59 protein-coding genes and 1 pseudogene (2 of these 60 cut by a window edge) are annotated in these 55,164 nt (G+C 69.9%); 36 read left to right on the top strand and 24 right to left on the bottom strand.

Translation table 11 applies throughout. The features are described from left to right. From ACTWQN_RS24440 to ACTWQN_RS24430, 3 genes are all read left to right on the top strand, one after another. Nucleotides 1–586 carry the 3' portion of a TetR/AcrR family transcriptional regulator gene (locus ACTWQN_RS24440; protein WP_443205886.1) on the top strand. It extends 155 nt beyond the left edge of the window, so 586 of the gene's 741 nt are visible here — the last part of the coding sequence; its start codon lies off the left edge, out of view; the stop codon is at nt 584–586. A 121-nt stretch (nt 587–707) separates the two neighbouring features. Further along, nucleotides 708–845: a hypothetical protein gene (locus ACTWQN_RS24435; RefSeq protein WP_443205885.1), complete on the top strand. Its 138-nt coding sequence runs from the start codon at nt 708–710 to the stop codon at nt 843–845. A 296-nt stretch (nt 846–1,141) separates the two neighbouring features. Next, nucleotides 1,142–1,954 (top strand): MBL fold metallo-hydrolase, encoded by an 813-nt coding sequence (locus tag ACTWQN_RS24430; RefSeq protein ID WP_443205884.1) that lies wholly within the window; start codon nt 1,142–1,144, stop codon nt 1,952–1,954. 117 nt (nt 1,955–2,071) lie between these two features. Here the strand turns inward: ACTWQN_RS24430 and ACTWQN_RS24425 are convergent, their stop codons facing one another. Next, nucleotides 2,072–2,365, bottom strand: coding sequence for a hypothetical protein (locus ACTWQN_RS24425; RefSeq protein ID WP_443205883.1), 294 nt, complete (start codon nt 2,363–2,365; stop codon nt 2,072–2,074). Between the two features lie 192 nt (nt 2,366–2,557). Here ACTWQN_RS24425 and ACTWQN_RS24420 point away from each other — a divergent pair, with 192 nt between their 5' ends. After that, complete coding sequence (locus ACTWQN_RS24420) at nt 2,558–2,875, top strand: hypothetical protein (protein ID WP_443205882.1); 318 nt, start codon at nt 2,558–2,560, stop codon at nt 2,873–2,875. A gap of 183 nt (nt 2,876–3,058) precedes the next feature. Here ACTWQN_RS24420 and ACTWQN_RS24415 read toward each other — a convergent pair whose 3' ends face one another. The 4 genes from ACTWQN_RS24415 to ACTWQN_RS24400 form a co-directional block, all read right to left on the bottom strand. Beyond that, nucleotides 3,059–3,484: an archease gene (locus ACTWQN_RS24415; protein ID WP_443205881.1), complete on the bottom strand. Its 426-nt coding sequence runs from the start codon at nt 3,482–3,484 to the stop codon at nt 3,059–3,061. Beyond that, the gene (locus ACTWQN_RS24410) at nt 3,481–4,893 is read right to left on the bottom strand and encodes an RtcB family protein (RefSeq protein ID WP_443205880.1); all 1,413 of its coding nucleotides are present in this window, start codon (nt 4,891–4,893) and stop codon (nt 3,481–3,483) included. Before ACTWQN_RS24410 ends, ACTWQN_RS24415 begins: the two co-directional genes overlap by 4 nt. A gap of 85 nt (nt 4,894–4,978) precedes the next feature. After that, nucleotides 4,979–6,277 carry a C4-dicarboxylate transporter DctA gene (dctA, locus tag ACTWQN_RS24405; protein ID WP_443205879.1) on the bottom strand — a complete coding sequence of 433 codons (1,299 nt, stop codon included), beginning with the start codon at nt 6,275–6,277 and terminating at the stop codon, nt 4,979–4,981. Nucleotides 6,278–6,502: 225 nt separating this feature from the next. After that, nucleotides 6,503–7,714, bottom strand: coding sequence for an FAD-binding protein (locus ACTWQN_RS24400; protein ID WP_443205878.1), 1,212 nt, complete (start codon nt 7,712–7,714; stop codon nt 6,503–6,505). A gap of 241 nt (nt 7,715–7,955) precedes the next feature. Here ACTWQN_RS24400 and ACTWQN_RS24395 point away from each other — a divergent pair, with 241 nt between their 5' ends. The 4 genes from ACTWQN_RS24395 (at nt 7,956) to ACTWQN_RS24380 (ending at nt 13,707) form a co-directional block, all read left to right on the top strand. Then, nucleotides 7,956–8,444 (top strand): GtrA family protein, encoded by a 489-nt coding sequence (locus tag ACTWQN_RS24395; protein ID WP_443205877.1) that lies wholly within the window; start codon nt 7,956–7,958, stop codon nt 8,442–8,444. Between the two features lie 67 nt (nt 8,445–8,511). Then, a complete protein-coding gene (locus ACTWQN_RS24390) occupies nt 8,512–9,198 on the top strand; it encodes a YdcF family protein (RefSeq protein ID WP_443205876.1) in 687 nt (228 codons plus the stop codon). 92 nt (nt 9,199–9,290) lie between these two features. Next, the gene (locus ACTWQN_RS24385) at nt 9,291–12,470 is read left to right on the top strand and encodes an arabinosyltransferase domain-containing protein (RefSeq protein ID WP_443205875.1); all 3,180 of its coding nucleotides are present in this window, start codon (nt 9,291–9,293) and stop codon (nt 12,468–12,470) included. Nucleotides 12,471–12,786: 316 nt separating this feature from the next. Next, the gene (locus ACTWQN_RS24380) at nt 12,787–13,707 is read left to right on the top strand and encodes an AEC family transporter (RefSeq protein WP_443205874.1); all 921 of its coding nucleotides are present in this window, start codon (nt 12,787–12,789) and stop codon (nt 13,705–13,707) included. Nucleotides 13,708–13,840: 133 nt separating this feature from the next. Here the strand turns inward: ACTWQN_RS24380 and ACTWQN_RS24375 are convergent, their stop codons facing one another. Further along, nucleotides 13,841–14,356: a lytic polysaccharide monooxygenase auxiliary activity family 9 protein gene (locus ACTWQN_RS24375; RefSeq protein ID WP_443205873.1), complete on the bottom strand. Its 516-nt coding sequence runs from the start codon at nt 14,354–14,356 to the stop codon at nt 13,841–13,843. Between the two features lie 53 nt (nt 14,357–14,409). Between ACTWQN_RS24375 and ACTWQN_RS24370 the strand changes: the two genes are divergently transcribed. The 4 genes from ACTWQN_RS24370 (at nt 14,410) to ACTWQN_RS24355 (ending at nt 19,563) form a co-directional block, all read left to right on the top strand. After that, entirely contained in the window at nt 14,410–14,940 is a 531-nt protein-coding gene (locus tag ACTWQN_RS24370; protein ID WP_443205872.1) for a hypothetical protein, read from the top strand. Further along, nucleotides 14,927–16,480 carry an AbgT family transporter gene (locus tag ACTWQN_RS24365; protein WP_443205871.1) on the top strand — a complete coding sequence of 518 codons (1,554 nt, stop codon included), beginning with the start codon at nt 14,927–14,929 and terminating at the stop codon, nt 16,478–16,480. The genes ACTWQN_RS24370 and ACTWQN_RS24365 overlap by 14 nt, the downstream gene beginning before the upstream one ends. Before the next feature lie 137 nt (nt 16,481–16,617). Further along, the gene (locus tag ACTWQN_RS24360) at nt 16,618–16,893 is read left to right on the top strand and encodes a hypothetical protein (RefSeq protein ID WP_443205870.1); all 276 of its coding nucleotides are present in this window, start codon (nt 16,618–16,620) and stop codon (nt 16,891–16,893) included. A gap of 66 nt (nt 16,894–16,959) precedes the next feature. Next, nucleotides 16,960–19,563: a sensor histidine kinase gene (locus ACTWQN_RS24355; protein WP_443205869.1), complete on the top strand. Its 2,604-nt coding sequence runs from the start codon at nt 16,960–16,962 to the stop codon at nt 19,561–19,563. A gap of 1,213 nt (nt 19,564–20,776) precedes the next feature. Here ACTWQN_RS24355 and ACTWQN_RS24350 read toward each other — a convergent pair. Together ACTWQN_RS24350 and ACTWQN_RS24345 are read right to left on the bottom strand one after the other, a co-directional pair. Continuing rightward, nucleotides 20,777–21,004: a helix-turn-helix domain-containing protein gene (locus tag ACTWQN_RS24350; RefSeq protein ID WP_443205868.1), complete on the bottom strand. Its 228-nt coding sequence runs from the start codon at nt 21,002–21,004 to the stop codon at nt 20,777–20,779. Then, a complete protein-coding gene (locus ACTWQN_RS24345; protein WP_443205867.1) occupies nt 20,995–21,492 on the bottom strand; it encodes a histidine kinase in 498 nt (165 codons plus the stop codon). The genes ACTWQN_RS24350 and ACTWQN_RS24345 overlap by 10 nt, the downstream gene beginning before the upstream one ends. 182 nt (nt 21,493–21,674) lie before the next feature. On the opposite strand from ACTWQN_RS24345, the gene ACTWQN_RS24340 reads away from it, so the two are divergent. Both ACTWQN_RS24340 and ACTWQN_RS24335 read left to right on the top strand, forming a co-directional pair. After that, nucleotides 21,675–21,845, top strand: a complete 171-nt coding sequence (locus tag ACTWQN_RS24340) for a hypothetical protein (protein WP_443205866.1) — start codon at nt 21,675–21,677, stop codon at nt 21,843–21,845. Next, a complete protein-coding gene (locus tag ACTWQN_RS24335; protein WP_443205865.1) occupies nt 21,842–22,090 on the top strand; it encodes a YncE family protein in 249 nt (82 codons plus the stop codon). Before ACTWQN_RS24340 ends, ACTWQN_RS24335 begins: the two co-directional genes overlap by 4 nt. A 55-nt stretch (nt 22,091–22,145) precedes the next feature. On the opposite strand, the gene ACTWQN_RS24330 is transcribed toward ACTWQN_RS24335, so the two are convergent. Continuing rightward, on the bottom strand, nt 22,146–22,991 hold the full coding sequence (locus ACTWQN_RS24330; RefSeq protein WP_443205864.1) for an HTD2 family dehydratase: 846 nt from the start codon (nt 22,989–22,991) through the stop codon (nt 22,146–22,148). Nucleotides 22,992–23,240: 249 nt separating this feature from the next. Between ACTWQN_RS24330 and ACTWQN_RS24325 the strand changes: the two genes are divergently transcribed. The 3 genes from ACTWQN_RS24325 to ACTWQN_RS24315 all read left to right on the top strand — a co-directional run bounded on the left by ACTWQN_RS24325 (nt 23,241) and on the right by ACTWQN_RS24315 (nt 26,600). Next, on the top strand, nt 23,241–24,440 hold the full coding sequence (locus tag ACTWQN_RS24325) for an MmgE/PrpD family protein (RefSeq protein ID WP_443205863.1): 1,200 nt from the start codon (nt 23,241–23,243) through the stop codon (nt 24,438–24,440). Between the two features lie 28 nt (nt 24,441–24,468). After that, the gene (locus tag ACTWQN_RS24320) at nt 24,469–25,635 is read left to right on the top strand and encodes an acyl-CoA dehydrogenase family protein (RefSeq protein WP_443205862.1); all 1,167 of its coding nucleotides are present in this window, start codon (nt 24,469–24,471) and stop codon (nt 25,633–25,635) included. 218 nt (nt 25,636–25,853) lie between these two features. Beyond that, nucleotides 25,854–26,600 (top strand): GntR family transcriptional regulator, encoded by a 747-nt coding sequence (locus ACTWQN_RS24315; protein WP_443205861.1) that lies wholly within the window; start codon nt 25,854–25,856, stop codon nt 26,598–26,600. A gap of 48 nt (nt 26,601–26,648) precedes the next feature. On the opposite strand, the pseudogene ACTWQN_RS24310 reads toward ACTWQN_RS24315, so the two are convergent. Beyond that, nucleotides 26,649–26,900, bottom strand: a pseudogene (locus tag ACTWQN_RS24310) (pyridoxal-phosphate dependent enzyme); the annotation flags it as partial. Between the two features lie 298 nt (nt 26,901–27,198). Between ACTWQN_RS24310 and ACTWQN_RS24305 the strand changes: the two are divergent. The 3 genes from ACTWQN_RS24305 (at nt 27,199) to ACTWQN_RS24295 (ending at nt 29,741) form a co-directional block, all read left to right on the top strand. After that, the gene (locus tag ACTWQN_RS24305) at nt 27,199–28,098 is read left to right on the top strand and encodes a LysR family transcriptional regulator (RefSeq protein WP_443205860.1); all 900 of its coding nucleotides are present in this window, start codon (nt 27,199–27,201) and stop codon (nt 28,096–28,098) included. A 157-nt stretch (nt 28,099–28,255) separates the two neighbouring features. Continuing rightward, complete coding sequence (locus ACTWQN_RS24300) at nt 28,256–29,305, top strand: cyclase family protein (RefSeq protein ID WP_443205859.1); 1,050 nt, start codon at nt 28,256–28,258, stop codon at nt 29,303–29,305. Nucleotides 29,306–29,444: 139 nt separating this feature from the next. After that, on the top strand, nt 29,445–29,741 hold the full coding sequence (locus ACTWQN_RS24295; RefSeq protein WP_443205858.1) for a YciI family protein: 297 nt from the start codon (nt 29,445–29,447) through the stop codon (nt 29,739–29,741). Here ACTWQN_RS24295 and ACTWQN_RS24290 read toward each other — a convergent pair. After that, the gene (locus tag ACTWQN_RS24290) at nt 29,732–30,439 is read right to left on the bottom strand and encodes a class I SAM-dependent methyltransferase (RefSeq protein WP_443205857.1); all 708 of its coding nucleotides are present in this window, start codon (nt 30,437–30,439) and stop codon (nt 29,732–29,734) included. The genes ACTWQN_RS24295 and ACTWQN_RS24290 overlap by 10 nt on opposite strands. A gap of 116 nt (nt 30,440–30,555) precedes the next feature. Between ACTWQN_RS24290 and ACTWQN_RS24285 the strand changes: the two genes are divergently transcribed. The 7 genes from ACTWQN_RS24285 to ACTWQN_RS24255 all read left to right on the top strand — a co-directional run bounded on the left by ACTWQN_RS24285 (nt 30,556) and on the right by ACTWQN_RS24255 (nt 37,892). Further along, nucleotides 30,556–31,335 carry a FadR/GntR family transcriptional regulator gene (locus ACTWQN_RS24285; protein WP_443205856.1) on the top strand — a complete coding sequence of 260 codons (780 nt, stop codon included), beginning with the start codon at nt 30,556–30,558 and terminating at the stop codon, nt 31,333–31,335. Between the two features lie 258 nt (nt 31,336–31,593). Beyond that, nucleotides 31,594–32,361, top strand: coding sequence for an SDR family NAD(P)-dependent oxidoreductase (locus ACTWQN_RS24280; protein ID WP_443205855.1), 768 nt, complete (start codon nt 31,594–31,596; stop codon nt 32,359–32,361). Nucleotide 32,362: 1 nt separating this feature from the next. Then, nucleotides 32,363–33,088 carry an SDR family NAD(P)-dependent oxidoreductase gene (locus ACTWQN_RS24275; protein WP_443205854.1) on the top strand — a complete coding sequence of 242 codons (726 nt, stop codon included), beginning with the start codon at nt 32,363–32,365 and terminating at the stop codon, nt 33,086–33,088. Between the two features lie 53 nt (nt 33,089–33,141). Further along, complete coding sequence (locus tag ACTWQN_RS24270) at nt 33,142–34,452, top strand: MFS transporter (protein WP_443205853.1); 1,311 nt, start codon at nt 33,142–33,144, stop codon at nt 34,450–34,452. 52 nt (nt 34,453–34,504) lie between these two features. Continuing rightward, on the top strand, nt 34,505–35,311 hold the full coding sequence (locus tag ACTWQN_RS24265) for a polysaccharide deacetylase family protein (protein ID WP_443205852.1): 807 nt from the start codon (nt 34,505–34,507) through the stop codon (nt 35,309–35,311). 11 nt (nt 35,312–35,322) lie between these two features. Further along, on the top strand, nt 35,323–36,735 hold the full coding sequence (locus tag ACTWQN_RS24260; RefSeq protein ID WP_443205851.1) for an amidase: 1,413 nt from the start codon (nt 35,323–35,325) through the stop codon (nt 36,733–36,735). Nucleotides 36,736–36,785: 50 nt separating this feature from the next. After that, the gene (locus ACTWQN_RS24255; protein ID WP_443205850.1) at nt 36,786–37,892 is read left to right on the top strand and encodes a 3-isopropylmalate dehydrogenase; all 1,107 of its coding nucleotides are present in this window, start codon (nt 36,786–36,788) and stop codon (nt 37,890–37,892) included. 60 nt (nt 37,893–37,952) lie between these two features. Here the strand turns inward: ACTWQN_RS24255 and ACTWQN_RS24250 are convergent, their stop codons facing one another. Then, nucleotides 37,953–38,876, bottom strand: a complete 924-nt coding sequence (locus ACTWQN_RS24250) for a pseudouridine synthase (protein WP_443205849.1) — start codon at nt 38,874–38,876, stop codon at nt 37,953–37,955. A 23-nt stretch (nt 38,877–38,899) separates the two neighbouring features. Continuing rightward, nucleotides 38,900–39,382 (bottom strand): GNAT family N-acetyltransferase, encoded by a 483-nt coding sequence (locus ACTWQN_RS24245; RefSeq protein ID WP_443205848.1) that lies wholly within the window; start codon nt 39,380–39,382, stop codon nt 38,900–38,902. Between the two features lie 125 nt (nt 39,383–39,507). Here ACTWQN_RS24245 and ACTWQN_RS24240 point away from each other — a divergent pair, with 125 nt between their 5' ends. Continuing rightward, nucleotides 39,508–40,677 carry an MFS transporter gene (locus ACTWQN_RS24240; protein ID WP_443205847.1) on the top strand — a complete coding sequence of 390 codons (1,170 nt, stop codon included), beginning with the start codon at nt 39,508–39,510 and terminating at the stop codon, nt 40,675–40,677. Between the two features lie 13 nt (nt 40,678–40,690). Here the strand turns inward: ACTWQN_RS24240 and ACTWQN_RS24235 are convergent, their stop codons facing one another. Next, a complete protein-coding gene (locus tag ACTWQN_RS24235) occupies nt 40,691–40,858 on the bottom strand; it encodes a hypothetical protein (RefSeq protein ID WP_443205846.1) in 168 nt (55 codons plus the stop codon). A gap of 123 nt (nt 40,859–40,981) precedes the next feature. Here ACTWQN_RS24235 and ACTWQN_RS24230 point away from each other — a divergent pair, with 123 nt between their 5' ends. Further along, nucleotides 40,982–41,179, top strand: a complete 198-nt coding sequence (locus tag ACTWQN_RS24230; protein ID WP_443205845.1) for a hypothetical protein — start codon at nt 40,982–40,984, stop codon at nt 41,177–41,179. 38 nt (nt 41,180–41,217) lie between these two features. On the opposite strand, the gene ACTWQN_RS24225 is transcribed toward ACTWQN_RS24230, so the two are convergent. Continuing rightward, a complete protein-coding gene (locus tag ACTWQN_RS24225) occupies nt 41,218–41,631 on the bottom strand; it encodes a MarR family winged helix-turn-helix transcriptional regulator (RefSeq protein WP_443205844.1) in 414 nt (137 codons plus the stop codon). Between the two features lie 122 nt (nt 41,632–41,753). On the opposite strand from ACTWQN_RS24225, the gene ACTWQN_RS24220 reads away from it, so the two are divergent. From ACTWQN_RS24220 to ACTWQN_RS24205, 4 genes are read left to right on the top strand one after another with little or no spacing between them, the layout of a single operon-like run. Beyond that, entirely contained in the window at nt 41,754–42,152 is a 399-nt protein-coding gene (locus ACTWQN_RS24220; protein ID WP_443205843.1) for an HFCD family protein, read from the top strand. Next, complete coding sequence (locus tag ACTWQN_RS24215; protein ID WP_443205842.1) at nt 42,113–43,120, top strand: UbiD family decarboxylase; 1,008 nt, start codon at nt 42,113–42,115, stop codon at nt 43,118–43,120. The genes ACTWQN_RS24220 and ACTWQN_RS24215 overlap by 40 nt, the downstream gene beginning before the upstream one ends. Nucleotides 43,121–43,148: 28 nt before the next feature. Further along, complete coding sequence (locus ACTWQN_RS24210) at nt 43,149–43,379, top strand: non-oxidative hydroxyarylic acid decarboxylases subunit D (RefSeq protein ID WP_443205841.1); 231 nt, start codon at nt 43,149–43,151, stop codon at nt 43,377–43,379. Then, complete coding sequence (locus ACTWQN_RS24205) at nt 43,379–43,654, top strand: hypothetical protein (protein ID WP_443205840.1); 276 nt, start codon at nt 43,379–43,381, stop codon at nt 43,652–43,654. Before ACTWQN_RS24210 ends, ACTWQN_RS24205 begins: the two co-directional genes overlap by 1 nt. Before the next feature lie 100 nt (nt 43,655–43,754). Here the strand turns inward: ACTWQN_RS24205 and ACTWQN_RS24200 are convergent, their stop codons facing one another. The 3 genes from ACTWQN_RS24200 to ACTWQN_RS24190 all read right to left on the bottom strand — a co-directional run bounded on the left by ACTWQN_RS24200 (nt 43,755) and on the right by ACTWQN_RS24190 (nt 46,697). After that, nucleotides 43,755–45,215 (bottom strand): MFS transporter, encoded by a 1,461-nt coding sequence (locus ACTWQN_RS24200; RefSeq protein WP_443205839.1) that lies wholly within the window; start codon nt 45,213–45,215, stop codon nt 43,755–43,757. Continuing rightward, nucleotides 45,212–45,691 (bottom strand): hypothetical protein, encoded by a 480-nt coding sequence (locus tag ACTWQN_RS24195; protein ID WP_443205838.1) that lies wholly within the window; start codon nt 45,689–45,691, stop codon nt 45,212–45,214. The genes ACTWQN_RS24200 and ACTWQN_RS24195 overlap by 4 nt, the downstream gene beginning before the upstream one ends. A 79-nt stretch (nt 45,692–45,770) precedes the next feature. Then, a complete protein-coding gene (locus tag ACTWQN_RS24190; protein WP_443205837.1) occupies nt 45,771–46,697 on the bottom strand; it encodes a U32 family peptidase in 927 nt (308 codons plus the stop codon). Between the two features lie 158 nt (nt 46,698–46,855). On the opposite strand from ACTWQN_RS24190, the gene ACTWQN_RS24185 reads away from it, so the two are divergent. Next, nucleotides 46,856–47,620 (top strand): IclR family transcriptional regulator, encoded by a 765-nt coding sequence (locus tag ACTWQN_RS24185; RefSeq protein ID WP_443205836.1) that lies wholly within the window; start codon nt 46,856–46,858, stop codon nt 47,618–47,620. 124 nt (nt 47,621–47,744) lie between these two features. Here ACTWQN_RS24185 and ACTWQN_RS24180 read toward each other — a convergent pair whose 3' ends face one another. Together ACTWQN_RS24180 and ACTWQN_RS24175 are read right to left on the bottom strand one after the other, a co-directional pair. Then, complete coding sequence (locus ACTWQN_RS24180; RefSeq protein ID WP_443205835.1) at nt 47,745–48,179, bottom strand: universal stress protein; 435 nt, start codon at nt 48,177–48,179, stop codon at nt 47,745–47,747. A 38-nt stretch (nt 48,180–48,217) separates the two neighbouring features. Next, nucleotides 48,218–49,051, bottom strand: coding sequence for an SDR family NAD(P)-dependent oxidoreductase (locus ACTWQN_RS24175; protein ID WP_443205834.1), 834 nt, complete (start codon nt 49,049–49,051; stop codon nt 48,218–48,220). Nucleotides 49,052–49,321: 270 nt separating this feature from the next. On the opposite strand from ACTWQN_RS24175, the gene ACTWQN_RS24170 reads away from it, so the two are divergent. Further along, nucleotides 49,322–50,488, top strand: coding sequence for a S8 family peptidase (locus ACTWQN_RS24170; protein WP_443205833.1), 1,167 nt, complete (start codon nt 49,322–49,324; stop codon nt 50,486–50,488). A gap of 28 nt (nt 50,489–50,516) precedes the next feature. Here ACTWQN_RS24170 and ACTWQN_RS24165 read toward each other — a convergent pair whose 3' ends face one another. The 4 genes from ACTWQN_RS24165 to ACTWQN_RS24150 form a co-directional block, all read right to left on the bottom strand. Continuing rightward, the gene (locus tag ACTWQN_RS24165; protein WP_443205832.1) at nt 50,517–50,843 is read right to left on the bottom strand and encodes a hypothetical protein; all 327 of its coding nucleotides are present in this window, start codon (nt 50,841–50,843) and stop codon (nt 50,517–50,519) included. A 202-nt stretch (nt 50,844–51,045) separates the two neighbouring features. Further along, nucleotides 51,046–52,002, bottom strand: a complete 957-nt coding sequence (locus ACTWQN_RS24160) for a phytoene/squalene synthase family protein (protein ID WP_443205831.1) — start codon at nt 52,000–52,002, stop codon at nt 51,046–51,048. Between the two features lie 94 nt (nt 52,003–52,096). Next, nucleotides 52,097–52,723: a hypothetical protein gene (locus ACTWQN_RS24155; RefSeq protein ID WP_443205830.1), complete on the bottom strand. Its 627-nt coding sequence runs from the start codon at nt 52,721–52,723 to the stop codon at nt 52,097–52,099. Between the two features lie 472 nt (nt 52,724–53,195). Beyond that, a complete protein-coding gene (locus ACTWQN_RS24150; protein ID WP_443205829.1) occupies nt 53,196–53,816 on the bottom strand; it encodes a TetR/AcrR family transcriptional regulator in 621 nt (206 codons plus the stop codon). 321 nt (nt 53,817–54,137) lie between these two features. Between ACTWQN_RS24150 and paaZ the strand changes: the two genes are divergently transcribed. Then, nucleotides 54,138–55,164 carry the 5' portion of a phenylacetic acid degradation bifunctional protein PaaZ gene (paaZ, locus tag ACTWQN_RS24145; RefSeq protein WP_443205828.1) on the top strand. The gene runs 1,016 nt beyond the window's last position, so only the first 1,027 of its 2,043 coding nucleotides appear in the window; it begins with the start codon at nt 54,138–54,140; its stop codon lies off the right edge, out of view.

Below are 55,164 nucleotides of genomic sequence, written 5' to 3'. Positions count from 1 at the left end.
ACTCGGCGCTGGCACCATGACGCTGTACTACTACGTCCGCACCAAGGACGAACTGATCGCGCTGATGGACGACGCGATCATGAGCGAGGTGCTCATCCCCGCCGACGAGTTCCCGACCCACTGGTACGACGCGCTGACCGCGGTCGCGGTGCGCACCTGGGAGGTGCTGATGCGCCACCCCTGGGCCCTGTATTCCCTCCAGAACGCGCCGACGGGACCCAACGCCATGCGCCACTTCGAACAGTCGCTCGCCGCCGTCGCCGACACCGGGCTGACCGCGGCTGGCAAGTTCTCGCTGCTCGCCCTGGTCGACGACTACGTGCAGGGAAACGTGCTGCGCTCGGCCGAGGTGCGCGTGACCGCAGCGGACGACGAGGAGATCGAGGCGGCCGCGCGGTTCGCCAAGGCCCAGTTCGCCACCGGGGAGTTCCCGCACACCCAGGTGCTGATCGGCGACGACGACCCCCGGGAGGTGTTCCCCCGGCTCATCGGCGACAGGTCCGAACACGACCGGTTCCGCTACGGCCTGTCCGTGCTGCTGGACGGCGTGGCGACCAGGATGGAGCTCAGCCTCCCCGACCGGTGAACACCGCGCTCGGTCACACCGGCCGCAGCCAGCAGGAGAGCCGCGAGCCCGGTCCAGGGGCGGTCCGCCGCGCCGCGGGTCGACGATGCGGGCGGTGATCCCCGGGACGATGATGTGCGACATGCCTGATGAGGAAAGGACCAACCGGCCCGACGACACCGACGCGGCGGCCCTGCTGTCGCTGGAACTCGCCGGTGAGGCCGACCCCGAGTGGTGCGTTGAGCTGAATGCGGAGAACTGCGACGGCAACCGGGAGTGACCGCCCGGAGCATCGATCGCCGTGCGAGGCACAGCGGCGCTTCGTGGCACGCGAGGAATGACCGTGCCCGTCCAGAACGCGGCGATGTCGCATGGCGAGGCAGCGCACCGTCGGCACCGAACTGCGGCCCTGGCGGAGTTGCTGTCGCCGTCTCGTCTCCGGGGCCCCGACTCATGCAGGCCCGATGCGCCACGTCGGCGCACCTGGCCGCACTACGGTGCATTCCGGGGCGGGGGCGGTGAGAATCGGGCGGTGGGAACCCGTCTCGCTGCCCGGAACGAGAGGATGTCACGACCATGGAAGGCGACTCGGCTCTACCGATTTGCGCCACCTGCGGCATGCAGTACGCGGCCCCGCGACCGGACTGCCCGATCTGCGAGGACGAGCGGCAGTACGTGCCGCCGGGCGGACAGCAGTGGACCGACCTCGCGACGGTGCGCTCCGGCGAGCACACCGCGCTGATCCGGGAGCAGGGCGACGTGCTGGGGATCGGTTGCCAGCCGAAGTTCGCCATCGGCCAACGCGCCCTGCTGCTGCGCACCGACGCGGGCAACGTGCTTTGGGACTGCCTGTCCTATTTGGACGATGAGATCATCGGCGCCATCAACGATCTCGGCGGCCTGATCGCCATCGCGATCAGCCATCCGCACTACTACACGACGATGATCGAGTGGAGTCGCGCGTTCGATGCGCCGGTCCACCTGCACGCCAACGACCAGAAGTGGATCGGCCGCCCGGACCCAGCGATCCGGCTGTGGGACGGCACGAGCACCGAATTCGCGCCCGGCCTGACGCTGATCAACCTCGGAGTGCACTTCGACGGCGGCACCGTGCTGCACTGGGACCGCGGCGCCGGTGCGTTGTTCTCCGGCGATATCGTGCAGGTCATCCCGGATCGCAGCCACGTGGCCTTCATGTACAGCTACCCGAACCTGATCCCGGAACGGCCCAGCGTCGTGCGCCGCGCCGCGCGGCTGCTCGAACCCCATCGCTTCGACGCGCTCTACGGTGCCTGGTGGGACGCGGTGATCCCGACCGGCGCGCACGACATCGTGCAGCGCTCCGCCGCCCGCTACCTCCGCTTCGCCTCGGGCGACGCACCGGCCTGAACCAGGGAAGTCCACTGTGGTCGGATGTCTCTGCTGGGCGTCGTGAGCGGTTGTTCCGGGGAGAACCGGAAATCTTCAGTCACGAGCGAATGTCTCAACCCGGTCGGTGGTGGTTGATCAGGTGGTGAGCCATGGTTCGGGCTCGGCGGGCAGCGCGCCGGTCACCTCGGTGGCCGCGATGATCGAGCCCTTCGCCAGGAGGTGCCAGGAGTGCGCGAACTCGGCGGGGTTGCGCAGCCCGCCTTCTTCCGCCCAGCGTTCGACCAGCACGCGGATGTTGGCCAGGTGGCGGACCGACGCGGTGCCCGCCGGGTGCTCGGGACCCATCTCCAGCAGCACGCCGATGAACGAGCAGCCCTCGAAGTCCGTGCGGTGGAACCAGTAGTCGAAGACGTCGAATACGGCCAGCACTCGGTCCTCCCGCGAGTCTAGGCCCACGGCGGGCTGTACATGAGCGTTTCGATCGTGATAAAGACAGACTTGTCTAACTCGTTGTCGGGGAGAAGCCGCGTGCGAAGCTGGAGCCGCGGCGCCATCCGCGACCGGCCCTACGATGCCTCGTCGGCGTTTTCGCCCGGGACGGGGAGATTGGTGCGTGGTGCCATGACCACCACCGGACGACCACCGAACCTCGACATCGACCTGTTGGACACCGAGCACTGCAAAGTGCGGCTCGCGTGCGAATGCTGCCAGGGCCGCAGCGATCTCGCGGCGTTGACCTGCCACACCCCGCTGGGCGTGCTGTGCGTGACGCTGTGCGGGAAGTGTGCCACAGCGGGTAAGCGGCCGCGGTGGTCGGGTCCGCGCGGCGCGGATCGGATCACCCAGCACTGCCTGCACCTGGGCATCGACCGAACCACGATGCGCACCCTCCTTTCACAACAACACCACTTGGGCGTACCAGAACTCTGGTTCTACTGATCGACTCCAAACACCGTCGCACTCGTCCCGCGCCATCGCGCAGGTTGCGTTTTCGTTCGAGTGATGGGTGAAGGGCACCTTTGACCGGCATAGTCGGTCAAAGGTGCCCTTCACTCGTACCCGCCCGGGTGAACTCGGATGAGACCGGCTGTGCTGCGGCGCTTCGCCACTGATTGGGTGGGATCAGACGTCGATCGTTGTGGCGCAGTACCAGCCCTGGTCGTTGTTGGTGATGTGAAGTCCTTGCAGGGCAACGGCTTTGGGTGCGGCGCCGGTGATTTCCACGTCGGCCGCCGGGACGCTGGTGAGATCCAGTGCTAGGCCTGTTGGCCTGGGGCGGACGTTGATGTGCAGGGGGACCGTGCCTTCGGTGTCCAGCAGGTAGATGATCTCGTCCAGGACCGCGAGCAGGAGTTGTTCGTCGGTGCCGTGGAACTCGACGGTGTTCGTGTAGTCAGGGCTGGTGTGGTCGGGTTGTGCGGCGCAGCCCTCGGCGAAGGCCGCCACCAGTGCTCGTGCCGCCTGCGCCACGCATTCCTCCCGCGTGGCGCCCCACGCCTCGAACCGGATGTCGGCGGTGTGCGGCTGGAAGCGGAATCCGCCGCTCAACCCTTCACCACGCCCAACGGCACCAGCCTCGCGATCCGGCGGCACAGCCCGGCCCCTTCGGCAACGGAGACGACCGCGTCGACGTCCTTGTAAGCGGTCGGCGCCTCCTCGGCCAGCCCGCGAGCTGAACTGCCGCGCACGACAATGCCGTCGTGTTCCAGGTCGCGGCGCAGCTGCCGGGCATCGATCGACCGCACCGCCTGGTGGCGACTCTGGGTGCGCCCGGCGCCGTGGCAGGTCGAGAAGAACGCATCGCCGCCCGGCACCCCGGTGAGCACGTACGACGCCGTGCCCATCGAACCGGGGATGAGCACCGGCTGCCCGGCTTCCCGCAGGCCCGGTGGCAGGTCCGGATGGCCGGGCGGCAAGGCGCGCGTGGCGCCCTTGCGGTGCACGCACAGCGTTCGCGGCTGCCCCCGCACCTCGTGCGTTTCGATCTTGGCGAGGTTGTGCGAGATGTCGTAGACCAGGTCGAGCCCGCAGCCGGTCACCTTCCGCAGCACCTCGCTCGCCGCGATGCCGAGCACCTGCCGATTCGCGCGGGCGTAGTTCGCCGCCGCCGCCATCGCGCCGAGATAGGCGCGGCCTTCGGGCGATTCGACCGGTGCGCAGGCCAGCTGTCGATCGGGGACGGTGAGGCCGTGGTCGGCCATGCTGTCGTCCATCGCGCGCACGTGGTCGGTGCAGATCTGGTGGCCCAGCCCGCGCGAACCGCAGTGGATCATCACGCACAGCTGATCGGGGCGCAGTCCGAAGACCCCGGCGACACCCTCGTCGTAGATCTCCGCGACCGCCTGCACCTCCAGGAAGTGGTTGCCGGAACCGAGGCTGCCGACCTGCCCGAGCCCGCGGTCGCGCGCGCGAGCGCCGACCCGACCCGGCTCGGCATCGGCGACCGCGCCGCCGTCCTCGCAGCGCTCCAGGTCGCGCGGCACGCCGCGACCACGCGCGACGGCGTACCGGGAGCCCTCTTCCAGCACCCGGTCCAGGCCCTCGCGGGACAGTTCCCACACCCCGCCCCGGCCCGCGCCGCGTGGGGTCGCCCGGCTGAGCCCGTCCATGATCCGCTCGGCGGCGTGGCGGAAATCCGACCGGTCCAGTTCGGCGGCGAGCAGCCGAACACCGCAGGAGATGTCGAAACCGACGCCACCGGGCGAGACCACTCCGCCAGCGCGGACGTCGGTGGCGGCGACGCCACCGATCGGGAACCCGTAGCCCCAGTGCATGTCCGGCATCGCGTAGGAGGCGCCGACGATGCCCGGCAGGGCGGCGACGTTGACCACCTGGTCCAGTGCGCCGTCGCCCTTCGGCGGCAGCAGCTTCCGAGACGCGAACACCACACCAGGCACCCGCATCGAGCCGTGCTTGTCGATCCGGAACCGGTACGGCGTCTCCTCGACGAGCTCCACCCGGGCCTCCCGCGAACGTTGCGCCCTCGCAGTACCCACCGGCGCCCGACCCGACACCCTGGCGGTTGCGGGGCGCTGCCGCCGATCAGACCTTGGCAGCCTGTTCCGCCGGGGGAGTCGGGGGAGCGGTCGCCGGGTCGGCGAGCGCGGCGCGGGCCTGGTCGCGGTCGAGCGCTCCGTCCCACTTGGACACGATGAAGGTCGCGACGCAGTTGCCCAGCAGGTTGGTGACCACCCGCATGGTGTCCATGATCCGGTCCGCGCCCAGCATCAGCGCGACCGCGGCGACCGGGATGACACCGACCGCGGAGGCCGTCGCGGACAGCGCGATGAACGCCGAGCCGGGAATCCCGGCCATGCCCTTGGAGGTGAGGATCAGCACCAGCACCACGGTGAGCTGCTGGCCGATGGTGAGGTCGACGCCGACGGCCTGGGCCATGAACAGCGTCGCCAACGACAGGTAGATCGACGCGCCGTCCAGGTTGAACGAGTAGCCGGTCGGGATGACCAGTCCGACCGCCTCCTTGCGGCAACCGGCGCGTTCGAGCTTCTCCATGATCCGCGGCATCACGGCCTCGCTGGAGGCGGTGCCCACGGCCAGCGCGAACTCCTCGCGCGTGTAGCGCAGGAACCGCAGGATGCTCAGCCCGGTGAACACCCGCAGCAGCACGCCGAGCAGGACGCAGAACAGCAGCGCCGCGCCGTAGCAGGCGCCGATGAGGGTGGCGTACGTGCCCAGCGAGGACAGCCCGTACTGGCCGATGAGGTACGCCATCGAACCGAACACCGCGATCGGCGCCAGCCGCATCACGTAGCCGATGATCTTGAAGATGATCTCGCCGGTCTGCTCGATGAACCCGAAGACCTGCGGCGCGCGTCCGATCCCGATGTGCAGCAACCCGGCCGCGAACAGCACCGCCAGCAGCAACACCTGGAGCAGCTCGTTGTCGGCGAAGGCCGCCACCGCGCTTTCCGGGATCATGTGCAGCACGAACTGGGCCGGGCCGGGCATCTGCTCGCCCTCGGTCTTGGCCGTCACGCCCGAGGCGTCCAGCGTCGCCGGGTCGACGTGCAGGCCGGCGCCGGGCTGCACCACGTTCCCGGCGATGAGGCCGAGGGCGAGCGCGGCGGTGGTGACGACCTCGAAGTAGATCAGCGCTTTGAGCCCGATCCGCCCGACCGAGCGCATGTCCCCGGCCTTGGTGATGCCGACCACGACCACGCAGAAGATCAGCGGTGCGATGATCATCTTGATCAGGCGGATGAACCCGTCGCCGACCGGCTTGAGGGCCCCGCCGAAGTCCGGCCACAGGTGGCCGACGACGATGCCGACCACGGCGGCGATGAGCACTTGGACGAACAGCGAGGACAGCACCCTGGACACACGACCTCGCCGGATCGGCGACGCTGGCTGAGCCACGTCGGCCTCCCAATTCCTCTATGCGGAAGTATACTTTTGAAAAATTGAGAGGAGTTTGCGCGGCGGACTGAACCGGCGTCAAGAGGCCGGATGTGAACAGTGCTTTGCGTCCGTCCGCCGCGCGGCGCTGAACTCGGGTTGCGCGCCGGGGTTTCAACCTTGACACGCGGCGGTCCGGTTCGGGTTGCGTCAGGGTTCGAGGTAGATGAAGCCGCCCGCATCGAGCGTTCGCCGCCGGAGGACGTCGTTGCCATCGAGCATCCGCCGCAGCGCCCCCGGATCGTCGGTGGGGGCGGTCCGCAGGAGCGCGAAGAGGAACGCGATGGGCTCCTCGGGCAGTCGGCGCCGCGGCGTGCGGATCACGTCGGTGCGCAACGGGTACAGCAGCACCAGGCCGCCATCGGGGGCGCCGAGGTCGGCCGGATCCAGGTCCCGCATCGTCTCGGCGATCACGTCGTCGGCCGCCGAGTCGGGCAGGAAGGCGTTCAGCCACGGGTGCGGCAGGTACCAGGCCCCGGTGTCGCGCAGCAGTTCCTCCAGCGGGGCCATCGCGGCCAGGAACTCGAAGTACTCCTGATCCACGAACTCCTCGGCGCGGTGCCGCAATCCTGAGTCGGCGAAAATCGGCGGCGTCCGGGTGTAGTAGTTGGCGACGTCGAGCACGTATTCCCAGCCGGAGCCGTCCTCGGCCGGTTTCGCCAGCCCTTCCAGGTGGTCGAACTCGCCGCCGGTCATCAGCCGCCGCTGGTCGGCGAGGAAGTCCGCGAGGTCGTCGTAGCGCAGCAGGCGGCGGCTGACCCGCTCCGGTGCCGGGACCAGCCGCAACGTCGCCCGCAGGATGACGCCGTGCCGACCGTGGCCGCCGCGGACCGCATCGAAGACCTCCCGATCTTCAGCGGCCGAGCAGGACCGAACCACGCCGTCGGGGGAGCGGACCTGGAGTTCGAGCACGTTGTCGGTCTGCAAGCCGTGCCGGTGGGTCGCCCCGCCGATGCCGCCGACCGACAGCGTTCCCCCGACGGACAGTTCGAGGTAGTCGGTCAGCACTGGCGGAGTGCGCCCCTGCGCGAGGCTCGCGCGCAGCACGTCGCTCCAACGCGCGCCCGCGTCCACGGTGATCCGGTCGCTGTCGATGTCGTGCACGGCGCGCAGCGCACCGGTGTCGATCACGAGCCCGTCGGCGATCTGCGAGGCACCGGCAGGTGAGTGTCCCTGACCGCGCACCACGTACGGCAACCGCTGCGCGTCGGCGTACTCGGCCACCGCGACGAGTTCATCGACCGTGGACGGCCGGGCCACCGCTCGTGGGCGGTGGTGCACGAGGTGTCCCCAGTCGTCGGCGGCGCCGTCGCGGGAGTCCGCGTCGACGTGCAGGTGCGGGGTGTGCTCGAAGGTCTGCATCGGTGTCCTCGCTCGTCGGTCCTGGGACGGCGCTGGTGATCCGATCATCCCCACGATCACCAGTTCGGTCGAATCCGGATCCGTAACGGGTCGAACACAATGGGTCGCGAGCACTGGTGGATCGGCGTGCGGTGGTACGGCCTTTCGCTCCCAGGTTTCTCCCAGACCGTTCACGCGGCTTTCCCGCACGACCGATCTAGCTTGGCAGCGGATCTGGTGGGCTTTCGTTGGAGTGGGGTCGATGAGGGGTCTGGCTGTGCGGGAAGCGAAGGCAGCCAGGCCCCGCATCGCTGCGGTGCGGACGTCCAGGCGCGGCGGCCTCGTCGGTCAGGCAGTGCTCTTCGCCGTCGTCGGCGTGCTCGCCACGATCCTGAACGCGGGGCTCTACATCGCACTGCGCGGCACGTTCTCGGCAGGTGCCGCCAACATCCTCTCGCTGCTGATCACGGTCGTGGGCAGCAGCGCGGCGCACCGGCTGTTCGTGTTCACCGACCGCGACGAGCACCCGGTCCGGATGCATCTGCAGACCCTCGCGGTGTTCCTCTTCTACTGCGTCTCGAACGACATCGCGCTGAACCTGCTGGCGTCGGTCGTCGAAAAACCCTCCAGCGTGGCGGAAGCCGCCGCGGTCACCGGCATGAGCATCTTCGGCGGCCTCACCCGGTTCGTCGTGCTGCGCGTCTGGGTGTTCAGCCGCTCGGCGGCGCACCAGGCCTCCGGTCGGGATTAGTCGAGTCGGATGCTTGGATCTGGATGGGTGCGGCGCTGTGCCCCGGGTTGGGTGAGGCGGAGGCAGGGTGGTTGACGGAGCGCGGGTGGGTGGCCTGCGGCGCGGCATCACCGATGACGAACGCCGCGACGCGGCCCTGATCTGGGATTACCACCTGATGGGGCACGAGGTTCGGCCCTGCTCGGTGGGTATCGGATTGGGCAGTCACGATCTCGGCGTCGCGACCTTCGCCGCCGAGCTGCACCGGGCGGAGCTCTTTCCGGTTCTGGTCTTCACCGGCGGCAACAGCCCCAAGACGGCGGCGCGGTTTCCACGAGGTGAGGCCGTGCAGTACCGCGAGCACGCGATGGCGTTGGGGGTGCCGGATTCCGCGATCCTCGTCGAACCGCACGCCACCAACACCGGGCAGAACATCGCCCTGTCACGGGGACTGCTCGCCGAACGGGCGGTTGCGGTCGAAACGGTGCTGTTGATCTGCAAGCCGTACATGCAGCGCCGGGCGTTCGCCACCTGCCGCAAGCTGTGGCCCGAGGTCGACGTGGTCTGCGCCTCGCAGCCGGTCTCGCTGGCCGACTACGCGACGGCGTTCGGCGACGAGCGGCTGGTCATCGACATGATGGTCGGTGATCTCCAGCGGATCATCGAATATCCGAAGCTGGGTTTCGCCATCGAGCAGCAGGTGCCCGACGACGTCCGGCGGGCCTGCGACCGGCTCGTCAACGCGGGCTTCGACAGCCACGTGCTCGGCTCGTGAGCGCCGAAGCGGGCTCCAGTCGGCTTCCACACCGGGAAGACTCTTTAAGCTCTTCGAGATTGAAAGCTTGCTGATGAAGAGGTGGCGGTCGCGTGACTCAGCGGTTCGTGCAGGTCACGCGTCCCGAACCAGTACCGAGATCGGCGCGGCGGTGGGCGGCCGGGCTCGGCCTGTGCGCCGCGCTGCTGGCGCTGGCGGTGCCGTTCCTGCCGGTCAACTACGACATCACCACCCTGCGGTGGCCGACCTCGCAGGGCACCGAACCGATCTCGGCGCCGCTGGTCAGCCACGCGCCGCTGTGGTTGACCGCGGACGTGCCCTGCGCGGCGGCGCGGAACCTGGATGCGCGCATCGACGGTCCCGGCGTGCTGATCGCGACGAACGCGCCGTCCTCGGAGTACGGCGGCTTGACCGGGCTGAGCCTGCAGATCGACGCCGGAGAGGTCGTGCTGTGGTCGAGGGGACACCAGGCGGGCACCGTCGCCCTTCCCGAGGGTGACTGCACGATCTCAGTGCGTTCGGACGCAGCCGGTACGCGGGCCGATGTCGGCGGGCTCCCGCTGGCCGCGGTGCCAGGCGATCAGCGGCCCCAGCTCACCGGCATCTACTCGCAGCTCGACTCCGCTGTTGACGACGTGCGCGGCTTGGCTTTCGCGGCGCGCGTGGACAACCGCTTCGCCAGCCAGCCGACGCCGCTGAAGGTCGCCGTGCTGGTGCTGGCGGTGCTGGCGTTCCTCGGCTCGATGCTCGCGCTCGCCCGACTGGAGGTCCGACGGCCGCTGCGCTGGGCGTCGCCGGGGTGGTGGCGCCCAAGGTTCCGCGATGCGGTCGTCGTCGGCGCGCTGGGCGTGTGGTGGTTGATCGGTGCGATGACCGCCGACGACGGCTACATCCTGACCATGCTGCGGGCCGCCGACAGCGCCGGGTACGTCACCAACTACTTCCGCTGGTTCGGCAATCCGGAATCGCCCTTCGGCTGGTTCTACGAGCTCTACGCGCTGTGGGTGCGGATTTCGCCCGCCACGCCGTGGGTGCGCCTACCGGCGCTGTTCCTCGGGGTGGTCAGCTGGCTGCTGGTCAGCCGCGGGGTGCTGCCCAGGCTCGGGCAGCAGGTGCGGCGCAGCGAGTCCGCGGGCTGGGCCGCGGCGGCGGTGTTCCTGGCGTTCTGGCTGCCCTACAACAACGGTCTTCGACCGGAGCCGGTCGTGGTGACGTTCTTCCTGCTGGCGATGTGCGCCGTCGAGCGTGCGGTGGCCACCCGGCGGCTGACACCGGCCGCGCTGGGGCTCGTCGCGGCGGCGCTCGGACTGGGGGCGAATCCGCACGGCATGGTCGCGGTGCTGCCGTTCATCGTCGCGGCGAAGCCGCTGCTTCAGCTGTTGTGGCAGCGGATTCGGGCCGCCGGGGTGCTGCCGGTGCTGGCGCCGGTTGCGGCGGCCGGACTGGTGATCTTCGTCGGGGTGTTCTTCGACCAGACCTGGCAGTCCGTGCTGGACTCGGTGCAGCTGAAGACCAAGTTCGGGCCGACCGAGTCGTGGTACGAGGAGCTCAACCGCTACGACCGGTTGTTCGGGCCGTGGCCGGACGGATCGCTGACGCGCCGGTTCCCGGTGCTGCTGCTGGTGCTGTGCCTGGTGGCATGCGCGGTCGTGCTGCTGCGCCGGGGCAAGATCCGGGGCGCCTCGCTGGGCCCGAGCCGCCGCCTGCTGGCGGTGGCCGCGCTGTGCTTCGTGGTGCTCGCCGCGACCCCGACGAAGCACACGCACCACTTCGGGATCCTCGCCGGAGTGGGTGCCGTGGTGGCGGCGTTGACGGCGTTGGCGACCAGCGCGGTGGTGCTGCGCTCCCGGCGCAACAGGGCCGGGTTCTTCGCCGGTCTCATGCTGATCTGCGCCTTCTCGGTGACCGGGACGAACTCGTGGTGGTACGTCTCGGGCTGGGGAGTGCCCTGGTTCGACCGGGCACCGAGCCTCGACGGGCGCAGCGCGAGCACGTACTTCCTGGCAGCCGCGGCGGTTGCCGGTGTCGTCGCGGTCATCGAGCACCTGCGGCACGACGAACTCCCGGTCATCACACCGGATGTGCGTCGCCGGGTGCTGCGGCTCGGCGCCGCGCCGCTGACCATCACCTGCGCGGTGCTGCTGGTCGGCGAGGTGGCGCTGTTCGCCATCGGCATGTACCGGCAGCGCGGCGGCTACAGCCTTGGCGCGGACAACATCGAGCAACTCATCGGTTCCAGCTGCGGGCTGTCGGACTACATCGGCGTCGAGACCGATCCGCGTCGCGGGGTGCTCACCGCGTCGCCGGTGCAACCGCGAAGCGCCATCCGCGACGCGAGCGCGGCATCCGAGGACTACCTCGAAGCGACCTCGGCGGGATTCCACCGGTTCGGGTTCCCGCAGGGCACGGCCTGGACACCGCCGTTCGGCTTCGGCGGCGACGACGCACCGGTGTGGGGCAGTTACACGCAGTCCGGCTCCGGCACGGGCGAGCTGCGCACCCAGTGGTACGACCTGCCGCCGCAGGCGGTCAGCGGCGCGGCGCCGGTGGTGGTGTCGTTCGCCGGATCCGCGACCGGGATGAACTCGCTGCGCGTCGAATGGGGTCGGGACACCCCGCACGGTTTCGAGATCACCGGGCGCGGCGCGATCGCGCAGAACAGCGGCCGGTGGTTCGACCGACGGTTCACTGTGGACGGTGCGACCAAGGTCCGGATCGTGGCTGAGGACCAGAAGGTCGACACGCCGGGCTGGCTGGCCGTCAGCGCCCCCCGCGTTCCGGAGCTGACCAGCATGACGGAGGTGATCGGCGACGCCCCCGCTTTCGTCGAGTGGCCCGCCGCGCTGGTGCACCCGTGCCTTGATCTCGTCCACGTGCGGGGCGGTGTCGCGGAGTTGCCGCGGTTCCGGATCACCGGGGGCGGCATCATGCGGGACATGGGCCAGAGCTGGTCGGCGCCGGGTGCTGGCGGACCGTTCGGTTGGCTCAACGTGGCCAGCAGCGTTCGGGAGCTGCCGACCTACCTCCGGGGTGAGCTGAACCGCGATTGGGGATCGCTCTACGTGGTGGATTCGTTCCAGGCGGACGAGCTCCCGGCCACGGTCGCGATGGAGGTGCACCCCGAAACGCACTGGGGGCTGTGGACGCCGGGACCGGTGACCAAGGCCGTGAAGCTGCCCGGCCCGGCGCCCAGTTCCGACGGTCGCACCGACATCACGCCGACCGGCGATGCGGGACGACCGGCTGTGAGCATCGCCATTCCGGCGGGTTGACGGGGCCTAGATCGCTTAGGATGGCTAACCGTGTGGGGAGCACCTGTGCATCGGCGCCTGATGTGACTCTCGCTGCCGTCGCAGCCGTGTTCGTCGCGGTTTGCTCCGATTCCGTTGGCTGAGTCGGGTTTTGCGTCCGGGGGAGCGGGACCGCGTCAGGACCGGGAGCGGTGCCACCGCACGCACCGGAACCCGTTCGCAGGAAAGACAAAAGAATGCCTCGCGCTCGACAACGACCAGTTCGGCATGATCCGGTCGACATCGCAGTCGCTCTGGTCCGCAGTGGACGCCGCGCGTTCGGTCGGGTGGAGCAGTCGTGTCCGGTGTGATCCAGGGTTTCGGCGTCATCGCCGCCATCGTGCTGATCGGCTACCTGCTCGGGCGCGGTGCGGTCCTCGGCGAGAACGCGCGCGAGGTGCTGACCCGGCTTTCCTTCTACGTCGCCACCCCGGCGCTGATGCTGCAGATGCTCTCGCAGTCCGACGTACGGATCATCTTCTCGATCCCGCTGCTGGTCACCGCGCTGAGCACGTTCGCCGCCGCCGGGTTGTTCGTGCTGGTGGGGGTGCTGCGCCGGTGGAACATCCGCCGCACCACCATCGGCGCGCTGTGCTCCAGCTACGTCAACGCCGGGAACCTCGGCATCCCGATCGCGGTCTACGTGCTGGGTGACGCGACGCTGGTCGCGCCGGTGATGCTGTTCCAGCTGCTGGTCATGACGCCGATCGGGCTGACCGTGATCGACTTCGCGCGCGCCGGGGAGCGCACCTCGGTGTGGTCGCGGATCCTCGCGCCGTTTCGCAACCCGATCGTCATCTGCTCGCTGATCGGGGTCGGGATCTCGTTGAGCGGCTGGCGGATTCCGGCACCGGTGTTGGAGCCGATCACGCTCATCGGGCACCTGTCCGTGCCGACGGTGCTGCTGGCGTTCGGCATCTCGCTGTGGGGAAGTGCGCTGCCCGCCGGAGGTGCCGAACGGTGGCCGGTGCTGCTGTCGGTCACCTTGAAGTCGGTGGTGCACCCGGTGATCGCCTGGGCCATCGGCGCTGGCCTGTTCGGTCTCGAAGGCGCGCCGCTGTTCGCGGCGGTGGTGATCTCCGCGCTCCCGGCCGCGCAGAACCTCTTCGTCTACGCCTCCCGGTACAACGTCGGGGTGCGCCTGGCGCGTGAATCGATCCTGCTGTCGACGATCCTGTCCGTCCCGGTGCTCTTCACGGTCACCGCCCTGCTCGGCTGACGCGACTGCCAGTAGGCCGCGCACCGGACTGCCTGATGTCGGGAATCTGCACCGCGGAGCAAAACGGGTTCAACGACAGGCGCGTGCGTCTTCGGGCCTGGCTGGCCCGAAGACGCACCTCCCCCTGGCCTGGTCAGCCGACGTTGAGGTCGACGCAGGCGTAGAACGCGTTGGCCGTGTCAGCGATGTTCCAGACGGCCAGCAACTTCTGCTGCCCGCTGACGCCACCGAGGTCGACGGTGTGCGAGAGCTGGTTCGGTGGCCGCTGGCCGCCGTCGTCGAAGACGGCCACGCGGTTGCCGCCGATGAAGTACTCCCAGGTGGAGGTGGCGTGCGAGGCGGTGAGCGTCCAGTTGAACGTCACCGAGTTGCCCACCGAAGTGGCGGTCCAACCCTTGCTGTCGTCGTCGAGCTCGGCGAACCGGGAGTTGCCGCCGCTGCAGCTGGTCAGGCCCTTGGGGCCTTCGACGCTCTGCGGTTCGTACTTGATCTCCCCGCAGGGCACCGTTCCGGCGGCGCACTGCGCCTGTCGGCTCGGCGGTGAGTTGATGTAGCCGTGCGCGCTGGCGGTGCTGGTCGGGATGGCCACCAGGACGGGGGCGATCGCTGCGCCGACCGCCGCGGCGGCGAGCTTCCGCTTCGAATTCATCTCAACTCCTCATCGGTGCGGCCGAGGGGGCTCGGCCGAACGGATCCCCCCGATTGGCGGTCGGTGAATCGGCGCATGATGCGACGAAGGAGCGGGACGTGATTGGCCCGGGCGATGACCGCCTTTCGACCGGACCTTCCCCGAAATGCGATGTGGTCTGGACCATACTGTGGCCCTGGAATTCGGTCAATACCTGCGAAAACAGTCACCGCGATGGACCAGGACCACTACGGGAACTGGTCCACTCCGAGTTTTCCGGGGGTTTTTCCGGCGACCCGGAAACTCGCCGACCACAATTCTGGCGCGCGATGTTCGCGACCATCCCGTGGAACTGCGAATCGATCAGCCGGATTTCCGAATGCGCCGCGTCTGCCGAGCAGATCCTCGACGAGGACCTTCGAACCCGCCACGGCAGCCCACCGGCGTTCGTCCTGATTGGACTGTCGAGAGGGCTGGGCCGTTCGGCGGATGTGGACGGTTCATTCGCAACAAGGTCGTTACTTGACTATTCAAGTCCCCGGTTCGTCCAATTGGGGGAGACATTGCGATCCTGCTGCGAGGAAGTGTGCGTTGACCGCGACTGAGACGAAGGACGACACCCCGCGGGTGCTGCGTGGCCTGCTCCGCCTGCTCGGCGGAATCGAATGGCTCGGCAACAAACTGCCCCACCCGTTCTGGCTTTTCATCGTGCTCAGCGGCATTCTCGCGCTGGTGAGCTGGGGGCTGTCGGCCGCCGGGGTGTCCACTGTGTCCCCCGCGGACGGCGACGTGGTCGCGGTCCGCAACCTGCTGTCCACCGAGGGCCTGCACATGGTGATCGGTGACGCGGTGGACAACTACGCCTCCTTCCCGCCGCTGGGCACGATCCTGGTGGTGATGCTCGGGGTGGCGGTCGCCGACCGGGCCGGACTGCTCTCGGCGATGCTGCGCGCCGGGGTGTCGCGGGTGCCCGGCCGGTGGGTGACCTTCGCGCTCGCGTTCACCGGCATGGTCTCGCACGTCGCCTCCGACGCCGCCTACGTCGTGCTGGTCCCGCTCGGTGGCCTGGCGTTCAAAGCGGTGGGCCGCAGCCCGGTGCTCGGCGTGGTCGTCGCGTTCGTGTCGGTCTCCGCCGGATACGACGCGAGTCCGCTGCTCACGCCGATGGACGCCGTGCTGTCCGGGCTGACCACCGCCGCCGCGCAGACCATCGACCCCGGCTACGTGGTGAGCCCGCTGTCCAACTACTTCTTCTCGCTGGCGTCCTCGGTGGTGCTGGCCGCGGTGATCACCGTGGTAACCGAGACGATCCTGGCCAAGCGGGTCGCGGCGATGCCCCACGAACCGGAACCGGCGGGCACCGCCGCCGAGGAGGTCGAGCTGACGCTGCGCGCCGAGGAACGGCGCGGCCTGCGCAACGCCGGGATCGCGCTGCTGGCGTCGGTGGCCGTCGTCGTGCTGGCGATGATCCCGTCCGGATCGCCGTTGCGGGGCGAGGGCGGCAGCATCGTGCAGTCGCCGGTGCTCACCGGGATCGCCGTGGTGCTCGGGCTGCTGTTCCTGATCGTGGGCGTCGTCTACGGCCGCGCGGCGGGCACCGTGCGACGCGGCCGCGACGTGCCCGACTTCATGGCGCAGGGGGTGCGCGAGATGGCGCCGATCCTGGTGCTTTTCTTCGCGATCTCGCAGTTCCTGGCGTACTTCAAGTGGACCGGCATCGGTGAGGTGATGGCGGTGCGCGGCGCGGAGCTGCTGAAGGCCGCCGGGATCAGCGGGCCGCTGGCCTTCCTCGGCGTCCTCATCCTGTGCAGCGTGATCAACCTCGCGGTGACCAGCGGCTCGGCGCAGTGGGCGTTGGTGGGGCCGATCTTCGTGCCGATGTTCATGCTGCTGGACATCCCGCCCGAAGCGACCCAGGCGGTGTACCGGATCGCGGACTCGTGCCTGAACGCGGTGACCCCGATGAGCGCCTACTTCGTCATGACGCTGGGCATCCTGCAGCGCTACCGGGCCTCGGCCGGGATCGGCACGCTGGCGTCGCTGACCGTGCCGCTGTCGGCGGTGATGCTCGTCGTCTGGTCGTTGCTGTTCTACCTGTGGTGGGCGCTGGGCATCCCGCTCGGTCCGGGGGCGCCGGTCCGGTGACGGGTGGGGCAGTCCCCACCGGACATCCGGTGGTTCGGCACCGGCAGTTCGGGGGAGCGCTCCATCGAGACTGTCAGGGGTCCGCGGGAACATTCCGGTATCGAGACGACACCGGGAACCCGAGAGGGGCGACCGACATGAATCCGCAGCAGCACATCACCGACGCGCGCAACGCGCTCGCCACTGCGGACCGCTTCACCAGCAGCGACCCGATCGCCGTCATCGCCGATCTGGCCGCGATCGCGGAGCTGGTCGGTCGCCTCACCGAGCAGGCCAGCCAAGACCTCGCCAGCTGGGCGACCGTGAGCCCGCACCTGGCGCAGGCCCGGGATCACGCCGCCGTGCTGAGCCGCAACCTGCGCAACGCGGGCGGCATCCTCGCCTACAACACTTCGCTGCACGCGGTGGCCTGAGGGGCCGTACGGCCCGTTCGTTCGGCCCTTGAGCGGGCGACACTGCATTCGGGGGCGGTAACGCCCATGGCGGATCAGGCGGTACGGCGAATCGGCGGCGCGGCCTTGCCGGTCGTGCTCGTGGGGTTCGTGCTGCTGACGACCGGCTGGCTGGCCGTCGGCGCGCTGGCCGCGGCGGCACGGTACTGGCCGGGTTTCCACGATCTGCTGCTGGTCGCCGACAACCGCTGGGCCCAAGGGCTGCTCGACGGCGCGGACCGCAGCGAACCCGCTGGCCAGGCCGTTCTGGACTACCTGCTGAGCCTGTTCAACCTGGTCGTGGCCGCGGCGTTGTGGTGGACCGGTCGGCGGGACGCGGCGACCCGGTTGCTGACCATCGCGCTGGTGGCCACCGCCGGTGCGGTCAACCTCCAGGCACACGCGTCGGTGTCGGTCCTGCACACCGCCTTGGGCGTCAACATCAGCTGGTGGCACGTCCTGCTGCTGCACGGCGTCGGCGGCGTCGCCTACGTGCTGGCGCTGGTGCTGTTCCCGACCGGGCGGTGGGACCGCATCGGTCCGACCTCGTGGCTGGCCCGGGCCGCCGTGGGTGTCGCCGTCGTCGGAGTGCTCGCCCTGCTTGCGCTGTCCACCGCCGACTACCCGCACACCATCAGCTTCGTCGTGTTCTTCGGCGTGCTCGTGCCGGTCGTCGGATTCGTCGTGCAGCGCAATCGCGCCCGCACCGGGCCGACACCGGAGATGCGGCGGGAGTCCCGACTGCTGTGCGCGGCGCTGGCCGTGGCGTTGTTCGTCATCTTCGTGCTGAGCGTCGTCACCGCGCTGTTGTGGCTGCTGGGCGCGCCGGGGCTGACGCTGTTCGACCCGACCGCGCACGTGCCGGGCAGGCCGTTCGACGAGCCGCTGGCCGTGGTGTTCTGGCCCGCTCGGTTGATCTTCGCGGTGATCCCGTGCGCGCTGATCGTGGTGACCCGTCGGAGCGCGCCGTGGGAAACCGAGCACCTGTTCAGCCGTGCCTCGGTGCACACCCTGGTAGTGCTGTTCGTGGGCAGCGCGGCGATCGTCGTCGCGGCCGCCGGTGTCGCACTGGTGGGCACCGCGGTGGGGGTGCTGGCGGCGGCCGTGGTGGCCGCGCTGCTGTTCCAACCGGTCCGGGACCGCACGGAAAAACTGGTGGAGCGACTGGTGTTCGGTCGTCGACCGGCATCTTCGGCGGTGCTGGAACAGGTCTCGGAACTCTCCGGTGGCCGCGACCACCCCGACCTGACGGGACTGGCGGAGGTGGTCGCCCGCGGGCTGGGGGCGGCCTTCTGCGAGCTGACGCTGCGCGTGCCGGGCGGTGTGGAGCGCTTCCGGTGGCCCGCCGACCTGGCCGAGCTGCCCGAACCGGTGAGTCTGGCGGTGCGCTACGGCGGCGCGGAAGTGGGCGCGCTCGTGGTGGACCGGACCAGCGTCACCGACGTTCCGGGGCAGCGGGACCGGCTGCTCGACGACCTCGTTGGGATTCTCGGCCCGGTGCTGCACAACAGTCGGCTGGGCCTGGAACTGGAGGACCAGCTGCGAATCACCCTGCGGCGGGCCGAGGAGATCGCCACCTCCCGTCGCCGCGCCACCGCCGACATGGACAGCGAGCGGCGGGCCCTCGAACGCAACCTGCACGACGGCGCCCAGCACCACCTGGTGGCGTTGCGGATGGGCGTCGGGTTGGTGGAGCACGAGATCACCCACGACCGGGGCGGCTCGGCCCGCGATCGCCTGGACCACCTGTTGGAGCAGCTCGAAGGCACGCGCCGGGTGCTCGCCGACACCGCCGCCGGGGTGTTTCCGGTGGTGCTCGCGGACCACGGCCTGACGGCCGCGTTGACCGCTGAGTTCGGCACCGGGGAGTCCACTGTGGTGCTCGACGTGGACGAAGCCGTGGCACGCCGCAGATTCCCGCTGGACGTGGAGACGGCGGTCTACTTCACCTGCTTGGAAGCGGTCAACAACGCGTTCAAACACGCGCCGGGCGCCACGGTGCGGGTGACGATCCGCGACGAGTACCGCGGGGTGTCGTTCTCGGTCGCGGACGATGGTCCGGGCTTCAGCACCAGCGGCGACGACGCCGGGCACGGGCTGCACAACATCGCCGACCGCACCGGCCGGGTGGGCGGGCGGGCGGCTGACGGTGCGCTCGGCGCCGAACCAGGGCACCGTCGTCGAGGGCTTCATTCCGCTTTGACCTGCAGCAGGCCTTCGCAGGTCCGCGCGACGCCCCGGGAGATCTCCCGAACTTGCCTGGGCACCAACGGATTCTCGGCGCGATCCCGCCAGCGGGTCAGCTGCGCACCGGCGACCCGGCGGATCTCCGGGGGCGCGGTGCCGATCGGCAGGGCCAGCCGGGTGCAGGGATCGCGCCCGGCCGCGCCGAGCAGCCGGGCCGCCCCGCTGCGGTCCGCATCGGAGAGCGCGATGTTGTTGTTGCGCAACAACTCGATGAGTTCGATCTCGAACAGCTCGTGCGCGCTGCCGTGGATCTGCTCCAGGTCGAACATCAACTCCGCACGCCGCGGATCGTCGGCGGGCAGCTCCCGCACCGCGACGTCCAACGCCCCCAACACTTCTCGCGCCCGGTGCACGTCATCGGTGATTGGCACCCTCGCCTGCCGGATGTCGGCCATTTCGTGGTAGCGCTGCGCGAGTCGGCGGATCCGGACCGGCAGCGATGCGGTGTCCTCGGTCTCGGTTTCGGCCTGCTCGGGCGGGATTTCCTCGACCGTCGGCGCGAGTTGATCGGGCAGCCACCCGGTGACCACGACACGGTCCGCGAGCTCGGTCCACTGGAGTTCGCCGCCGAGCGCGGCGATGCGGTCCGCATCGTCGGCGAGCGCCGCCCGCAGGTCCAGCGGTTCGGCGGGCGCCGGTGCCTCGACGTGCGCGGTGATCCGACCGGATTCCTGCGCGAGGTGCACCAGCACCGGATTCTCCTCGTCGGTGCCGCTGAACAGCCGGATCGCCGAGGCGGCCAGGTAGTACACCCCGGACTCGATCTCCCAGTCGACGCGGCGCGGCATCTCGCCGGTGACCCGCACCGGCCTGGCGAGGTCGGCGCAGAGCTCGCGCAGCGCCGCCAGCGGACCCTCGTCGCACAGCACGCCCGGGTACACACCGCGCACCACGGCGCGGAACCGCTCGATCACACCTTCCAAGGTCGAGCGCAGCCGGGTCAACACGGCATCGGCCGCAGCCGGATCGCTGGCGAGCACGGCTTTGAGTTCGCGCAGTTCGGAGCGGATCGCACCGAGACCGCCCTCGGTGACCGCGGTGATCTCGCTGACCAGGCGGCGGCGTTCGACGTCGCGCGCGTGCAGCAGCCGCTGCTGGGAGGCGGTGAGCTCGTCGCCGAGCTCCTCGGCCCGCCGCACCCTGGTGCGCAGCTCGTTGGCCAGGGCGACGCTGCGCAGCAGCAGTGCGGTGCCATTGGCGATGTCGTGCATGCGCCGGTCGTCGGTGTCGGTCACCGCGCCGGATTTCCCGATGGCCAGCGCCCCGCGCTGGACGTGCCCGTCCATGATCGGCACGACGTGCCGGACGCCCGGCACCTCGCGCAGCGCCGCGGCGTCGGCGACGACGTGCGCGGTGCCCGGCAGCGGCGATGGCCAGGCCGCGCCGCTGACCAACCGGCCACCGGCGGTCAGCCACAGCGAAGCGTGCGCGGCGTCGGTGCTGTCGGCGAGCATGCGGGTCAACACGGGCAGGGACTGCTCCCACGAGCCGACCGCGGGCAGTTTCCCGGCCACTGCGGCGAAGTCGGCGGGCGGTGCGGGCAGCAGCCGTCCGATCCGGCTGTCCACCACCGCGAATCCGGCGACGCACACCGCGGCAGCGACGAAAGCGGGCAGGATCATCGACTGCCCGGGCCCGGCCAGCAGCCCGTATCCGCCGACCACGACGGCGTAGACCAGGGCGACGAACCCGGCCACACCGCCACGTCGGCGGTCGATGTTTCCGGTGCTTCGAAGAGCGTGTCGCCGTCGGCGACGCAGGTGACCACTTCGTGGCCCGCGGCGTCCAGCAACATCACCAGGCCCTCGCGGAACAGGGCGCCGTCCTCGGCGATCGCTACTCGCATGGGATCCTCACCAGGCTCAAGTCGTGCTCGTCGGAGCCGATGGCCACGACCAGGTCCGGACCGCTTCGCTGGATCGACACGTTCGCGGCGCGGGTGCCCTCGGGCAGCTTCGCCAACCGGTCGGCCACCTCGAAGTAGGCGGCGGCCTCGACGGCGGCTTCGAACCGCTGCGCGGGAACCCGCAGCACCACCGGAATGCCGTGTCGTTCCGCCAGCGCCTCCAACGCGGCGGCCAACCCCGCGGTGGCCAGCACCGGCGGGTAGATCTGCCCGGCCAGCGCCCGCAACTCCTCCAACACCTCGTGCAGTTCGTCCTGCACGCCCGACAAGCAGTCGTGCACCCGCTCGTCGTGCACGGCGCGGTGTCGACACACGCCCAAGCGCAGCGCCAGCGCCGCCAAGCGCAGCGCCGGACCGTCGTGCAACTGCTGCTCCAGGGACTTCCGGCGGGCCCAACCGACCGAGTCGAACTCGCGCTGCTCGGTCATCACGTCGCCTCCCAGCACCTCGGTGGTTCCAGGGTGGACCGCTCGCGGCGCGGCGCAACAGGGGGCGAGCACCCGCGCGGGGGTGGGGAACACCCCACCGAATCGGGCCGGGAGACCCTGTGAGCCGCGAGCCGACCGGCCTACGTTCTGAACTGAAGCGACATTCCCCGCAAGGGGGACCGATGGCTTACAACCTGGGCGTCGACCTCGGAACCACGTTCACCGCCGCGGCGATCGAACACTTCGGCCAGGTCGAGATGCTCACCCTCGGTGACCGGGCGATGATCGCCCCGACCGTGCCAGCTACGACGACGCAAGCGCATCCACCATCGACACCAGATCGCGTCGGGTGACCGGCACCATCCCGGTGGGCACCAAGCCGTCCAGCGTCGCCGTCGCCCCGGACGGCCGACACTTCTACGTGGTGAACGAGGGCTCGAACTCGGTGTCGGTGGTCGACCTGAGCGCCGAGCGGGTCACCGCCACGGTGCCGGTGGGCGAGGCGCCGGTCGCGGTCGCGGTCAGCCCGGACGGCCGCAAGGCCTACGTCACCAACGTCAACTCCAACACGGTGTCGGTCCTGGACACCGCCCGTTGACACGGCTGCGCTCCAGGCCGGGAGCTTGTCGCCACCGCGAAGCAAGCGCTGGAGGTCAGCGGAAGCGCACCTTGGCTTCGGCCATCACGTTCGCCGGTGCGGTTCGCACCGCCATGTTCCCGTCGGGGTCGCCGCAGACCAGCACCGGATCTCCGGCGAACACCGGACGGCGCAACCGGTAGTCCACAGTGGATATTTCTCGTTCCGGCGCCTGCTGCCGGGCCAGTTCGGTCATCAGCAGTGCCAGCATCGGGCCGTGCACCACGATTCCCGGATACGACTCGACGTCCCGCGCGTAGGGCGCGTCGTAGTGGATGCGATGCGAGTTGGCGGTCAACGCGCTGAACCGGAACAACCGCACCGGGTCGCCGATGAACGCCTGCTGCCACGGTGCGTCCGAGTCGGGCAGGCCGATTGGCCGCCGCACGTCCGGATTCTTGGTCGGGCTCTCCCCGCTGCGGTAGACGTAGTCCTGCTCCTCGGTGAACCGGACCGCGCCGTCCTGCCGGTACTCGCTGCGCACCGTCACGAACGCCAAGTCGCCGGAGCGACCATGCTTGGCCACGGCGTTGACCAACGACGACGTCCGTTCGGCCGGGCTGCCCAGGCGCAGCGGGCCGGTGATCGCGAGCCGACCACCGGCGAACATCCGCCGCCGGTTCGGGATGGGCGGCAGGAAGTGGCCGTGCGTCGGGTGCCCGTCCGCGCCGAGTTCGCCGTGCTGCGGCCAGTGCAGGAAGTGCACCCAGTGCCACAGCGGGGGGAGCGTGGCCGCCGGGGCGAACTTCTCCGGTGTCTCCAGCACGGCTGCCAGTGCCCGCGACGGCTCCGGGGGCAGGGCGTCGGTGTCGACCAGCGGCTCTGGGCGCCAGCCCTGCAGGTAGATGTCGAGACCGGCCACCGCTCCTCCTCCAGGTCCGGGCCTGCGCTCACCCGGCGACGCGTTGATTGGGCCGTACAAACTAACCACAAGTCTCGGCTCGGCTCGGCTCGGCGTCAACGAAGAGCGGCCGGTGAGGCCGGTGATTCCGCTAACAAGAGCCAAATTTCGAGCTCCGATCGCGGGTCTTGACCCGGCGGTACATTTGGCCGTACAAAGATTGTCCAACGACCGATCACGGCCCCGGAAGGCGTTGGAGGAACGGTTCCCATGGCATCCATCGCGGACTCCCTCGCGGGGTGGGCGGCAGAGCTCGAACCGACCGCGGACGATCTCGCGCTCGCCCAACGTTCCCTGATCGACACGATGGCGGTCACCCTGGCCGCACGGGACGATCCGCTGGCCGAGATCGTCGCTGCACTGCCGGACGCGGCGCGCTGGGCCGCCATCGGGCACGTGCTGGACTTCGACGACCTGCACATCCCATCGACCACGCACATCAGCGTCGTGACGGTGCCAGCCGTGCTCGCCACCGGCGGTGACGCGCGGGCGTACCTGGCGGGAGCAGGCATGCTGGCGCGGCTGGGCGTCGCACTGGGTTGGTCGCACTACGCCGCGGGCTGGCACGCGACGTGCACCGCCGGAGCGCCCGCCGCTGCCGTCGCGGCGGGAACGGCGCTGGGACTTTCCGCGCGGCAGTTGACGACCGCGATGGCGCTGGCCGTCCCGGCGGCAGGCGGCGTGCAGAACGCCTTCGGCACCCACGGCAAGTCGTTGCAGGTCGGCTTCGCCGCGCAAGCCGGCGTGCGGGCGGCGATGCTCGCGCAGGCCGGGGCGACCGCGGATCCGAGCGCACTGGACGCCTGGCTGGAGCTGGTCGGCGGTACCGGCGAGCTCGACCTGACGGGACCGGCCGTGCCAGGCGGCCTGGCCATCAAGGTCTACCCCTGCTGCTACGCGATGCAGCGGCCGATCGCCGCGCTGCGCCACATCCGCCACGAGATCCGGGGGGAGGTGCGCGGGGTGCGGGTGCGCACGCCGGAGGCGACCGTGCAGCCGCTGATCCACGATCGCCCCGCCACCGGTTTGGAAGGCAAGTTCAGCCTCCCGTACGCCGTGGCCACCGCCCTGCTGGACCACTACCCGGACTTCGCCGCCTTCACCGATGCCGCGGTCAACCGGGCATCCGCCCAGCACCTGCTGCGCCAGGTCGAGGTCAGCTACCCGCCGGGCGGTGCGGGCCTGCTCACCGGTGAAGTGGACATCGAAGTCGAGCACGACGGGCCGACCTCGCGGGTGCGGCTCGCGCAGCCGCCGGGCGCGCCGTCGCGGCCACCGACGGATGCCGAACTCCACGACAAGCTCGCGGCCTGCGGCGCGGACGTGCCCGCGCTGCTGGCCGAGGTGGACTGGGCATCGGCCCGGACGCTGCTGCGGAAGACGTTGCCCCGCACCGGGGTCGTCGAATGACGGATCGGCACGGCAAGGGAGCACTGCATTGAGCACATTGGACATTCTCGGCGCCGACGAGAAGCTGGCCGTGGCGACGGTGCGCGAATTCGTCGACAAAGCGGTCAAGCCGGTGGTGCGGGAGCTGGAGCACACCAACACCTACCCGGCAGCCCTCATCGAACAGATGAAGCAGCTGGGCATCTTCGGCCTGGCGATCCCGGAGGAGTACGGCGGCACACCGGTTTCGACGCCCTGCTACGTGCTGATCACCGAGGAACTCGCCCGCGGCTGGATGAGCCTGGCCGGTGCGATGGGCGGGCACACCGTGGTTTCCAAGCTGCTGCTGCACTTCGGCACCGACGAGCAGAAGCGCGAATACCTGCCGAGGATGGCCACCGGCGAGGTCCGCGCGACGATGGCGTTGACCGAGCCCGGCGGCGGCTCCGACCTGCAGGCGATGACCACCCACGCCCGCCGGGACGGCGACGAGTACGTGGTCAACGGCGCCAAGACCTGGATCACCAACTCGCGCCGCTCCCGGCTGATCGCGTTGATGTGCAAGACCGACCCGGCCGCGCAACCGCGCCACCAGGGCATCTCGATCCTGCTGGTCGAGCACGGCCCGGGCCTGACCGTCTCCCGAGACCTGCCCAAACTCGGTTACAAAGGGGTGGAGAGCTGCGAACTGTCCTTCGAGGACTACCGCACGCCGGTGACCGCGCTGCTGGGCACCGAAGCGGGCCAGGGCTTCGCGCAGATGATGAAGGGCCTGGAAATCGGCCGCATCCAAGTCGCCTCCCGCGCGCTGGGAGTGGGCCGGGCGGCGCTGGAGGACGCGCTGCGCTACGCCCAGGAACGCGAGAGCTTCGGCAAGCCGATCTGGCAGCACCAGTCGGTGGGCAACTACCTGGCGGACATGGCCACCAAGCTCACCGCGGCCCGCCAGCTGACCCTGCACGCGGCGCGCGAGTACGACGCCGGACGCCGGGTGGACATGGAGGCGGGCATGGCCAAGCTGTTCGCCTCGGAGGTGGCCATGGAGATCGCGCTGAACGCGGTCCGCGTGCACGGCGGCTACGGCTACTCCACGGAATTCGATGTGGAGCGCTACTTCCGCGATGCACCGCTGATGATCGTCGGCGAGGGCACCAACGAGATCCAGCGCAACGTCATCGCAGCCCAACTCGTCAAACGCGGCGGCCTGGACACCTGAAGCCCCAATCCGCACGCCACGGGTTCTCCCTTCGGGTGAAGGGTGAAGGCACCTTTCGCCAACTTACTTGGTAAAAGGTGCCCTTCACCCCGCCCTTCATCCCGACCCGATCGCGGTGGTGGGGGTGCGCGGGTGGTGCGGATCGATGGTGGGTGAGGGGCAGCTGTGGCCAAGTATGTTGGGTGCGGGTGTTCCTCGGTTTCCAGCGGGGTGGTGAAATGATGAGGACCGATGGTCGGGAGAGTGCGTACCTGCGCCTCGCGCGGGAGTTGCGGTCGGCGATCCTGCAGCACGACTACCCCGAGGGCAAGCGGTTGCCCACCGAGGCCGAGCTCGCCGAGACGCACCGCGTCAGTCGGCAGACGGTGCGCCGCGCCTTCCAGGACCTCGTGGCCGAGGGCATGGTGTACCGGATTCCCGGCCGGGGCACCTTCGCCGCACCCCGCGAGGAGCAGTACCTGCGCCAGTTCGGTTCCATCGACGACCTGATGGGACTGTCCATCGACACCACCATGCAGTTGATCACCCCGCTGCGGCAGCAGGTCGACCTGGACGCCGCCGGTCGCCTGCGGCTGCTGTCCGACCGGGTGCACATGCTGGAATTCCGACGGCTGCACGACGACATCCCGTTCTGCCTGACCACCGTGTTCCTGCCGCCCGCGATCGGCAAGCTGGTCGAGTCGGTGCCGGAGCTGACCGAGGTCGGCGCACGCAGCGGCGTCACCATCATCGGCCTGCTGGACGACCGGTTGAGCGATCCGATCGCGGAGGCCGAGCAGAGCATCACCGTGGGCCTGGCGACACCTGAGATCGCCGAGCGCCTCGGGTGCGAGCCGCAACGGCCGTTGTTGCGCATCGACCGCATGTACCAGTCGACGACCGGCCAACCCGTGGAGCTCGCGGTCAGCCACTTCCTCCCCGAGCACTACTCGTACCGGGTCCGCCTCCGGCGCAACGTCCGCTGACGCCGGGCGAACCGGGTGACGTCCCGGGATGGCGCGCAGCCCGGTCGCTCAAGCGAGGTCGCTGGGGTCGGTGTTGGCGCCGCAGAGCACGATCGCGACCCGCTCGCCGTCGGCCGGTCGGTAGGCGCCGCCGGTCACCGCGGCCAGTGCCGCCGCCGTGCCGTGTTCGACCACTAGCCGGTACCGCTGCCAGAGTTCGCGCCGCGCCTGGCTGATCTCCTCATCGCCGACCAGCACCGACCGCACCCCGGTGCGGGTGGCCAGCGCGAAGGCGATCTCGCCGATCCGGCTGGCGCCGAGCGAATCGGCGGCGACCCCGGACGGGTTGCGGAGGCTTGCACATCAGTACGGTCGATCATCCGACGGGCCTCGCTCCTCAACAGATCGCTGGCACCCGAGCCTAACGAGCCGGTCGTGCCGGGCCCCGAACCGGTCGCCGGGCACGGGCAGGTCGTGATCGGGGTGCCGGTCCGCGAGCAGCGGAGGACGGTCGTTTCCGGCGGGCCCGGCATTGATAGCCCTCGGGTGCTGAATTAGGGTCGGATCGAGAGGCAGAATTAATGGATTCCCCAGCTGCGGGGTGAAACCGAGGCCAACCGTGGAGCTGCGCCACCTCACCGCGTTCATCGCGGTCGCCGAGGAACTGCACTTCGGCCGCGCCGCAAAGCGGCTGCGGATGGCCCAGCCGCCGTTGAGCCAGCAGATCCGCCAACTGGAGAAAGAACTCGGCATCCAGCTCTTCGAGCGCAACACCCGATCGGTCCGGTTGACCAGCGCCGGTGAGTCGTTCCTGGAACCCGCTCGCGCGGTGCTCGACGACGTCGACGCCGCCGTGCGGGCCGCCAAGGCCGCCGGGCGCGGCGAATACGGGCGGGTCACGGTCGGATTCGCCGGTGCCTCAACCCACGAGTCGCTGCCGCTGCTGACCCGTGCGGTGCGCGCCACGCATCCGGGGCTCGAACTGGTGATGCGCGGCCAGACCTACGCGAACATCGCGTTGGCGAAGGTCGCGGACGGGTCGCTGGACCTGGGCTTCGTGCGGCTGCCGGTCAACCAGCCGGGCGTGCGGACCAGGGTGATCGAGGTGGAGGAGCTGATCTGCGCGCTGCCCATCGACCACCCGCTGGCCAGCCGCGAGCGCATCCCGATCGAGGAGCTCGCCGACGAGCCGTTCGTCAGCTTCCCGTCCAACGCCGGGTCCACGGTGCGCGACGCGCTGGTCAAGGCGTGCGTGTCCGCCGGGTTCAGCCCACGCGTGGTCCAGGAAGCCCCGGACTCCTACACGATCTTCGCGCTGGTCGCCGCTGGTGTCGGCGTGACGCTCACCCTGACGTCCTGCCAGCACATCCAGCAGACCGGCCTGGTGTACCGGCCGTTGGCGGGCCCGCCGATGCGGCTGCACGCGGCGCTGGCCTGGCGCACCGACAACACCTCGGCGGCCCTGCGCGCGGTCCTCACCATCGCCGAGGCAGCGCTGCCCACTCCGCCGCTGGGCTGAGCAAAGCCGGTGGTCTGGGCAAAACCGGTGCTCTGGGCGAAAACAGTGGGTGATCGAACGCCGTCGGTCGAATAGCCTGCCCGCGTAGCGTGCGCAACCGAACGCGGCTTCGCCGTCCGGGAACGACGGCCGCGTTGCCGGAATCTTGGAGGTGCAGATGGGCAATCCGCGCTGGGTGCGGCGGCCGGAGGGTTCGAACTGGGGTGATTTCGGTCCCGACGACAACCTGGGACGGCTCAACCTGCTCACCCCGGAGAAGGTTCGGCAAGGCACCGCCGAGGTCGCCGAAGGCATCGCGTACTGCCTGAGCTTGCCGCTGGACCTCCCCGGCGGCAACGCGCTGAATCCCAACCGGTTCCCGCCCGTGCTCCGGCCGACCCGGCGCGCCGGGGAGGTCAACTACAACTTCGAGATGGACCGCCTGCACCCCGGCCACACCGATGTGCTCTGCGACGACCTGGCGGTGCTGCACCTGCAGTACTCGACGCAGTGGGATTCGTTGGCGCACGCCGGGTCGATGTTCGACGCCGATGGTGACGGCGTCCCGGAACCGGTGTTCTACAACGGATTCCGCGCCGCAGAGCACGTCGTCGGCCCGGCCGGGCTCGACGACGCGGGCGCGGAAACCCTGCACCGCACCACGACGTCCTCGGCCGGTCCGCTCGGGATCGACCACATGGCCCGCAAAGCGGTGCAGGGCCGGGCGGTGCTGATCGACCTGCACGCCCACCTCGGTGACGCGCGCACGCTCGTCGACTTCGACATCCTCGCGGACATCATGACCGCCGACGGTGTCGTGGTCGCCGACGGCGACATCGTCTGCCTGCACACCGGATTCGGCGAGAAGGTGCTGGAGATGAACGGAGATCCGGATCCGGAGGTGCTGCACGGGTACGGATCTGTCCTCAATGGACGCGACCCGGAACTGCTGCGCTGGATCACCGAGTCCGGGCTCGCCGCCCTGGTGGCCGACAACTACGCGGTGGAGGCATTCCCGGCGCCGCAGGCCGCGGTGCCCGCCGCGGTGCTGCCGCTGCACGAGCACTGCCTGTTCAAGCTCGGCGTGCACCTCGGTGAACTCTGGCGGCTCACACCGCTGGCCGAGCACCTGCGGGCCCGCGGTCGAAGCCGCTTCCTGCTCACCGCGCCACCGCTGAACCTGCCAGGTGCGGTCGGCTCGCCGGTCACGCCGGTCGCCACGGTGTAGCAGGTCCGCGCCGCCTGGCCGGTTTCCCCGCCGGGGCACCGGTGATCAAACCGGATGCTTGTCGTCCCGGTGCGTCGCGCAGTAGTGTCGGACGCATCGGGCCGCAGTCCGAATAGGACCTCTCAAGCAGGAGCGCGAGATGCCGTACTTCATCGAGACGTTCGACAAACCGGACCACCAGCAGGTGCGGCTGGACGCCCGGCCCGAGCACCTGGCGTTCCTGGAGGCCAACAAAGCGCTGCTGCTGGCCTGCGGCGCGAAGCTGGCCGATGACAGCGACGCGGCCTCCGGCGGTGTCTACCTGGTCGACGTCGAAACCCGCGCTGAGGCCGAGGAGTTCATCGCCAAGGACCCGTTCGTCAAGATCGGCCTGTTCGCCGATGTCAAGATCACTCGCTGGCGCAAGGCATACCTGGACGGCAAGGGCTACGTGTAATCCGGCCGGGCGCGGATCGCCAGGAACCCGGTCGGTTCGCGCTGCAACCGCTCGTAGACCTCGGCGTTGACGACGGCGCCCGTTTCGGCTGGTCGGGGTTCTAGCAGCCGCTCGATGACGAACCCGGCGCGGAACAGCTCCTCGCAGGTCAACTCCAGGGGAGCGAGCCAATACCGGACCTGCCAGCCCCGCTTCCAGGTTTCCTCGACGACGCGAGCTTCGAAGTAGTTGCCGCCGTGGCGCAGCCAGTCGCCGGTGGGGTGCATGCGCGACATCACCAGCGCCCCGCCGGGCCGCAGCACGCGGCGCATCTCGCGCAGCGCGGCCAGCCGGTCATCGAGGTATTCCACGGCGAGCGCGAACAGCACCAGGTCGACCGAGGCGTCCGGCAACCAGTCGAGCGGTTCGGCGAGGTCGTGCACCCGGAATTCGGCCGAGGGCACCCGCGTCGCGGCTAGCTCGACCATCCGAGCGCTGAGGTCGCAGCCGGTCACCCGCGCGCCCCGCGCGACCAGTTCTTCGGCGTAGAAGCCGGGCCCGGACGCGGCGTCGAGCACCCGCTTCCCGGACACCTCACCGAGCAGCGACAGGCAGGCCGGGCGGTCGTAATGCGCGTTGTAGAGACCGTTCTCGGCGTGTTCGGCGAACTCGTCGGCGAACGCTTCGTACTGGGGTGTTGAGCCAACGTTGTCGGTCACGCCACGGATCTTGGCAGGTGGGCTCGCACGCGGCAAAGATCGCCGACTGCCGGTGGCCAGGCTTAACCCGTGGGTAGCCTTTGCTTCAGGCAGGCCAGCGGTGGAGGGTGAGTCGGATGAATGGGATGGCGGACGTGGCGGGCGGCTCGCGGGCGTATCAGCAGATCGTCGACGCCGTGGAACGCGAGCTGGCCAGCGGCGTGCTGCGACCCGGCGACCGGCTGCCCAGCGAACGCGAGATGGTGGCCCGCTACGGGGTGAGCCGCGCGACGGTGCGCGAGGCGCTGCGCGTGCTGGAGCACTCCGGCCTGGTGAAGTCGCGGCACGGCGACCGGTCCGGACCGCTGCTGCTGGATCCGGCGGGTGGGCCGCTGAGCGACACCCTGGAGCGGATCGTGCGGTTGCACGGCTGCACCGCGGGTGAGCTGGTCGGATATCGGATGATGCTGGAATCGACGGCCAACCAGCTGGCCGCTGGGCTGCGCACCGACGAGCAGCTGGCGGCGATGCACGCGAGCCTGGCCGCGATGCGCGCGGCGATCGAGCGCGGGCCGGAGGAGTTCGGCGCGGCCGACTTCGACTTCCACGAGCTGGTAGCGGCCGCCAGCCGCAACACGCTGATCCAGTACAGCCTGCGCGCGGCGCGGCAGGCGGCGCTGGTGCAGATCGAGGACAAGATCGTGCGGGCCGACGACGAGCGCGCGCAGATGGCGGAATCGTTGCGCCACCACGAGATCGTGTTCGACGCGATCGAGGTGCGCGACGGCGAGCGGGCCGCGTCGCTGGCCCGGCACAGCATCTTCGCCTACTACCGCGACTACCTCGATGAAGCCGAACGGGCCGCACTCGCCAGCCTCTGCCCCAACGAAAACCCCTTCCTCACAACAACTTCCTGACACCCCGATGCGCGCGTTCACCGTTCGGGTGACGAGTGAAGGGCACCTTTGACCGGCATACTCGGTCAAAGGTGCCCTTCACTCCGTCCGGATCGTGGGAACGGGTGGTTGTGGGGAGATCTGCGTCACCGTGGCCTCAGGGGGTGTTGGTGGTTGTGTTTACCGGTGCTGGGGGGCGTGGGAAAGTCGGTGCCGGGCACTGGACAGACCAGTTGGTGGGGGCTAGGTTCCCACTGGTCTGTCCAGTGACTGGAAGGGGTGAGGGCCACGCGCGAACTGGCCTTGGTCACCGGGTCCAGCAGCGGGATCGGGGCCGCTACGGCTCACGAGCTCGCCGCCCGGGGCTTCGACGTCGTGATCAATCGGGTCCCCGGCGCTGCCGCGTCGTCGGAGCTGGCGGAGTGTGCCGTGCAGCTGCGCGCCTGCGGCGTCGAGGTGATCCCGGTTGTCGCTGACGTCGGGGAGGACGATGGTGTCGCGGCGCTCGGCGAAGCGGTTGATCGGCACTCCGGACGGCTCGCGGTGTTGGTCAACAACGCGGGCACTGGGTTGACCAAGCCGGTCGAGGACATCACCGCCGGGGACTGGGATCGGCTGTTCGCGGTGCACGCGAAGGCACATTTCCGCCTCGCCGCGCGATGTTCGGCCGCGCTCAAGGCCGCCGGTGGTGCGGTCGTCAACGTCAGCAGCGTCGCCGCGAAGGTCGGATTGCCCGGCCGGGTCGCCTACAGCGCGACGAAAGCGGCCATCGAAGGGTTCACCCGCGCGCTCGCCGGGGAATGGGCGCGCGACGGCGTTCGCGTCAACGCGGTGGCCCCCGGCACGATCCGAACCCCGCTGGTGGAGCGCAACTTCCAGCGCGGCCTGCTGGACCCGGACATGGTGCTGGCCCGCACTCCGATGGGTCGCTTCGGCACGGCCGAGGAGGTCGCCAAGGTGATCGCCTTCCTGGCCGGTCCGGACGCCTCCTACGTCACCGGCCAGACGATCTACGTCGACGGCGGCTGGACCGCCTGGGGAGGCTGAGATGCCGGAAACCGACCGGCCCGGCACCGCCGTCGTCACCGGTGGCGCCTCGGGCATCGGCGCCGCGATCGTCAACCGGCTCGCCGAATCCGGTTGGCGGGTCGCGGTATTCGATCGAGCGTCCACAACGGACGGCTATCCGGTGGACGTCCGGGACGAGGCCGCCGTGACCGATGCGTTCAACGCCGTCGCCGCGAAGTGGGGTCCCATCGACGCGGTCGTGCACTCGGCGGCCATCGCGCAGCGCGGCGAACCGGCGGACGAACTGACCACCGAGGCGTTCCGCGAGCTGATCGACATCAACCTCGTCGGCAGCTTCATCGTGGCGCGCGCCGCCGCCGCGCTGATGCGGCCGCACGGCAGCGGGTCGATCGTGCTCATCTCCTCGGCGTCCGGATTTCGGGCCCGCGCCGGGATGGCGGCCTACGGCGCCTCCAAAGCCGGTGTCATCCAGCTCGCGAAGATCCTCGCGGTGGAGCTGGGCGGCACCGGAATCCGGGTCAACTGCGTCTCGCCCGGCGTCACGCTGACCCCGCTGATGCTGGACTCGTGGCAGGCCGAAAGCCCCGAACACGCATTTCAACTGGCCAACGCCCAAGCGGCCATCCCGCTCGGGCGGTTGGTGACCGCGGCGGAGGTCGCCGACGCGGCGGCGTACCTGGTGTCGCCGCAGGCTTCGGCGATCACCGGGCACAACCTCGTCATCGACGGCGGGCGGTCGCTGTGAACGGCCGCGCGAAAAACCCAGCAGGATCCGCGAAGAGCAAAGGAGCCACTCCCATGCCACAGGCGACGACGGTCGTCGCTGAGCGCGGCGCGGATTCGCGGCGCGCTCGCAAGGCGGTGATCGCTGGCGGTATCGGCAACTTCATCGAGTGGTACGACTACGGGGTGTACGCGGCGCTGAGCCCGGTGCTGTCGAAGCTGTTCTTCCCGGCAGCGGACCCGGTGACCTCAACGCTGGCGAGCTTCGCGGTCTTCGGCGTCGGCTTCGTGATCCGCCCGCTGGGCGGGTTGTTCTTCGGCCAGCTCGGCGACCGGCGGGGGCGGCGCACCGCGCTCGGCCTAGCGCTGATCATGGTGTCGCTGTCCACCTTCGCGATGGGCGTGCTGCCCACCTACTCCCAGATCGGCCTGTTCGCGCCGCTGCTGATGGTCGTCCTGCGGCTGGTCCAAGGCTTCTCAGCTGGAGGCGAGTGGACCGGGTCGGCGACGCTGATGGTGGAGAACGCGGCCAACGGCCGCCGGGGCTGGGTGGCCAGCTGGCAGCAGTTCAGCGTCATCGTCGGGCAGCTCGCGGGCATCCTGATCGTCACGGTGATCACCAACGCCTGGTCGGAACAGGTGCTGCGGGACTGGGCGTGGCGGCTGCCGTTCCTGATCGCGCTGGTGCTGGGCGCGGTCGGGTTCTACATCCGGTTCCGGATGGAGGACACCCCGCACTTCCGGGAACTGCAGAAGCAGGACATCGTGGCCGTCGCGCCGACCCGCGAGTCGCTGCGCACCCAGCGCCGCGCGATGGCCACCGCGTTCCTCTTCGTGGCGCTGCCCAACGTCGGCTTCTACACGTTCCTGACGTACATGCCGACCTTCCTGAACCAGGAGGGCGGCTTGGCGCTGTCCGACGCGTACGCGATCAACCTGGTGGGCATGGCGATCTACGCGGTGCTGACGCCGGTGGTCGGCAAGCTGTCGGACCGGTTCGGGCGGCGTCCGATGCTGATCGCCCACGCGATCGGCTTCCTGGTGCTGGCCTACCCGATCTACCTGCTGCTGGCCCAGGGTTCGTTCGCGCTGGCGTTGGGGATGCAGTTGCCCGCCCTGCTGCTGATGTCGCTGTACGCGGGGCCGGGCACCGCCGCGATCACCGAGATGTTCCCGACCAGGCTGCGGTACTCGTCGCTGGCGCTGCCGTACAACCTGAGCTCGGCGCTGTTCGGCGGCACCGCGCCGTTCGTGTCGACCTGGCTGATCGCGACGTTCCACAGCCCGCTGGCCCCAGCCTTCTACACGATGCTCGTCGCGGTGCCCACGCTGGTGGTCTACCTGCGGTTGCGGGAGACGGCGCACGAACCGCTGCGCGAGGCCTGAACACCGGCTGTCGCCGCCCACCCACCAGGATATGAGCTCGGAAAGGCGAATCGTGACTGAGCACATCGACGTCGTCCTGACCTTCGACGTGGACGCCGAAACCCTCTGGGAGGCAAGGGATCCGGACAGCGCCGCCAAGCCGGTGTGGCTGTCCCAAGGTCGCTACGGACCGACGGTCGGGCTGCCGCGCATCATGCGGCTGCTGGCCCGGCACGGCATCCCGGCGTCGTTCTTCGTGCCGGGTGTGGTGATCGAGCGGTATCCGGCCGAGATCGGCACGATCGTCGAGGCGGGCTTCGACATCGGCCACCACAGCCATACCCACACCTGGGCGCAGAACCTGAACAAGGAGCAGGAACGCGAGGAGTTCGAACGCGCCTACCGGGTGATCGAGGAGTTCACCGGCCGCCCGCCGCGCGGCTACCGCTCGCCCGCCGCCGAGTTCACCCCGAACACCCTGGACCTGATGGTGGAGTTCGGGTTCGAGTACTCCAGCAACTTCTTCGACGGAGACTCACCGTACCTGCTCGCCGACACCGACATCGTGGAGTTCCCATTCTCCTGGCACCTGGACGACGCGCCGTTCTTCTTGTACAGCAACAAGTTGCCCGGTCGTGTGATGTCGGCGCCCAGCGACGTGCTGGAGACCTGGACGCTGGAGTTCGACCAGTTGCGCCAGGAACCGGGGCGCTGCCTGGTGGTCGCGATGCATCCGCAGGTCATCGGCCGCCCGTCGCGGATGTGGGTGCTGGAGCGGTTCGTCGAACACGTGCTGGCCGCGGGTGGCGCGAGGTTCAGCACCTTCGGCGAGTTGACCGACGAGTTGCGCCCGCGCCTGCTGGCCGAGCGCGCGAAGTGAGGGGAGCTGCCGTGGATCTGGCCGCCGTGCTCGACGGGCCAGCCTGGGCGATGCGGCGCAGGCTGGTCGATCGCGAGTTCAGCGTCTTCGAGGTCGTGCGGGCGACGCTGGAGCGAATCGCCGAGCGGGACGCGACGGTGCACTCCTTCCTCACCGTGGACGCCGATGGCGCGCTGCGGCGGGCAGGCGAGCTGGACGAAAAGCTCGCGCGCGGCGAGCTGCCCGGTCCGCTGTTCGGCATCCCGGTGTCGCTGAAGGACCTCTTCGAGACCGCCGGGATGCGCACCACCTCGGGTTCCCGGGCGCTGGCCGACTACGTGCCCGACTGGGACAGCGTGCACGCCCAGCGGTTGCGCGAGGCGGACGCGGTGATCGTCGGCAAGACGAACACCCCGGAGTTCGCGGTGTTCACCAGAACCACCAACGACCTGATGCCCGAGACGGTCAACCCATGGGATCACGGGCGCAGCCCGGGTGGCTCCAGCGGCGGCGCGGCGGCGAGCGTGGCCGCCGGTCTCACCCAGATCGCGATCGGCAGCGACGGCGGCGGCTCGACCCGCATCCCGGCGGCGTTGTGCGGGCTGGTCGGCTTGCAGCCCAGCCGGGGCCTGGTGCCGCACGTGGGTGGGTTGGTCGGCACCCTGCTGTTCTCCTCGGCCGGGCCGATCACCCGCGACGTCCGGGACGCGGCGCTGACCCTGCAGGTGCTGGCCGGGCCGGACGCCCGCGATCCGATGTGCCTGCGCGACGCCCCGGCCGACTACCTGTCCGATCTCGACGACCAGGTGGGTGATCTGCGGTTCGCGTGGCTGGAGCGGTCCGGGCTGGTAGATGCCTCGACTGCGGTCGCGCAGCAGTGCCGGGACGCGGCGCGGGAGCTGGTCAGGTTGGGTGCGACGGTCCGGGCGTCGTCCGGGAGCATGCAGGCGGACCGCTGGCGGGACGGCTTCTACCAGATGATGATGGCCGACCGGTACGCCTCGGGCGGCGCCCGGTTCTACGAGGACCTCGACACGCGAGCGCTGCTGACCGACTACGCGCGGACGCATTTCGAGCGCGCCGCGAAGATCACCGGCGCGCAGTACTCGCGTGCGCTGGGGGAGCGCTGCCACGCGATCCGCGCATTGGAGGACCTCTTCGAGGGCGCCGACCTGCTGTTGACCCCGACGGTAGGCATGGTCGCGCCGGAACTGGCCGCGGATCGCAACCGCATCCCGGACGAGGCCCGGCTGCCGTACGTCGCCTACACCTACCTGATCAACTACACCGGGTTCACCGCGGCGACCGTGCCGTGCGGGACGGTGGACGGTTTGCCGGTGGGATTGCAGGTGATCGGCCGACCGGGCAGCGAAGCGACCGTGCTGCGCGCCTGCCGCGCACTGGAACGGGTACTACCGCCGATCATCCCCGCGAGAGCATTGTGAGACTCCCCGATAATCCTGCTGAGGCCGATCATCCTGCTGAGGAGTTCACAGTGGACAGTTACGACGTGGCCGTGCTCGATGGTGACGGGATCGGTCCGGAAGTCACCGGCGAGGCGCTGAAGGTCGTCGAGGCCGCCGCGAAGCGGTTCGGCTTCGAGCTCAACACCACCCGCTACGACCTGGGCGCGCAGCACTACCTGGACACCGGCGTGGTGATCGACGACGCGACCGTCGAGCGGCTGCGTTCGCACCGGGCGATCCTGTTCGGCGCGATGGGCGACCCGCGGGTGCGGCCCGGTGTCCTGGAGCGCGGCCTGATCCTGAAGCTGCGGCGCGAGTTCGCGCAGCCGGTGAACCTGCGGCCGGTGCGGCTCTACCCCGGCGTGCCGACGCCCATCCGGGATCTCACCCCGCAGCGCTGCGACCTGGTGATCATCCGGGAGAACACCGAGGGCCTGTACGTCGGCGCGGGTTCCACCGTGCACGCTGGAACTCCGCACGCGGTCGCGTTGCAGGAATCGGTGAACACGGTGGCGGCGATCAGCCAGGTCGTGGACTACTCGTTCCGGCTCGCCCAGCAGCGTCGCGGGAAGCTGACGCTGTGCCACAAGACCAACATCCTGGTGCACGCGGGCGCGATGTGGCAGCAGGTCGTCGACGAGGTGAGCAGGTCTTACCCAGCGGTGGAATTGGACTACGTGCACGTCGACGCGATGTGCCAGCACCTGCCGATGACCCCGGAACGCTTCGACGTGGTGGTCACCGACAACCTCTTCGGCGACATCATCTCCGATCTCGGCGCGACCATCCAGGGCGGACTCGGGGTGGCCTGCAGCGGCAACCTGAACCTCGACGGCACCGCCCCGAGCATGTTCGAACCGGTGCACGGCTCGGCCCCGGACATCGCGGGCCGCGGCTGGGCCAATCCGGCGGCGGCAGTGCTGTCGGCGGCTCTCTGCCTGGCCACCTTGGGCCAAGGCCAAGCCGCCCTCGCCTGCGAACAAGCCGCGGCCGCAGTCCTCGCGGAACTCCCCGCCCTGGCAGGCCCGGCCATGGGCGCATCCACCACCGAACTCGGCGACCGCATGGCCGACCGCGTCACCAACCTCGAAATCCCAACCACCCCGTCGATCATGACCGCAATCGCCGCAGTGTGAATTTTTCGAGGTGAGGGGCACCTGTGACCCAGTTAGTTGGTCACAGGTGCCCCTCACCCATCACCGGATCGGGCGGTTCGGCCAATGGTCAAGGGTGCGGTGGGATTCGAAGCGGCGCAGCGTTCCGCTGAGCGGGTCGGTGAACTCCAGCGTCTTGGCGAGCAGCTGGAGGGGAGCGGTGAAGTCGTCGGCCGCGCGGGCCCGCACGGTGGGGTAGAGGTCGTCGCCGACGATCGGGATGCCGAGGCTGCCCAGGTGCACCCGCAGCTGGTGGGTGCGGCCGGTGCGGGGCAGCAGCCGGTAGCGGCCGAGCCCGTCGCGGTGCTCGATCAACTCGATGCGGGTTTCGCTGTTCGGCTCGCCCGGTTCCTCCTGGGCGGCGAGCACGCCGCGCCGCTTCACGATCCGGCTGCGCACCGTGCGCGGCATCGCCAGCCGCGCGTCGAAGCGGGCGATGGCCTCGTATTCCTTGCGCACCAAGCGATCGTGGAACAGGGTCTGGTACGCGCCGCGCCGCTCGGGCTTGAGCACGAACATGACCAGCCCGGCGGTCAGCCGGTCCAGCCGGTGTGCCGGGCTGAGCCGAGGTAGCTCCAACTCCCGCCGCAGCCGCACCAGCGCGGTTTCCAGGACGTGCCCGCCCCGCGGCGTGGTGGCCAGGAAGTGCGGCTTGTCCACGACCAGCAGATCGTCGTCGCGGTGCACGACGTCGAGCGCGAACGGCACCGGCGTCTCGTCGGGCAGGTCGCGGTGGAACCAGACGAACGCGCCGGGCACGAATGGCGCATCCGCGCCGAGCGGGCCGTCGCTCCCGACGATCTGCCCGTCGCGCAGCATGGTGTCGATGCGGTCCGGGGGGAGCTTCGGCAGCCGGTCGACGAGGAAGTCCCGCACGGTGGCCCAGTGGCCGTCGACGGGCAGTCGCAACCGGACGGGATCCAGGCCATGCCGCTGCGGTAGCGGCGAGATGAGCTTGCGTCGCATCGCCCCACCAGCCTAACCGGCGATCACAGCCGCAGTTTGAAGCCCTCGTGGGAGGCTGCGAAGCCCAGGCGGGCGTAGAAGCGGTGCGCGTCGTCGCGTTGCTTGTCGGAGGTCAGCTGCACCAGGGCGCAGCCGCGCCGCCGGGCCTCGGCGATGGCCCAGTCGAACATCTCGCGGCCCAGGCCGTGCCTGCGGTGCTGCTCGTGCACCCGGACCGCCTCGATCTGGGCCCGCAGCGCGCCGCGCCGGGCAAGTCCGGGGATGAACGTCAGCTGCATGGTCGCGACGACGTCACCGCTGGTTTCCGCGACGACGAGCAACTGCGCCGGATCCGCGTCGATCTCGGCGAACGCTCGCAGGTAGGGCTGGAGGTCGGCGGCGGACTCCCGCGTCGCGCCGAGCTGATCGGCCGCCAGCAGTTCGACGATCGAGGCGATGTCGGCGCCGGTGGCCCGCCGCAGCACATAGGTCCCGTTACCGATCGACAGCGTCGCCAACGCGCTCACCAATCCTCCACTGTGGAATAGCGGCCTTGCGCGGATGGGGACCAACCCCCCGATCCGCACCGGCCTGCACCCGTGCACTCCCGTTCTTGACATCATCGGCGGCAGCCCGTTGGAAAGGAACCCGGATGTCGGAGATCACGGCTGTTGGCAAGCCGGTGGCGGCGCGGTTGGCGGTGGCCGCCCTGTTCCTGATCAACGGGGCGAGCTTCGCCAGCGTGGTGCCGCGCTACCCGGACCTCAAGGAGGCCCTGGCCCTGTCCAACGCCGCGCTGGGCACCGCGATCGCGGCCTTCCCGCTGGGCGCCCTGCTGGCAGGTCTGCTGGCCGGGCCGATCCTTGCCCGGTGGCGCTCGGCAGCGGTCGCGGTGTGGTGTTCGGTGTTGCAGGCCTCAGCTCTGGTGACGATCGGGTTGGCCGGGCAGTGGTGGCAGCTGGCCGCGGCCCTGTTCGTCGCGGGCGCGCTGGACTCGGTCGTGGACGTGGCCATGAACGCGCACGGAATGCGGGTGCAACGGCGCTACGGGCGGTCCATCGTGAACTCCTTCCACGGCCTGTGGAGCGTGGGTGCGATCGTCGGTGGCTTGGCGGGCTCGTTGGCCGCCGGAGTAGCGCTGCCGCTGCCGCTGCACCTCGGCATGGCCGCGGTGGTGCTGGCCGCCGCGGCCATCGCGTGCGGCCGGTTCCTGCTGCCCGGACACGACAACGCCGAACGGGAGGAGGGCCGCACACCGCGAGTCCGGCCAAGACCGGCGCTGCTGTTCGCGCTGTTGGCGGTGGGCGTGTTGTGCGCGGCCGGTGTGCTTGTCGAGGACACCGCCGCGTCGTGGGGCGCGGTGTACCTCCGGGACTCGCTGGGCGCGGCTCCGGCGCTGGCCGGAATGGTGTTCGTCGCGCTGCAGGCGGCGCAGACGGTCGGCCGCCTCTCCGGCGATCGGATCGTGAACCGCTTCGGCTACCGCGCGGTGGCCCGCACCGGGGGAGTCCTGGTGGTCGTGGCGGTGGGCGCGGCGCTGCTGTGGCCGTCGATCCCCACCACGGTCATCGGATTCGCGGTGGCGGGCTGGGGGATCGCCACGATCATCCCGGCCGGTTTCCACGCCGCCGACGAGTTGCCCGGCCTGCCCTCCGGTGCGGGACTCGCCGTCGTCGGCTGGGTCTACCGGCTCGGGACGCTGGCGGTCCCGCCGATCGTCGGGCTGCTGGCCGATGCGGTCAGCCTGCGGCTGGGCCTGGTGGTGGTCCCGATCGCCGGTGTGGCGATCGTGCTGCTGGCCGCGCGGCTGCCGGGGAAGTGACCGGCAGCAGGCGTCAGCCGAGCAGCTTGGCGAGGAACCAGCCGATCCGGCTCACCTTGCGGATCCGGGGATTTCCAGCCACGCCGTGGATTTCCCACAGCTGGCGGCACTCCGGGCAGCGCCAAAGGCCGATCCGGGTGATGTCGGGTTCGCAGGGATGACCTCGGCGCCCTCGTCTCATGCATCGAATAACACCACAACCGTCCCACTTCAGTCCGCATCGATTCGGGCAAATCGGATGAAAACCGTGACTTTTGGCCTTTCTCCGCAGGTCCGGGCGCGCCGTACCGTCAGCGGCGGTTGTGTGCAGACCGGGGAGAGGGGACCGCAGGTGACGGTGCGGGAGTTGGTCGAGCAGATGGAACGGCGCTGGGACGAATTGATGACCCTGCGCGCCAGCCCGGACATGTACGGCAGCGAAAGCCTGGACGGCCAGCTCTCCGAGTTGGAACTGTGGCTGCTGCGAATGCACCGGTTGACCGCGGGGACCACCGCGGCATGAGGCATCCTTCGATCACCACCGGTGTCCGGATCAGTTGACTACTCGTCTGCGGGCGCGAGCTTGCCGAGCAGCCGATGCAGTTCGGTGCGCTCGGCTGGGGTGAGCCGTTCGAGCAGTTCGGCGTCCACCCCATCGGCGATCGGCGTGACCCTGCGCAGCTCGGCCTTGCCCGCGTCGGTGAGCCGCAGGAGGCGGCGGCGCCGGTCGCTGTCGTCGACGGTGCGGTGGACCAGCCCGCGGTGCTCCATCCGAACCAGCAGCGACGCGAGGGTCGCCTTGTCGATCGCCGCCCGTTGGCCGAGTTGTGCCTGCTCGATGCCGGGGTGCTCGCGGATCGCGTTGAGCACCGCGTACTGCGGTTTGGTCAGGTGCGGCAGGCGGGATTGCCAGTTCGCGGTGTGCTCCTGCATGGCGCGGCGCATGAGGTGGAAGACGGCCTTGTCCAGCTCCACGTGGGGCGTCACCTTCCGTCGGGATCGGCAGTTGGGCTTGGGAATCGTAGTGCAAACGGCCCAACCAAGTGTTGGCCTGCATGCAAACGTTCGTATACGAACTAACTGGGAGGAGGCGGATCATGCGGCTGATCGTCGGCATCACCGGGGCGACCGGGGCGCCCATCGGCGTGCGGCTGCTGGAGGTGCTGCACGACATGCCGGACGTGGAGACGCATCTCGTGATGAGCCGCTGGGCGCGCACGACGATCGAACTGGAGACGCCCTACACCGCCCGCGAGGTCGCACTGCTCGCCGACGTGGTGCACGGCGCAGGCGATCAGGCCGCGCCGATCTCGTCCGGATCGTCCGTCGGCGACATCGTCGATCACCTGGTCAGCCGGGTGCTCGACCAGTTCGCCCTGGAAACCCCCACGGCCCGCCGCTGGACCGGCCTCGCCGCCGCCCGCCGCGACAACGACTGGGACAGGACGAACCAACGGTGGCCTACGACGACTTCCGGTCCTATTTGGACGCGCTAGCGGAGCAGGGTCAGCTGCTGCGCATCACCGAGCAGGTCGATCCCGAACCGGACCTCGGCGCGGCGGCCAACGCCGCTTCGCGACTGGGGGAACAGGCCCCGGCGCTGTACTTCGACAACATCACCGGTTTCACCGGCGCCCGGATCGCGCTGAACGCGCACGGATCCTGGGCCAACCACGCGATCGCGATGGGCCTGCCGCCGACGGCCTCCACCAGGGAGCAGGTCGACGAGTTCGTCCGGCGCTGGGCCAACTTCCCGGTCCCACCGCGGCGCCGCGACGATCCGCCGTTCGTCGAGAACACCCTCGACGGCGCCGCGGTCGACCTGTTCCAGGTGCTGCCGCTGTTCCGGCTCAACGACGGCGACGGAGGCTTCTACGTCGACAAGGCCGCGGTGGTCTCCCGCGATCCGGAGGACCCGGAGAACTTCGACGAGCAGAACATCGGCGTGTACCGGATGGAGGTCAAGGGCCGCAACAGGCTCGGGCTGCAGCCGGTCCCGATGCACGACATCGCGCTGCACCTGAACAAGGCCGAGCGGGCGGGCGAAGACCTTCCGGTGGCCATCGCGCTGGGCAACGACCCGATGGTGTCGGTGGTGGCCGGGACTCCGCTGGCCTACGACCAGTCCGAGTACGAGATGGCCGGGGCGCTGCGCTGCGCGCCGGTGCCGATCGCGACCGGACCGCTGACCGGCCTGGACGTGCCGTGGGGCTGCGAAGTCCTGCTGGAGGGCGTCATCGAGGGGCGCAAGCGGGAGATCGAGGGATCCTTCGGCGAGTTCACCGGACACTACTCCGGCGGCCGGAACATGACCGTGGTGCGCATCGACAAGATCTCCTACCGCACCAACCCGATCTTCGAGTCGCTGTACCTGGGCATGCCCTGGACCGAGATCGACTACCTGATCGGCCCGGCCACCTGCCCGAAATGCCGCAGTGGCTGGGCAAGCTGCAGTCGATGCTGAGCACCAAGTGATGAACGGGGAGGAAGCCATGATGTGTCCGCGATGCGTGTGCGAGGACGTGCGGCTGCTCGCGGTCTCGCCGGTCGCCGGGGTGTGGCAGGTGCTGCAGTGCGTCCGCTGCCTGTACACCTGGCGGAGCACCGAACCGGCCCGCCGCACGCAGCGCGAAGCCTTCCCGGCGGAGTTCCGGATGACCCAGGCCGACATCGACAACGCGCCGCAGGTCCCCGCCGTGCCGCCGCTGCGCAAGGCGCCGTGATGTCGGGGCACGACACGCTGATGTGGGAAGTCCGCGCCGCGGCGGGCAAACTGCCCGACGTGCTGTCCTGGATCGAGCGGACCGCACTGCCGTACCTGCGGCAGCAACCGGGCTTCCAGCGCGCGGACGTCTACCGGTCCACTGAGGACAGAGCCGTCGTCATCGCCCGCTTCGACGAAACACCGGTACCGCTGCCCGATCCGCCGGAAGACCTGCTGCGGCGCCCGGTCCACCAATGGCCCTTCCAACACCTCACCGAGATCTGCGGCGGATGAGGTTCACGCGGCCCGGACATGGATGATGTCGAGGATTCCGGAGCGAGACGGCGTCCGAGGTCCCGGCACCGCTGCGCAGAACGAGGTCGGAGGCAGGCTTCTAGCCACGCCGATTGCCCAGCTCGCAGGTGCAGGGGTCTTGGCAGGCGTGGTTGAGGCCCGGCAGCGGGTAGGTGGCGACCTTCTTCCCGCGGCCGACGGTGAACCAGGCCAGTACCCCGCCGACCGCGCACAGCACCGCCGAAACGAGCATCGCTTGGCCGAAACCGGCGCCCAGCGCCGCGCCCGTGCCGGTGTTGGACAGCCCGGCCAGCACCGGGAGCACCGCGACCGAGATGAGCCCCGCCAACCTGGACACCGCGTTGTTCACGCCGGAGGCGATTCCGGCGTCGTCAGCGCTGACCGAGGCGAGCACGGCCGAGGTCAGCGGCGCCACCGTGATCGCCAGGCCGAGGCCGAACACCAGCACACCGGGCAGCACCCCGTTCGCGTAGGTGCTGCCGGGTACCGCCCACGTCAGCATGGCCAGGCCGATCGCGCAGACGATCGGCCCGACCGTCATCGGCACCCGCGGACCGGTGCGCTGCGCGAGAGCACCCACCCGTCCGGACATCAGCAGCATGATGATCGTGATGGGCAACGTCGCGATGCCCGCCGCCAGCGCGTCGTAGCCCATCGACTGCTGCAACTGCAACGACAACAGGAACAGCGCACCGCTCAGCGCCGCGTACACGGTGAAGGTCGTCAGGTTCGCGCCGGTGAACTGCGCGGAGCGGAACAACGACAACGACAGCAGCGGGTTCGGGTGCCGCATCTCGATCAGCGGGAAGCCCACCAGCGCGGCGACACCGACGGCGGCCGCCGCCGCGGTGAGCGGGGTCCAGCCGTGGGTCGGGACCTCGATCAGGGCGAACACCGTCCCGGCCAGGCCGACGGTCACGGCGATCGAGCCGAAGATGTCCAGTCGACCGGTCGCGGTCGGATTGCGGGTCTCGGGCACGTGCCGCAGCGCGAGCAGGGCTCCCGCCGCGATGGGCACGTTGATGAAGAAAACCCAGCGCCAGGACGCCACGTCCACCAGCCACCCGCCCAGGAACGGGCCGATCGCCGAGCACACACCGGTCAACCCCGCCCACCGGCCGACCGCCTCGCCGCGGTCGTCGTGCGCGATGGCCGAGTTGATCAGCGCCAGGCTGCCGGGCACCAGCAACGCCCCGCCCACGCCCTGCACCAGGCGCGCGATGATCAGCGCTTCGCCGGTAGGGGCCAGGCCGCACCCCAGCGACGCCAAGGTGAACAGCACCAGGCCGATGGTGTACACCCGGCGGCGGCCGTAGCGGTCCCCGAGCGCGCCGCCGAGCAGCAACAGCGCGCTGAGGGTGAGCAGGTAGGCGCTCAGCACCCACTGCAGGATGCTCAGGTCCCCGCCGACCTCCCGGCCGATCGCGGGCAACGCGACGTTGACGACTGAGCCGTCGAGGAACGCCACCCCCGAGCCGAGAATGGTGGCGGCGATGATCCAGCGGCCGGAATCCGAGCGCAACGCGACAGCGACGGTCATGGTCCGACCATAAAATGCGCGTTGCGCCGCCGCCGACGGTCACCCCAGACAGACGTGCGGGCCATTGCCGAACTGATGTGGTCGCTGGCCGCCCGCCGGATGTCGAAGCGGTGCGGCTCGGGGAACTGGCGTTCGTCGATGTTCGCCGAGCAGTGGAACACCACGATCTTGTCCCCGGCGGCGCTGATGTGTCGGCCGCGCAGTTCGGTGCTCGCGGTGCGCCGGAAGCTGAGCACCGGCCGGTGGGGTTGCGCCCACCACGACGAGTAGATCTCGGCGGACTTCAGCACCGCGACGACGTCGGAATACCTGGTGACGGCCCAGGACCCGGGTCCGGGCGGCCAGTCGCCGATCTGGTGTTCCCGATGTCGGCTCACCGGCGCGTGCCGCCGCAACCAGGCGAAGTCCTCGTGCGGTACGCAGTCGGCGTACCTGCGCGGGTCGAACACGTCCGGGACGTGCGCGGGCGCTGCCATCGCGACGCCTCTGCCGGTGCAGACCAACTCTGGCCGGGCCACCGGTCTCCGTCAACGCCCACCCGCGGTCCACAGTGGATTATCCGGAGGTGGGCACGGCAAGCCCTTCGGCGGGGAGCGTGGAGGCCTTGGCGTCCGGGGCGTAGCGGCGCAGCATGTCCAGGCCGATCTGGGCACGGCGCACCCGCTCGCGGCCCAGCGCGATCGCAGTGGGGGTCAGGTGGCTGCCGCTGGGGTAGATGTTCGGAGCGTTGCGCAGCCCGAACTTGACGTACACCGGGGCGGCGACCCGCACGATCTCGGCGATTTCGAAGTGCCGGACGAAACCGCCCATGTCGTCGGGCGCTTCCACGTAGATGTCCAGCGGCAGTTCGGTCGCGGCGCGGATGGCGGCCAGCTGCCCGATGCTCAGATCGGTGGGCACGTTGTAGGTGTCGGCGCCGAGGTCCTCGGCGATGCGCACCGCGGCGGGGTTCGCCAGTCCCATTTGGACGCTGATCTTGAACTGCATGTCCGGCGGCAGATCACCGGCGGCGCGCATCGCCGAGGCGACCTTGAGCACCCCGAGATCGGTGACCAGCACGCTGCGGATGCCCGCGTCGGCGGTGCGGCGGATGTCTTCCAGCACGTGCACCAGCTGTTCGGTGCCGCGCGCCTGGGCGGCCACCGGGCCACCGGCCGAGGCGGTGGCCATCGGGCTGGTGTCCCAGCCGGCCAGCGGCCGGGCGAACAGGCTCAGTTCGATCGAACGGGCGGCCGCCGTGCTCGCCATGGCGTCCAGTTCGTCGTCGGTGAGCAGCATGCCGCCGCTGCCCTGGGATATGCGGTGCACGAGCACCTGTCGCGCGTCCGCCTCGGCGAGCACCGCGTCGAGCACTTCCGGCCCTTCGGTGCTGGGGATTTCCACCCGGTACTGCGCGCCGTCGGGGAACCGCTTGGTGCTGGTGATCGGGGCGTCCTCGGCGGGCAATCCTTGGGATCGCAGGAATTCACGTGTCTGGCGCACCAATGCTCCGTTCGATATTCCGAACAACGTTCGTTCGATCGTATGGCCAGCGGGATCGAGTGGTCAAGCGGTAGCTCCTACGTTGGCCGGTATCGGATACGATGTTCGAAATATCGGTCAACCAACGGTCCGCCGAGGCGCGACAGGGGAGGAGCGCGGTGGCACGAGCGGTACCTGCCGTGGAACGGGCCTTCGACGTCCTGGAACTGTTCCTGGACAGCCACGAGCTCAGCGCGCCGGAGATCACCGCGCGGCTGGGCCTGCCGCGCACCACGGTGCACGAACTGGTCGGCACGCTCAGCGAACGCGGTTACCTGATGCCCGCCGGTCGGGGCAGCAACCGGTTCCGGTTGGGCGTTCGCGGCTTCCAACTCGGTGCCGCCTACGCCGAGCGGCTGGACCTGGCCCGCGAGGGACAACTGGTGGCCGAGGAGATCGCCGAGCGCTGCCAGGAGACCGTGCACGTCGGGGTCCGCGACGGAGCCGACGTGCTGTACGTGGCCAAGGTCGACAGCAGCCACCCGGTGCGGATGGTCTCGGCGGTGGGACGACGGCTGCCCGCGCACTGCACCGCGCTGGGCAAGGCGCTGCTGGCAGCCCTGCCGCGCGCCGAGGTCGACGAGCTCTACAGCAACGGCCGCCTGGACGCGATGACCGAGCACAGCATCACCAGCCGCAAGGCGCTGCGCCGCGAACTCGACGCGATCGCCAAGGACGGGGTGGCTCGCGAGTACTGCGAGTCCAACGAATCGGTGGCCTGCGTGGCCTCCCCGGTGCGCGACCAGTCCGGTCAGGTCGTCGCCGCGATGAGCATCTCGGTGCCGATCCTGCGCTGGAACGACGAGACCGAAGCGGCGCTGCGCGAACTCGTCCGAGAAGGCGCGGCCACCCTCTCCGAACGCCTCGGCCACCTAGCTTCCTGAACACCACAACGATGCGGGCGAGGTGAGGGGCACCCGTGACCCGGTTACTTGGTCACGGGTGCCCCTCACCCTTCACCTCAACGGGGACGCCAGCGGTACCGCTACGCAGGATCAGTTCAGGCTTTCAGTGTCGGACGATCACCACTGGGCATTTGGCGTGCTGGGCGCACCGCTGGCTCACCGAGCCCAGCAGCGCGCCGTAGAAGCTGCCGTGCCCGCGGCTGCCGACCACCAGCAGTTCCGCGTCCGCCGAAGCGTCCAGCAATGCCTGGGCCGCGTGTCCGTGGGTGAGTTCGCGCTGGATCGGCACGGCTGGCCCGGCCTCCTGCTCGATCTCGTCGACGGTGTCATCGAGGCTGGTCTGCGCGGCCTGCTCGAAGTCGTCCGGCGGCATCGGGCCGCCTTCCCAGCTGTAGAACGCGGGGAACTCCCAGGACGTGACCGCCTGCACCACGGCGCCGGACAGCGCCGCCTGCTTCAACGCCCACCGCAGCGCGCACTTGGACGATTCCGAACCGTCCACCCCGACGACGATCTTCCGTTGGGTCCCGCTGTTCATGGCGCCAGCCTCCGATTCCGCGACCCGCCGTGGTGGGGTCAGCCGCGGGCCTGCTCGACGAGCTTGTCGGACAGTTCGCGCAGTCGAGCCCTGGCTCGCTCGTCGTAGGCCTGCTCAAGTGCGCGGCATGCGCGCATCCCATGGAAGTACTCACCGGTGACCTCGTCCAGTCCCGGATCCGCGACCAGCTGCATCGTCGCCTGGACGCCCTGGGCCACCGTGTCCACCGGGCTCACCCCGGCCTCCCGAACCATCGCGGTGTTCATGTACGTCGCCGGGTGCAGCGCGTTCACCGTGACCCCGCTGCCGCGCAGCTGTTCGGCCAGGTCGAAGGTGAACATGATCTGGGCGAGCTTGCTCTGCGCGTAAGCCCGAGTGCCGAGGTAATCGCGGGTCAGCATCGGATCGGCGAAGTCGATCGGGCGCTGACCGGCCGAGGCGACGTTGACCACCCGAGCCGGGGCCGAGGCGGTCAGCAGCGGTCGAAGCAACCGGGTCAGGTGGTAACCGGCCAGGTAGTTCACCGCGAACCGCAGCTCGACGCCATCCGGGCTCTCGGCGCGCCCGCTACCCGGCGCCCCGGAACCGATGCCGGCGTTGTTCACCAGCACGTCGAGCCGGTCGCAGCGCAACCGGACGTCGACCGCCAGCTGCTCGACCTGGCGCAGCTCGGCGAGGTCGGCGATCAGCACGTCGAGCCGATCCGCGCCGGTGGCCGCCGCGATCTCCGCCCGCACGCGTTCGGCTCGCCGCGCGTCGCGGCCGTGGATCAGCACTCGGGAACCGGACTGGGCGAGGCGCCCGGCCAGCGCTCTACCGAGCCCGCTGGTCGCGCCGGTGACGAGAACGGTTCGCTCGTTGGGTGTTCGCACGGTTCGCTCCGAATCGTCCGGTGTCGGTCACTTCCAGTGTGCGGATGTGCGTCGGAAGTTTTCGTCCCCGCGTGCGTGTCACGAGGAAGCTCCCCCGACCTGGGTACCCCGAAAGCGTTGTGCCGCAGGCGATCCACTGAGGATGCCGGGACAATTGGCACCGAATGTGCATTCCTTACCCGTACGGGTTCTAGTAACTGAGTGTAATGCTCGACAGATCTGAGAGCGGTGCGGTGTACCACCGCATCGAAACCCGCCGAGGGAGCGACCATGACCACCAGCGAGGAGAGCTCCACCGGACGCTATCTGGTGCTGCTGGAAGACAATTCGACCATCATCGGGACCCGCGAGCTGACCCGGCTCACGGGCATCCGCTGCGCGAACACCGCTGACGCGGCGGGCGCGGCGCCAGGGGAGCTGTTCCGCGAAGCCGGCGGGGTCGTGCTGAACGAGCTGGGCATCGCGCTGATCGCCGCCGCACCCGACCAGGCGACCGCCCTGCAACGCGCGGCACGGGAAACCGGTCCGATCGCGGCGCTGGAGCCGGAGCGGCGGGTGTTCGCCATCGGCGCGGAAGCGGCCGCGGCTGGCGGTGAATTCACCTGGGGCCTGCAGGCCGTGCACGCCGATCAGGCCGAACCCACCGGCAGGGGCGTCCGGGTGGCCGTCCTCGACACCGGCATGGACCTGGGACATCCCGACTTCGTCGACCGCGACATCGTCACCGGTTCCTTCGTCGAGGGCCTGGAAGTGCAGGACGGCCACGGGCACGGCACGCACGTGATCGGCACCTCCTGCGGCCCGCGGGGCTCGCAGGCCGGACCCGGCTACGGCATTGCCTCGCAGGCCAGCATCTACGCGGGCAAGGTGCTCGACGACGACGGCTCCGGTACCGACAGCGGCATCCTCTCCGGCATCCAGTGGGCGATCGCCAACAACTGCTCCGTCGTGTCCATGTCGCTAGGTGCACCGGCGCAGCCCGGCGAGCCGTACTCGGGGGCCTTCGAGCGGGTCGCGCAGCGCGCCATGGAGCGCGGCACGCTGATCATCGCGGCCGCTGGCAACGAAAGCGAACGCTCCGCCGGGTTGATCGCTCCGGTGGGGCACCCGGCGAACTGCCCGTCGATCATGGCCGTCGGCGCGGTCGACCCGCAGATCCAGATCGCGGACTTCTCCAGCGGCACGGTGGACGACAGCGGCCAGGTGGACTTCGTCGGTCCCGGCGTCGACGTCTACTCCAGCTGGCCGGGCGCGGAGCGCTACCGGAAGCTCAGCGGGACCAGCATGGCCACCCCGCACGTCTCCGGCGTCGCGGCGCTGTACGCCCAGCGGTACCAGGAGCGGGCCTGGGGTCTGTGGGCCCGGATGTCGTCGTCGGCGCGCCGCCTGCGGCTACCGGCCACCGATGTCGGCTCGGGTCTGGTTCAGGCGCCGTAACCCGTAGCAGCCGATGGTCGCCGTGCGGTCACGCCTCGTCTTCGATGGCCCGCGCGGCGACCTTCGCGCAGTTGCCGAGGTCTTCGGCGGCGGCCGCGGCCTGGTCGAGCGCGATCTGCACTTCTGACGGCTCGGCCACGTTCGGCGACGCGTAGGCGCTGGCCAGCGTGTCGAGCTGCCGGGCGAGGCGAGCACCCGCCGTGGCGACGACCAGCAACGCCTCCTTCGCCCCGGTGATTTCGGCAGCCGAGATCGACAGGCTGCGCGCGCTGTCCTCCAACTTCCGGCCTGCCTGTGCGATCACCTCAGCGTTCCCGTTGACGTCGTGCCAACGAGACGGCGTTCCGCTTTCCATCTGGTCGCCCCCCGCAAGCGCCGGGCTTCGGCGCTCTCCGAAGTTTCCGCCCCGACGGGCCGTTGGCGAAACCCGGACCACCGGTTTCACCCACCGTAAAGATGGAACCCGCTCCTGGCGGACTACCCAGACCGAGCGCGCGGCATGCGTGGCGATCCGGGCCGTCACATGCGGTCCGGCCGTCACATGCGGTCCGGCCAGGTCAGCGGCGGGCGCGCAGTCGGGTGGCGAGCACCGCGCCGACCGCCGAGGCCGCGACGCTCAGGCGGCGCGAGCCGGAGACCGCCACCCGTTGCCGGAACACGTCGTAACCCGACTCGACGATGCGGTCCAAGATCTCACCGTACAGCGTGAACGCGGTGGTCACGCACGGTCGGGACCACGGTGCGAGCAGCGCGATCCCGGGCTGCGCTGCGCGGTAGCCCGCGCGGGTGCGCGCGACCTGGTCGGCCAGCGCCTGGCGCACCAGGCGGTCCGGGTGCCCAGTGCTCCGGCACCAGGTCAGTCGGTCCCGGTCCACGCCGAACACCGCCAGCTCCTCCATCGGCAGGTAGACCCGGCCGCGGTCGAGGTCCTCGCCTACATCGCGCAGGAAGTTCGTCAGCTGGAACGCGCCACCCAGCGCCGCTGCGTAGGGCTCGGCTTCGGCAACCGGGCACACCGTGCCGAGCACCGGCAGCAGCTGGAGTCCGATCACGGCCGCCGATCCGTGGATGTAGTCGTCCAGCGCCGCGCGGGTGGAGTAGTCGCGGACGGTCAGGTCCATCCGCATCGAGGCCATGAAGTCGGTGAACAGCGCGGGATCGATGTGGTGCCGGGCGACGGTATCGATGAGTGCGGCCAAGATCGGGTGGTCGCTGCGCCCGGCGCGCAGGCCCGCGCGTAACTTGCGGTCCAGCTGGTCCACCGCCTGCTGCCGGTCCCACACCGTTCGTCCGGTGTCGTCGACGGTGTCGTCGACCCAGCGCGCGAAGCCGTACAGGGCGTGCACCGACGGCCGCTGCGCCGCGGTCAGCATGCGGGTCGCCAGGAAGTAGGTGCGCCCGTGCGCGGCGTTCAGCGCCCGGCACCGCTGGTAGGCGGCGCGCAGGTCGGGCTGGACGCCCGCGGCATCGAGCTCGCGGCGCGCTGCCGCCTGCGACCTGGGGCCGGTGTGCATACCGGGAATCTCAGCACACCGAGTGCGCCAGGGTGCGCACGGTAGTGGCCCGCGGTGAACCCGGTCACTGCCTGCGGAGTCCTATTAGGACGGTTCAGGTGAGGCCGCTCTCGGTGAGTGCCTCGTCGAGGCCGTCGAGGAGGACCACGCCGAGGGTGTTGGCCACCGAACCGGTGGCCAGTTCGCCGCGCAACCGGTAGGCGAGCAGGCGCACCCGCCGTCGGTCCGGGTTGTCCTGGCGGGCCGCGTCGCACAGCCGTCGCGCGGTCAGTTCGATCTCGACGGTGTCGCCGTAGCGAGCGTGCACCGTGGGCAGCGCGAGCAGCACCACCTTGGCCACCCGGGTCACCCCGGTGAGGTCCAGCACCGCGGGCGGCCCCGGCTGGGTGGGCACCAAGGGTTCTGGCGGCTCGTCGAGCACCGCGACCGCCTGCGCGCGCGACCACGAACCGATGTCGCCGCCGTGCCGACCGGCGCAGATCAAGCCGGACCCGGTCAGCCCGGCGCGGGCGGGCGCGCCCTGCTGGCCGACGCCGCTGGTCGCGATCAGTTCGTGCTCGCGCAGCGTCTGCAGCACGTTGGTGAGTTCGGCCCACGAGGGCTGCAGCGCGGTGGCCTCGACTGCCGGGCTGTCGAAGAAGTCCGCCACCTCAGGGCGGAAGCGGTTGTCCTCGTAGAGGTAGCGGAGGAAGGCGCGAGCTACCGACTCAAGCCTTGACACAGTCGCCTCCAGAGTGCTCGTCCACGGATCAGGGCGAGAGGGAGGGCGGACCTTGAATTCCGCTGAAGACCGCAGAACGTACCGGCCCATCGGCCGATGCCCCAGGTGCTTCCGCTGTCCCCAGTTCAGCGGATCCGCCTTGTGGCCACCGGGTCCTGGGCGGCCACATCGCAGCAGCGTAAGCGCAGTGCGGCCGAGATCGCAGGGGCCTTTTGTCACCCACAAGTTGAGGATTTCTCACCTGTGGCGGAGCAGTCCGGAGTGTCCAAGCGGCGGCATTCGCGCACTGTGCGCCACACCACGCCCGTGGCGGCTGACGGGACCGTCGGCCGCGGCCCGCATCCCGGGCGCGGCCGACGGTCTGTCGCACGAGGAACCCCCGCTGCTTTCCGCGCGCGTCGCGGGCGCTCCAGAACACCCACGTGAACCGAGACAGGACCAGGCGGCGAATATGACGCCGAGATCCGGAAAATCAACAGGACTGGCTGGAAGTGGTGCGCAGGCCGTCGAAGGCGATCTTGGTCACCGCGTCGGCGATCTCGGCCGCCCGCAGTCCGCGGCTGGGCTTGTACCACTCGATGATCGAGTTGACCATGCCGAACAGCAGCCTGCTGGTCAGCGCCGGATCGACGTCCGGCCGGATGCTGCCCTCCTCTTCGGCCCGCTTGACCAGGTCGCTGACCACCTGGTCGAACTCGCGCCGCCGGGCCAGCGCCTGCCGCTCGACCTTGGTGTTGCCCCGCACCCGCAGCAGCAGCGTGACGAACGGCAATTCGGCCACCAGCACCTCGATGCTGCGCCGGACCACGTGTTCGAGCCGGTCGATGGCCTTGCCGGTGGTCGACGCCTCTTCCTCGGTGACCGCGAACAGCGCGTCCAGCGCGCGGTTGACGCTCAGCCGCAGCAGCTCGTCCTTGCTGGGAACGTGGTAGTAGATCGCCGACTTGGTGATGCCCAGTCGGTGGGAGAGGTCCTCCATGCTGGTGCCCTCGTAGCCGCGCTCGTTGAACACCCGGACCGTGACGTCCAGCAGTCGGCCCAGGTCGTAACCCGGCCGTCCTCGGCGGTTCGAGCGCCCAGCGTTTGTTGCCATGGCCTGCAGTATTTCAGAGCTCCTCGTTGTTCTTGGTCCTTGAAGCGGCGCCAGCCGCTTCGCCCACCTGCGGCACTCGCACCGCGGCACGCTGACCTCGGTGCTGACGCCCACGTCGTCCTTGATGGCGCGAGTCGAGGTCGGCTGGATCCGGGGCCGCACCGAGCCGCGCCCCCGTGGTCCGCAGCGGAGATCCAATCGGTTGAAACTGGCTCGGTACAGCCGAATTTAGCCGTATCGGGTGGTGTCGGGAAGCGGCTGCGAGTGATAGATTTTCGAACGAATGGTCAGTTAAAGAATTCAGCGGAGGAGGTCGGGTGCATGCCTGCCCTGCGGAGCTACGTCAACGGTGACTGGCACGCGCCGTCGGACGACGGGGTCCCGTTGCACGATGCGGTGACCGGCGCGGAGATCGCGCGGGTCTCCTCGGCCGGGATCGACATGGCAGCGGTGCTGGCGCACGGGCGCGGCCGGGGTGGTCCCGCGCTGGCGGAGCTGACCTTCCACCAGCGGGCCGCGCTGCTGAAGAGCCTCGCGTCGTACCTGCGCGAGCACCGCGAGGAGCTGTACGCGCTGTCCGCGTGTACCGGCGCCACGCTCGGCGACGCCAAGTTCGACGTCGACGGCGGCATCGGGGTGCTGTTCGGCTACGCCAGCAAGGGGCGGCGGGAACTGCCCGACGGCACCACGTACGTCGACGGCGGGGTCGAGCCGCTGGGCAAGGGCGGCACGTTCGTCGGCCAGCACATCTGCACGTCGTTGCAGGGTGTCGCGGTGCAGATCAACGCGTTCAACTTCCCGGTCTGGGGGCCGCTGGAGAAGTTCGCGCCCGCTTTCCTGGCCGGGGTGCCGAGCCTGATCAAACCGGCCAGCCAGACCGCGTACCTCACGCACCGGCTGGTCGAGCTGATGGTTGCCTCGGACCTGCTGCCAACGGGATCGGTCCAGCTGCTCTGCGGCGGCGTGGGCGACTTGTTCGAGCACCTGACCGACCAGGACCTGGTGTCGTTCACCGGCTCGGCGGCCACCGGCCAGCGGTTGCGCAGCCACCCCGTGGTGGCGGCGAACTCGGTGCGGTTCAACGTCGAAGCGGACTCGTTGAACTGTTCGATCCTGGGGCCGGACGCCGCACCTGGTACCGACGAGTTCGACCTGTTCGTCAAGCAACTGGTCACCGAGATGACGGTCAAGGCCGGGCAGAAGTGCACCGCCATCCGACGTGCGCTGGTACCGGCGAACCGGATCGACGAGGTGATCGCGGCGGCCGGGGCACGGCTGGACGAGGTGGTCGTCGGCAACCCCGCTTCGGCGGCGGTGCGGATGGGCGCGCTGGCCAGCCTGGAACAGC

It is taken from the genome of Saccharopolyspora antiqui (assembly GCF_052246905.1).
GTDB lineage: Bacteria > Actinomycetota > Actinomycetes > Mycobacteriales > Pseudonocardiaceae > Saccharopolyspora.
The sequence above is the reverse complement of the archived record's forward strand: the minus strand, read 5'-3'. Positions and strand labels throughout refer to the sequence as shown.

What these genes read in the sequence shown, in the direction of transcription:
- ACTWQN_RS24435 (WP_443205885.1), top strand. Translation starts at nt 708, where the DNA reads ATGCCTGATGAGGAAAGGACCAACCGGCCCGACGACACCGACGCGGCG.
- ACTWQN_RS24430 (WP_443205884.1), top strand. Translation starts at nt 1,142, where the DNA reads ATGGAAGGCGACTCGGCTCTACCGATTTGCGCCACCTGCGGCATGCAG.
- ACTWQN_RS24420 (WP_443205882.1), top strand. Translation starts at nt 2,558, where the DNA reads ATGACCACCACCGGACGACCACCGAACCTCGACATCGACCTGTTGGAC.
- ACTWQN_RS24400 (WP_443205878.1), bottom strand. Translation starts at nt 7,714, where the DNA reads ATGCAGACCTTCGAGCACACCCCGCACCTGCACGTCGACGCGGACTCC.
- ACTWQN_RS24395 (WP_443205877.1), top strand. Translation starts at nt 7,956, where the DNA reads ATGAGGGGTCTGGCTGTGCGGGAAGCGAAGGCAGCCAGGCCCCGCATC.
- ACTWQN_RS24375 (WP_443205873.1), bottom strand. Translation starts at nt 14,356, where the DNA reads ATGAATTCGAAGCGGAAGCTCGCCGCCGCGGCGGTCGGCGCAGCGATC.
- ACTWQN_RS24360 (WP_443205870.1), top strand. Translation starts at nt 16,618, where the DNA reads ATGAATCCGCAGCAGCACATCACCGACGCGCGCAACGCGCTCGCCACT.
- ACTWQN_RS24355 (WP_443205869.1), top strand. Translation starts at nt 16,960, where the DNA reads ATGGCGGATCAGGCGGTACGGCGAATCGGCGGCGCGGCCTTGCCGGTC.
- ACTWQN_RS24350 (WP_443205868.1), bottom strand. Translation starts at nt 21,004, where the DNA reads ATGCGAGTAGCGATCGCCGAGGACGGCGCCCTGTTCCGCGAGGGCCTG.
- ACTWQN_RS24345 (WP_443205867.1), bottom strand. Translation starts at nt 21,492, where the DNA reads ATGACCGAGCAGCGCGAGTTCGACTCGGTCGGTTGGGCCCGCCGGAAG.
- ACTWQN_RS24340 (WP_443205866.1), top strand. Translation starts at nt 21,675, where the DNA reads ATGGCTTACAACCTGGGCGTCGACCTCGGAACCACGTTCACCGCCGCG.
- ACTWQN_RS24325 (WP_443205863.1), top strand. Translation starts at nt 23,241, where the DNA reads ATGGCATCCATCGCGGACTCCCTCGCGGGGTGGGCGGCAGAGCTCGAA.
- ACTWQN_RS24315 (WP_443205861.1), top strand. Translation starts at nt 25,854, where the DNA reads ATGATGAGGACCGATGGTCGGGAGAGTGCGTACCTGCGCCTCGCGCGG.
- ACTWQN_RS24300 (WP_443205859.1), top strand. Translation starts at nt 28,256, where the DNA reads ATGGGCAATCCGCGCTGGGTGCGGCGGCCGGAGGGTTCGAACTGGGGT.
- ACTWQN_RS24295 (WP_443205858.1), top strand. Translation starts at nt 29,445, where the DNA reads ATGCCGTACTTCATCGAGACGTTCGACAAACCGGACCACCAGCAGGTG.
- ACTWQN_RS24285 (WP_443205856.1), top strand. Translation starts at nt 30,556, where the DNA reads ATGAATGGGATGGCGGACGTGGCGGGCGGCTCGCGGGCGTATCAGCAG.
- ACTWQN_RS24275 (WP_443205854.1), top strand. Translation starts at nt 32,363, where the DNA reads ATGCCGGAAACCGACCGGCCCGGCACCGCCGTCGTCACCGGTGGCGCC.
- ACTWQN_RS24270 (WP_443205853.1), top strand. Translation starts at nt 33,142, where the DNA reads ATGCCACAGGCGACGACGGTCGTCGCTGAGCGCGGCGCGGATTCGCGG.
- ACTWQN_RS24250 (WP_443205849.1), bottom strand. Translation starts at nt 38,876, where the DNA reads ATGCGACGCAAGCTCATCTCGCCGCTACCGCAGCGGCATGGCCTGGAT.
- ACTWQN_RS24240 (WP_443205847.1), top strand. Translation starts at nt 39,508, where the DNA reads ATGTCGGAGATCACGGCTGTTGGCAAGCCGGTGGCGGCGCGGTTGGCG.
- ACTWQN_RS24235 (WP_443205846.1), bottom strand. Translation starts at nt 40,858, where the DNA reads ATGAGACGAGGGCGCCGAGGTCATCCCTGCGAACCCGACATCACCCGG.
- ACTWQN_RS24220 (WP_443205843.1), top strand. Translation starts at nt 41,754, where the DNA reads ATGCGGCTGATCGTCGGCATCACCGGGGCGACCGGGGCGCCCATCGGC.
- ACTWQN_RS24210 (WP_443205841.1), top strand. Translation starts at nt 43,149, where the DNA reads ATGATGTGTCCGCGATGCGTGTGCGAGGACGTGCGGCTGCTCGCGGTC.
- ACTWQN_RS24205 (WP_443205840.1), top strand. Translation starts at nt 43,379, where the DNA reads ATGTCGGGGCACGACACGCTGATGTGGGAAGTCCGCGCCGCGGCGGGC.
- ACTWQN_RS24200 (WP_443205839.1), bottom strand. Translation starts at nt 45,215, where the DNA reads ATGACCGTCGCTGTCGCGTTGCGCTCGGATTCCGGCCGCTGGATCATC.
- ACTWQN_RS24195 (WP_443205838.1), bottom strand. Translation starts at nt 45,691, where the DNA reads ATGGCAGCGCCCGCGCACGTCCCGGACGTGTTCGACCCGCGCAGGTAC.
- ACTWQN_RS24180 (WP_443205835.1), bottom strand. Translation starts at nt 48,179, where the DNA reads ATGAACAGCGGGACCCAACGGAAGATCGTCGTCGGGGTGGACGGTTCG.
- ACTWQN_RS24170 (WP_443205833.1), top strand. Translation starts at nt 49,322, where the DNA reads ATGACCACCAGCGAGGAGAGCTCCACCGGACGCTATCTGGTGCTGCTG.
- ACTWQN_RS24165 (WP_443205832.1), bottom strand. Translation starts at nt 50,843, where the DNA reads ATGGAAAGCGGAACGCCGTCTCGTTGGCACGACGTCAACGGGAACGCT.
- ACTWQN_RS24160 (WP_443205831.1), bottom strand. Translation starts at nt 52,002, where the DNA reads ATGCACACCGGCCCCAGGTCGCAGGCGGCAGCGCGCCGCGAGCTCGAT.
- ACTWQN_RS24150 (WP_443205829.1), bottom strand. Translation starts at nt 53,816, where the DNA reads ATGGCAACAAACGCTGGGCGCTCGAACCGCCGAGGACGGCCGGGTTAC.